Origin of the sequence: Microbacterium pumilum (assembly GCF_039530225.1) — a bacterium.
In the GTDB taxonomy this organism is placed as follows: Bacteria; Actinomycetota; Actinomycetes; order Actinomycetales; family Microbacteriaceae; genus Microbacterium; species Microbacterium pumilum.
Genome location: NZ_BAAAOH010000001.1, coordinates 3033822 through 3089487 on the forward strand (window position 1 = coordinate 3033822; position 55666 = coordinate 3089487).

The following is a 55666-nucleotide window of genomic DNA, read 5'->3' on the forward strand; positions in this document are numbered from 1 at the left end:
GGCGCGTCACTGCAGGATCTGCGTGACCGCCTTCAGGTACTCGGCCGGATCCCGGGGCCCGAAGATCGCCTCGTTCGCAATGAATCCCTGCGCGACCGCCGCCACATCGAGGGTGCGCGCCTGGGCCAGGCGTGCTGCCTGATCCTCATCGGCTGTGTGCTCGCGGGCCCAGGGCAACAGTGCTGAGGCGAGCGCGGCGCGCAGTTTGACGACCGTGCGCAGGAGTTCGTCGCGAATGTCGCCCGGCACGGATCCCTCGGCCCAGAACTGCAGGATGACGGCAGGGCTGATGCCGTTCTCGGCGACTGCGGCGAGCATGAGTTCGATGATCTGCCGCGGTGTCCGCACCTGCGCACCCGCTGCGATCGCGTCGAGGCGCGGAAGCATGAACTCCGAGACGATGTACCTCGCGAGCTCGCCTTTGTTGGTGAAGTGCGAGTAGATCGCGCCGGTCGAGAGCCCCGACTCCGTCACGATGTCGGCGATCGAGGTGTCGCGGACACCCTTGCGCTCGAGCACTCGCAACGCGGCTCGGGCGATCTCTTCACGACGCGCCTGTCGGTACTGCTCACTCACACGGGGCATGGAAAGAGAATACCAATTCTGTTATGGTATCCCTAAAGAGAACCAATATTCTGTTTAAGGAGGCACCATGTCCGAGTCGCTGTCCACCCCCCATCCGCGAACTCGCTGGCGTTTCGCCGTCGCCTTCGGCGTCATCGGCTCCCTGCTGGTCGCAGTGCTCATTACCGCGTTCATCTGGCCGGCTGCGACGTCGAGTCCCAAGAATCTGCCCATAGGCATCAGCGGCCCGGCAGACCGGGTGGCCGCTCTCACGGACGTGCTCGCCCAGCAGGACCCGTCGCCGATGTCCCTCGTCGAGGTTTCGTCGCGCCAGGACGCGATCGACCAGATCGAGAGTCGCGAGATCTACGGCGCGATCCTCCTCGACGAGCCCGAGGTGCTGGTGGCCACTGCTGCGAGCCCCGTCGCGGCGCAGGCGCCCCGCGGCGTCGCCACGCAGCTGCAATCGCAGATCGACGCAACCGTCCAGGCCGCGCTCGTCGCGCAGCTCGCAGCCATCGGCGAAGCTCTCGCTGCGGGCCAGCCTCCGGCGCTCCCGCCCGCGGATGCTCCGGGCACCCAGACGCCGAAGGTCACGGTGACCGACGTCGTGCCTCTTGCAGACTCCGATCCGACCGGTGCCGGCATCGCCGCGGCGACCTTCCCGCTCGTGCTCGGCGGCATGCTCGGCGGCATCCTGCTCTCGCTCCTGGTCGCGGGAGCGGTTCGCCGGCTCGTCGCCCTCGCGGTGTTCGGTATCGCGGCGGGAGCGCTCTCGGCCCTCATCCTGCAGACCTGGTTCGGGCTGCTGCAGCGCGATTGGCTGCTCAACGCCGCTGCACTGGGGCTCGGGATGACGGCGACCGCTGCCTTCATCATCGGCATGAACGCCGTGTTCGGCCGACCCGGGCTCGGCATCGCGGCAGTGATCACCGTGCTGTTCGCGAATCCCCTCGCTGCGGCAGCGGTCCCCGTGCAATTCCTGCCGGAGCCGTGGGGTCAGATCGGCCAGTACTTCGTGCCGGGAGCGGCTTCGAACCTGCTTCGATCGCTCAGCTACTTCCCCGACGCGGCCACCGGGATGCAGTGGATGATCCTCCTCTGCTGGACCGCCCTCGGCGTGCTGCTCGCCCTCGTCGGCCACTACCGCGACAAGCCGGACATGCAGGTCCCGGAGGAGCAGCTCGAACCCGAGACGCAGCTCGAAGCGGTGTGAGGCGAGTCCGACCCCGGATCAGGGTCGGACTCCCCCGGTCGTGCGCACCTCGGTGAGACCGACCCGGGCCGGACCTCGGACGATCACGTGGCCTCGCGTGAGTGACACGCGGGTCCACGGTCCGCTGGTGAGGACCGGGGCGGTCTCTTCGCCGACGATGAAGCCGAGAGCGAAGGCTGCGAATGCGGCGCCGAGCGGGAGGCCGCCCAGCGCGTCGTCGGGCGCCCCCCAGACGGTCGCGCGAATGGACCGCACTGCGTCCTCGCCGGGGTTGAGTGGCATCGCCTCGGCGACGGACGCGATGCCCCACTGTGCACGCGCCGCGAGCGCAGACGCGGCAAGTCCCGGCTGCTTGCTCCAGCCGGAGCGCGGTGGCGAGATGCCCGCCCATGACGGTGCAAGTCCCGTTTCGGGAAGAGCGATGGATGCCGGGTCCCCCGCGTCCGCCGTCAGCGACGAGGCCTCGACCACGATGTCGCAGACGAGCTCCGGATCCACGCGGAGGATCCGCATCCCGAGCACGGTCGGCGTGGTGTCGAACAGGCCCTTCGGCGAGAGCGGCGCCGACGTCATCGCAAGGGTGCCGCCGGTCGCCTGCAGTCGGAGGGCGCCGTCGCCCAGCGCTTTCGCCCGGCCGGCGAAGGTGAGGGCATCGCTGGCGGCACGGGCATCGGGGAACAGGAGTCGCTGCGGCATCCGCCCTAAACTACCAACCGACGACGCGGCACCCGCGCGTCATCGCACCACGCCGAGACGGAGGCCCCGTGACCGACGCCCAGCAGCAGGCACCCGACAACTTCGTGCCCGACGTCGATCCGGTCGCTTCGATGCTCGCAGTCCTCAACCTCGCGGGGTCGGATGCGCGCACCACCGAGGACATCTTCACGGGAGTCTCGCAGTCGATGCCGCTGGGGCGCGTCTACGGCGGCCAGGTGCTGGCACAGTCGATCGTGGCGGCCGAGCGGACCCTCGTCGAGGCACGGACGGTTCATTCGATGCACGGATACTTCCTGCGTCCCGGTGACTCGACGAAGGGCATCACGTTCGCGGTGGACAGGATCCATGACGGACGGTCGTTCTCCACGCGGCGGACGCAGGCATACCAGGAAGGCGTGCCGATCTTCTCGATGATCGCGTCGTTCCAGGATCAGGACCCGGGGCTCGATCACCAGACCCCCATGCCGACCGGCTTGCCTGGCCCGGAGGATCTGCCGGATGTCGAGGCACACCTCAAGGGTCTGCATCCGATGTCGAAGCGCCTCTTCGTCGACCGTCCGGTCGACCTCCGCCACATCGGCTCCCCCATCTATCTGGGCGTCGAGGGCGAACGAACTCCGCAGCAGGCAGTGTGGGTCAGGGTGCGGCGTGCGCTCCCCGACGATCCGGCGATCCACCGCGCCGCCCTCGCGTATCTCAGCGACCTCACCATCCAGGAGTCGATCCTGCGCGCACACGGCGTGTCATGGGCGACACCGGGCCTCAAGGTCGCCAGTCTCGATCACGCGATGTGGTGGCATCGTCCCGGCCGCGCCGACGACTGGATGCTGTACGTGCAGGAATCGCCGAGTGCCCGCGGTGGGCGCGGCCTCGCCACGGGACGCATCTACTCGGCGGACGGCACGCTGCTTGCGAGCGTCGCTCAGGAGATCATGGTCCGCGTGCCGGATGTCGGGTCGGCCGACTGAGTCAGCGGCGCTTCGCGTAGACGATCGGCTCCCCGATGAAGGGCGACCACGCTGCACGCTCTTCCGCACCCCAGCGAGTGGGGCGTCCGGTCGCACTGTCGACGAGCACCACCACCGCCGTCGCGCGGGCGTACAGCACTGGAGGATCCTGCCCGAGCGGGCTGAACACGTCGTAGCAGACCTCGACGCTCGATCCGCCGATCGAGCCGACCCACAGTTGAACGTCCAGCGGACGCTGACCATACGGCACCGGCCGGAGATACTCGATCTCCTGCCGGGCGATCAGAGTCGCCCGGGCACCACCGCCCTCGAGCACGGTCATGTCGAAGACGGCTGTCGGCGCAGCATCCGTGCCGTCTTCCGGGCGCCAGAACGCGCGCAGGCGCGCCTCCTCGAGGAGTTTGAGCATCGAGGTGTTGTTGACGTGCCCGAGCGCGTCGAGGTCGCCCCACCTCAGGTGGATCGGAACCCTCAACCGGCGACCGGATGCGGTCTCCACCACGCTCGGGTCAGTCACGTGTGAGCTTGCGATAGGTCGAGCGGTGCGGTTTGGCTGCGTCAGCGCCGAGCCGAGCGATCTTGTTCTCTTCGTAGGCTTCGAAGTTGCCCTCGAACCAGTGCCACTGGTCTGGGTTCTCTTCGGTGCCTTCCCACGCGAGGATGTGGGTCGCGATGCGGTCGAGGAACCACCGATCGTGGGTGATCACCACCGCGCAACCGGGGAACTCGAGCAGTGCGTTCTCGAGGGACTGCAGTGTTTCGACGTCGAGATCGTTCGTCGGCTCGTCGAGGAGCAGCAGGTTGCCGCCCTCTTTCAAGGTGAGCGCGAGGTTCAGGCGGTTGCGCTCGCCGCCCGAGAGCACGCCGGCCTTCTTCTGCTGGTCGGGTCCCTTGAAACCGAACTTGGACACGTAGGCGCGCGAGGGGATCTCGATCTTGCCCACCGTGATGATGTCGAGCCCGTCCGAGACGACCTCCCACAGGGTCTTCGTCGGGTCGATGTTCGAGCGGGTCTGATCGACGTAGCTGATCTTCACCGTCTCGCCGATCTTCAGCTGACCGCCATCGAGGGGCTCCAGGCCGACGATCGTCTTGAAGAGCGTGGTCTTGCCGACACCGTTGGGGCCGATGACACCGACGATCCCATTGGGCGGCAGAGTGAAGGTGAGTCCATCGATCAGCGAACGCCCGTCGAAGCCCTTCTGCAGCTTCTTCGCGTCGATCACGATGCCGCCGAGGCGCGGCCCTGGCGGGATCTGGATCTCATCGAAGTCCAGTTTGCGGGTGCGATCGGCCTCCGCAGCCATCTCTTCGTAGCGCGCGAGGCGAGACTTCGACTTCGCCTGGCGCCCCTTGGCGTTCGAGCGCACCCACTCGAGTTCGTCGGCGAGGCGCTTGGCGAGCTTCGCGTCCTTCTTTCCCTGGACCGCGAGGCGCTCGCCCTTCTTCTCGAGGTAAGTCGAGTAGTTGCCCTCGTAGCCGATCAGCCGGCCGCGGTCCACTTCGGCGATCCATTCCGCGACGTTGTCGAGGAAGTACCGGTCGTGTGTGATCGCGATGACGGCGCCGGGATACTTCTGCAGGTGCTGCTCGAGCCAGAGCACGCTTTCGGCGTCGAGGTGGTTCGTAGGCTCGTCGAGTAGCAGCAGATCGGGCTTCTGAAGGAGAAGCTTGGCGAGTGCCACTCGGCGCTTCTCACCGCCGGAGAGCTTCGCGACGGAGGAATCGCCCGGCGGAGTGCGCAGCGCGTCCATGGCCTGCTCGAGCTGGGAGTCGAGGTCCCAGGCATCGGCGGCGTCGATGTCCTCCTGCAGCGTGCCCATCTCCGCCAGCAATGCATCGAAGTCGGCGTCTGGGTCGGACATGAGACCGGAGATCTCGTTGAACCGATCGACCTTCGCCTTGATGGCGACGCCTTCCTCGATGTTCTCGAGGACCGTCTTCGACTCGTCGAGCACCGGCTCCTGCATGAGGATTCCGACCGTGAACCCCGGGCTCAGCTTGGCCTCGCCGTTCGAGGGGTGGTCGAGGCCGGCCATGATCTTGAGGATCGTGGACTTTCCGGCGCCGTTGGGTCCGACCATTCCGATCTTGGCCCCCGGGAGGAACGCCATCGTGACGTCGTCGAGGATCAGCTTCTCGCCGACTGCCTTGCGGGCGCGAACCATCGAATAGATGTACTCAGCCATGTGGGTTCTAGCTCTCCTTGGACTCCGGACGTCAGCGTCCCAGCCTACCCGCCAAGCTGCGGCCGGCCTCTGCCGCCGAATGGACGTGGCGGTCAGGACTCACCAATCGATCGGCCGTGTGTCGCCGACCAGGCAGGTGCCCTCCGCCAGCACCGGCACGACGACCGTGACAGGGTCGCCGGTCGCCGGACCGACCTGGCCGACCAAGCACTCGTCATCCCACCTCACCGAGAACTGGATGCTCTCGGCGGGGTTGCCCACCGTCGTGGTGTCCTGGGTCACCTGCATGGCGGCCTTGTCGAACCCGGCTGCCACGAGCCCGTCGACGTACGCGCGGCCCGACGCGCGGTCATCTGACGCCCACACCGCCGCCGTGACCTCAGCGAACAGTGGCAGGTTGTCGTCCGCTGTGCCATCGGGAACGAGCGCCGGGGGCTCGCTCGCAGTGGGCGTGGATGTCGACGCCGGTGAGTCGGAAGGCGTCACGATCGCCGTCGGCGGGAGGCTCGGTTCCCCGCCCGCACCGAGCACTCCGCATCCCGCGAGCAGCAGACCGCAGAAGACCGTCCCTGCTCCCAGGGCCATCGCCTGCCGGGTGGCCGGGCGACGTCGCGGGGCGGATCGCTCGGGGTGTCGGGACACGGGGAGAGTCTAAAGCCCGCACCCCGGGTGCCCGCCGTGACGTCAGAAGGGCGCGTCGACGCCCGCAAGCTGGAGAGGCCGCGACTCCCCGAGCCCCGTCGGCACCGCGACAACGGGCCACTCCTGGCCTGTATCGCCGTCGACACCCGGCGCTGCCCACTCGTCGGGCGCTCGGTTCGCCGCCTCGGATTCCGCGCGTTCGAGCACAGCAGATGACCGGCGCTTCTCGAAACGCGAAGTGCCCCAGAGGAGGTCGTGGCCGATCGCGTCAGCCTCGATCTCGACCGTCGTGCCCTGCTTCGCACCGTTGTCCCACGCGCGCACGTGCAGGCGCCCGGTCAAAAGCACCCGGTCACCCTTTCGCAACGACGCGTAGGCGTGATCCGCCAGGCTCCGGAAGAGCGACACGCTGTACCAGTTGGTCTCGCCGTCCGACCACGTGCCGGACTGCCGGTCGTATCGGCGCTGCGAACTCGCGACGCGGAACTTCGTGAGGGAAACACCCCCTGCCGTGTTCTTGTACTCGGGGTCCGTCGCAACGTTCCCGGTGATCGTGATCGTTTCATTCATGGCGCATCCTCTCGCGACCGAAGACCGTCTCCGGTCGCGTCGGTGGCCGAGTGCCCGTCGGCCACCGACGCTTCGGTCAGAATGGCGCGCCCGCGACGGCCCTGGAGGGCCCGATCGCCTGATTGGGGACGGTGCCGATCATCAGGCCGGTTGGGGAGGAACCGAGGCGGTGCACTCGCGTCGGCAGATCAATCCCGCACGGAGCGGATGTCGGAGGTCGCACATATCTTCGATACATGAAAGGAGCCGACATGAATCTCATCGCAGACACCGCCGGTTACGAGACACCGGAGATCCCCGACCAGATCCCCGTCAGGCTTGCCACGGCCGCCCCCGCACTGTGGCGGGTCATCGATCGGAGCGGTCGAGTGATCGGACACCTCCAGGCCATGGCTGAGGCCGCTGGAGTCCGTTACCGAGCGCGACGTTTCCATGCACCGTCGCGGGCCTTCCGGGACCTCGGCGAATTCTGGTCCGCCGCGGACGCGGTCGACTGCCTGCGATTCGCTCGATGAGGCCTCAGACGAGCGCGTCGATCTGGTCGACGAACGAGACCGGGGCGCCTGCACGCACGTGCTGCCATGACTCTGCGAGTGTCCGCGCGGCCCGCTGCAACTCGTCTACCGGAGCCGTGAACGGGATGCGCAGGTGGCGCTCGTGGCCCCCGTCGACCGAGAAGCGCGGCCCGGCAGACAGCAGCACTCCCCGCGAGCGCACGTCCATCACGAGGGCCGGGCTGAGCGCCGCATCGAGTTCGATCCACAGTGACAGACCGCCGCGAACGCGCGGCACACCCCACTCCGGGAGGTGTTCGGCCAGCGCGGCGACGAGTGCGTCCCGTCCTTCGTGCAGCAGCGTCGATCGCTGCGAGAGGATCGGATCGAAATCCGACAGAAGCGCCGCGGCCACCGCCTGCTCGAAGTCCGGGGTCCCGAGGTCGTGTGCCGGCCGAGCGGCGACCAATCGGCGGACGAGATCGCCCTCTGCGCGAACCCATCCGACCCGCAGTCCGCCCCAGACCGTCTTCCCGAGGGATCCGAGGCGCACCACGCTCATGGGATCCCCGTCGGAGAAGCCGCAGTCGAGAGCGCCCCGATCGATGTCGAGCTCGGCCGTCGTCTCGTCGAGGACGAGCACAGATCCCGCCCGTTCGCCCGCTCGGAGAAACGCGTCGCGCTCGATCGAAGTCATCGATCTGCCCGTCGGATTCTGAAAGTCGGGCATCAGGTAAGCCATGGTCGGCAGGGTCCTGGCGAACGCCTGCTCGGCTCGGTCGAGGTCCCAACCGTGTTCGGTGAGCACGGGTACGCCGACGAGGCGGGCACCGGATCGCCGGAGCGCATCGGCCGCGTGAGGGTAGGTGGGCGTCTCGATCAGCACTCGGTCCCCTCTGCCGAGCAGCACGGAAGCGACGAGATGTATGGCGCTTTGAGCTCCGGTCGTGACGAGCACCTCGTTCGCGGTCGTGGGGATTCCCCGCCGTGAGTATCGATCGGCGATGGCTTCGCGCAGTTCTCGGCGTCCGACAACGTCGTAGCCGGCCCGCCCCACGAGCGCCGCCGCGTTTCCCGCGACGTCGGCGATCACGCCTGCCAATCCCGGCCACGCGCGCGGACTTGCCTGCTGCAGATCGATGGCGCCATCGGGGACCCCGTCACGGCCAGGGTCGCGGCGGCGCAGCGGCAAGGTCACGCTCCCTGATCCGCGCGTGCTGGCGATGTGGTCCGTTTCGCGGAGGCTCCGATATGCGGCAGCGACGGTGCTGCGGCTGAGCCGGAGCGCCGTTGCGAGCTCGCGCTCCGCAGGAAGGGCTGTGCGCGGTGCAAGACGGTTATCGAGGCAGAGCAGCCGGATGCCATCGGCGAGGGCTTCGTAGGCGGGCTCGCGAGTGCGCCATCCGCCGAGTGCGACAGAGAGTGCGCGCGCCGAGATGCGGGAGTCCATGGAGCCACAATACGCGTATTGGACTGTTCGCTGAAGTCCAATATTGCGATTGGATGGTGTCATGGCTCGCCGTGTGATTCAGCTGGTAGTCGGTCTCTTCATCTATGGAGCCGGCTGCGCATTGACCATCGAGGCCGGACTCGGCGTCGATCCGTGGACCGTCTTCGCCCAGGGGCTGTCTGTTCGCACCGGCATCGGCATCGGGTGGATCACAAACATCGTGGGCTTCTTCGTGCTGCTGCTGTGGATCCCGCTGCGGCAGAAGCCCGGTGTCGGCACGATCGCCAACATCCTGGTCGTCGGCACGAGCATTCAGGCCGTCCTGTGGATCGTGCCGCCGGTTTCGGGCATCGCCTCTCAGTTCGCCGTGCTGGTGGCCGGAATTCTGATGGTTGCAGTCGCCTCGGGCCTGTACATCGGTGCCCACTTCGGCCCCGGACCGCGCGATGGTCTCATGACCGGCATGAACGCCCGCCTCGGCTGGCCGATCTGGCTCTGCCGCGCTCTTGTCGAACTGACCGTGCTGGTGGTGGGCTGGATGCTCGGCGGCACCGTCGGCATAGGCACGATCCTCTTCGCGGTCCTCATCGGACCCCTCGTGCATATGGCTTTGCCGTTGCTCGACGCACGCCGACCACTGCGAGGTCGAGCGGATGCCGCGCGTCCGGCTGGAGCCTGATCGACCACGTGCCGCCATCCCCGCCGTGCCCGTCAGGGCGAAGCAGCGCGGTCGAGGCGCACCGGCACGTCAGTGCTCGCGGAACTCCGGCCAGTCGCTGCCCGGCGTCATGTGCGAGTGCAGGGCGCTCTTTGCGACCTCCATCGACGGATAGGTGCCGGCCGCGGCATCGGCGCCGGCCATGGTGACGGTGTATCCGCCGTCGTCCTTGCGGATGCTCCCCACGACCCCGGATTGTCCGTAGGCGACCCAGAGAGGGTGGTGCGTCTCAGTGGTGCTCATGGTGAACTCCTATCGATGCGTCCGAGACCGACGCTACGCCGAGGTCCGGCAAACCGCCAGCGTCCACGCGGGCCGTTTCCACGTCTGTCCTCGGTGACCGGTAATCTGGTGTTCCCACCCTTCCCTCCGTAGCTCAGGGGATAGAGCGAGCGGTTTCTACCCGCCAGGTCGGGGGTTCGAATCCTCCCGGAGGGGCTTTTTCGGTTTACGCACCGCGTCGACCCGGGCTGTCTGAGGCAGTCAATAGGATGGAGCGCATGGTGGGGTCCGACAATGATCGTCTGGTGTGGATCGACTGCGAGATGACGGGCCTCGACCTCGATATCGACGAGCTGGTCGAGATCGCGGTCGTTGTGACCGACTTCGAGCTACGGCCGGTGCATCCCGGTTTCCAAGTGGTCATCAAACCCGATGCTTCTGCGCTCGACAACATGAGCGAATTCGTCACCAAGATGCACCAGACCTCGGGGCTCCTGACCGAGATCCCACACGGCGTGAGCGTCGCGGATGCCGAGTTCCAGGCGCTCGAGTACATCCAGCAGTTCGTGCCGCTTCGCGGAAAGGCGCCGCTCGCGGGCAACACGATCGGCACCGACCGGATGTTCCTCGCGAAGTACATGCCCCGTATCGACCGGTGGCTGCACTATCGCAACGTCGACGTCTCCAGCATCAAAGAGCTCTCCCGCCGCTGGTATCCGCGCGCCTACATCCACGCGCCGGCGAAGGATGGTGGTCATCGGGCACTCGCCGACATCCTTGAATCGATCCGTGAGCTTGCCTACTATCGCCAGGCAGTCTTCGTCCCCGAGCCGGGTCCGACCAGCGATGGGGCGCGTGCCGCAGCGGCGTCGGTCGTGTCGTCGTTCGTCCCCGGGGTGTGAGAGAATCTTCTGGTTGCCCGAGCAGTCGGGCACATGGTGGGTATAGCTCAGTTGGTAGAGCACCTGGTTGTGGTCCAGGGGGCCGCGGGTTCAAGTCCCGTTACTCACCCGCAGAGCGCGGTGGGCGTCCGGTGATGAGCGATCATGGTTGAGATGGATGCCGCGGCCTTCGAGCAGCTCGTGACCGACGAACTGGATCAGCTCCCCGACGACATGGTCGACGGGCTCGACAACATCGTCTTCGTCGTCGAGGATCGGCCAGAGGACGGCAGTCTCGACCTGTTCGGGCTTTACGACGGCTGGGCACTCACTGAGCGGGATCGCTACGGCGGCGGCGAGCTCCCCGATCGGATCATCGTCTACCGGGAGCCTCATCTCGTCGCTTGCGACGATGAGGAGAGCCTGCGCGACGAGGTGCACACCACCCTCGTTCATGAGATCGCCCACTTCTACGGAATCGACGATGAGCGTCTGCACGAACTGGGGTGGGCATGACCGCCGTCCTGACGACACCGCATGTCGACGAGCAGTCAGAGCTGCGTCAACGGACTGAACCCGAGCGCTCGTGGCAGGCAGTCGTGTGGGACGACCCGGTGAATCTGATGAGCTACGTCACGCACGTCTTCCGCGAGTACTTCGGACTGCCACGCGCCGAGGCTGAGCGCCTCATGCTCGCCGTGCACAACGAGGGACACGCGGTGGTGGCCGAGGGAATGCGGGAACAGATGGAACTGCACGTCCAGGCGATGCACGACTACGGTCTGTGGGCGACGGTGCGGCAGGCGCCCCAATGACCGCCGATCGGATCGTGGCGCTCGACCTCACGCGGATCGAGGCCGCCCACCTCGTCGGGCTCGTCACGCAGTTCGCCGAGCTAATCGAGGAGTCGGCGGTCTCGACCGCCGATCCCGCGATCGGCAGGCTCGTGCCGGACGCCTATGCCGATGATCCCGAGGCGGCGCGCGAATTCCGCGACCTCACCGAGGACGACCTGCTGGCGCGACGACGGTCGGATGCCGGGCTCGTGCTGGCCACGTTGCAGGATGCCGCTGTCATCCCCGACGACCCGGACGATCCGCGGCTCATCGAGCAGACCGACATCCGCCTCGACCCCGCAGACGTGCAGGCGTGGCTGCGCACGCTCGCCGCGATCCGGCTCGTGCTGGCCGATCGGCTCGGGATAGAAGGGCCCGATGACCACGACGAGGACGACCCGCGGTTCGGAATCTACGACTGGCTCGGCTACCGGCTCCACGGACTGGTGACCGCGGCCGACGAAGGACAGTGACCGAGCGATCTTCAGGGGATCGCGAAGGCGTGCGTGGCGTGCTGGGCCGGCCTGTCGCTTGCGATGTGACGCTCCTCCTGCTTCGCCCACTGATCCCAATGCGGGCGGAACGCCTCGCCATCTCGGGTCAGCGCGCGCTGCCTTCGCGAAAGCGCCGGCGACTCGAGCCAGACGCGCACGTCGCCGAGCTTTGCGGTCACCCCATTGAGCAGCCCCGAGCCCTCGACGATGAGCGGCAGCGACGGATCGACCGCGTGCGCCTCCGCCGGCTCACCGGCATCCCAGTCCCAGCGCTGCCACACGCCCACGAAACCGCGCGCGTGAGGCACGAGGACCTGCTCGCGAGCCAGCTCGACACCGGCGGCCAGGCCATCCCAGCCCGGGTACAGGGAGTCGAGCGCGACGAGCTGCACGCGCCCGCTCAGCGGCCACCTCGCGACCAGCGCACGTGCGAGCGAGGTCTTGCCGGCCCCGCTGCGGCCATCGATGAGCACGACGGGGTTGGATGCCGCGATCGCCGTGATCGCCGGCGCGAGCGTCGCGGCTGCCGCCTCGAGAGCCGTTGCGACCGGGTCCGAGCTACTTCTTGATGGCGCGGATGACACGACTGAGCGCTCGTCCCGCGAAGAAGACGAACGGGATTGCCACAGTGAGCAGCGACACGATGTTCGGCTCGAACCGGAGGTCGTCGCCCTTGCGGAGATAGGCGCCCAACGGGATCGACCAGCCCCCGCCCCCGCCCCCGCCGTTGCCTGCCTCGTCGGATCCGCCGCCGAAGCCGGACCAGGTGAGCGCTACCGGGATCATGCGGATGCCGTCGACATCCTGCTGTTCGCCATAAGCGCTGTGGACGCCGAAGGACGCGGACTGCTGACCGAGTTCGAGTGCGATGTTGGGCATGCGTCCACGCTAGTGGGCGCGTCGCCACGTGCCCAGGGGTTGACTCAATCGACCACGGGCGGTCGCGGATTCGATGGCAGCGTTCCCCCACTGCGCGGCTTTCCGAGCAGGGTCGCGCGCGTGACCGCACCACCGCCGAACCGCGCGGCGGCACCGTCGAGTGCGTCCTCGATGCGGCGCCAGTCCTCATCGTCGTCCCACAGAGTCATGACCGCCGATTCGGAGGGCCGCAGTTTCTCGGCGCGCACGCCGACCAGTCGCACCGGCAACCGGCGGTCCACCGTGGCGAAGAGGTCGTGCGCGGCATCCCCGATCCGCTGTCCGACGGATGTCGGCTCTGGCAGCGTCTGCGACCGCGAGATCGTCGTGAAGTCGGCATACCGCACCTTGATCGCGATCGTCGACGCCTCCCAACCGTGCCTGCGCAATCTCGCACCCACTTTGTCGGCCAGCCGGCGCAGCTCCGACCGGAGCACTCCGTCGTCTGAGATGTCCTGAAGGAAGGTCTCCTCATGGCCGACGCTCTTGTCGACACGGTGCGTCTCGACCTGGCGCTGATCGATCCCACGCGCCAGGTGCCAGATGCGATCGCCCATCGCGGGACCGAGCGAACGCTCGAGCACTGCTGACGGAGTGTCGAGCACATCGGCGACGGTGTGGATGCCGCGACCTTCGAGCGATTCGGCGGCTTTCGGGCCTATACCCCAGAGAGCCCGCACCGATAGCGGACGAAGAAACGCTTCGGTTCCGGCTTCGGGGACGATGAGGAGCCCGTCCGGCTTGCTGAGCGTCGAGGCGATCTTCGCGACATGCTTCGTCGCCGCGACCCCGATGCTGCAGGTGAGACCCGTGTCGTCGAGCACGCGCTCCTTCAGCGCGCGCGCGATCACCCCGGGACTCCCCCACAACCTGCGGGCGCCGCGCACGTCGAGGAAGGCCTCGTCGATCGAAAGCGGCTCGACGTTCGGCGTCACGTCGTGGAAGAGTGCCATGACCTTCGCCGATTCTTCGAGGAACCGGCTGAAGTCGGGCGAGACGACGATCGCGGTCGGGCACAGCCGTAGTGCCTGGGCGACGGGCATCGCCGAGCGCACCCCGAAGCGGCGCGCCTCATAGGACGCGCTCGAGACGACACCGCGTGCTTCGGGTGCACCTACGATGATCGGCTTTCCCTTGAGCGAGGGGTCATCGAGCACAGCGACGGACGCGTAGAACGCGTCCATGTCGACATGCAGGATGCCGGTCCCGGCGTCGTCGGCCCCCTCGGGCGAGGTGAGTCTGCCCGATCCGTCGCCGCGTCCCATGCGCCTATTCTCCCGTCCGCTGCCGACACCCGTTTGGCGATTGTGGGCCGCACATCGTCAGGCCGACGGGCACCGCCGACATCTCACTCTGGCGTCTGAGCGCTTGCGCGCTCCAGCACGAGCTCGCGCACGCGCGCGGCATCCGCTTGCCCCCTCATCGCCTTCATGACCGCACCGATGATCGCCCCGGCCGCCTGCACCTTGCCGTCGCGGATCTTCTCGAGCACGTCGGGCTGCGACGCGAGGGCCTCGTCGATCGCAGCGATGAGCGCACCATCATCCGAGACGACGGCCAGCCCACGGGCATCGACGACCTCCTGCGGGGTCCCCTCCCCTGCGATCACGGCTTCGAGCACCTGGCGCGCCAGCTTGTCGTTGAGTGCCCCCGAGTCGACGAGCGACTGCAGGGCGGCGACATCCGCCGGAGTGACGAGGTCCGTCGCCTCGCGATCCGTCGCGTTCGCGATACGGGCGATCTCGCCGGTCCACCACTTGCGGGCCGCCGCGGGTGCGGCTCCGGCGGCTACAGTCGCCTCGACATCCGCGAGCAGGCCGCCGTTCACGACATCCTGGTACTCCAGATCCGTGAAGCCCCAGTCGGTCTTGAGTCGGCGGCGACGGGCAGCCGGCGGCTCGGGGAGTGCGGCGCGCAGTTCGTTGATGAGGGCCTCGGACGGCGCGACCGGAAGCAGATCCGGCTCGGGGAAGTAGCGGTAGTCGTCCGCATCGGATTTCGGCCGCCCTGGCGAGGTCGTGCCGGTGTCTTCGTGCCAATGCCTCGTCTCCTGGATGATCGAGCCGCCGGCCGCAAGGATCGCCGCCTGGCGCTGGATCTCGTAGCGCACGGCGCGCTCCACCGATCGCATGGAGTTGACGTTCTTGGTCTCCGTGCGGGTGCCGAGTGGTGGGGTGGCCTCGCCCGCCCCAACTCGGGGCCTGAGCGATACGTTCGCGTCGCAGCGCAGGTTTCCGCGCTCCATGCGGGCCTCTGAGATGCCGAGCCCGATCACGATGTCACGGATCGTCTGCACGTACGCCTTCGCGATCTCGGGCGCCCGGTGCTCGGCACCGTAGATCGGCTTCGTGACGATCTCGACGAGCGGCACGCCGGCGCGGTTGTAGTCGACGAGCGAGTACTCCGCACCCTGGATGCGGCCGGTCGATCCACCGACATGCGTGAGCTTGCCGGCATCCTCTTCCATGTGCGCGCGCTCGATCGGCACCGTCACGACGGTGCCGTCAGCGAGCTCGATGTCGACTGAACCCTCGAAGGCGATCGGCTCGTCGTACTGGGATATCTGGTAGTTCTTGCCGAGGTCGGGATAGAAGTAGTTCTTCCGCGCGAATCGGCTGGAGGGTGCGATCGAGCAGCCGAGAGCGAGGCCGAGACTGATCGAGTACCTGACGGCCTCGGCGTTCACCACGGGCAGCGAGCCGGGAAGTCCCATGTCCACGGGTGCCACGAGCGAGTTCGCGCCGGCTCCGTGGTTGTCGGAGTGCGCAGGATTCGCCGCGCCGGAGAACATCTTGGTCTTGGTGTTCAGCTCGACGTGCACCTCGAAGCCGAGCACGGGCTCGAAGAGCTCGAGAGCCTTGTCGAAATCCATCAGAGCGGCAGTCGCCATCAGAGTCGCCCTCCCATCGGACCCTGTGCTTCGATCGGTTGCTGAGCCTGTCGAAGCACAGCAACCGCGCGAAGAGCGGGGGCGCGGTCCAGCAGCGGGCCGCCCCACGAGTCGACGAGTACGGCTTCGAGTGCGGCGCCGACCCGGTACAGGCGGGCGTCCTCGCGAGCGGGCGCGAGGAACTGGATGCCGACCGGCAGCCCATCCTCGCTGGCGATCCCAGAGGGAATCGAGATTCCCGGCACACCGGCGAGGTTCGCCGGGATCGTCGTGACGTCGTTGAGGTACATCTGCATCGGGTCATCGACCTTCTCGCCGATCCGGAAAGCGGTCGTCGGCGCCGACGGCGTGGCGATCACGTCGACGGCGGCGAACGCCTCGTCGAAGTCACGCTGAATGAGCGTGCGCACCTTCTGGGCCGACCCGTAGTAGGCGTCGTAATAGCCCGCCGAAAGGGCGTACGTGCCGAGGATGATGCGGCGCTTCACCTCGTCGCCGAAGCCCGCGTCCCGGGTTGCGGCCATCACGTCCTCGACCGTGCCTCCGGGCACGTCGACGCGGAGCCCGAAACGCACCGAGTCGAACTTCGCCAGATTGCTGGAGGCCTCGGCGGGCAGGATCAGGTAGTACGCCGCGACGCCGTACTCGAAGTGCGGCGCGCTGACCTCGACGATCTCCGCCCCGTGCGCCTCCATGGCGCTGAGCGCGCCCCGGAACGACTCCGACACACCGGTCTGGAATCCGGCATCCGGCAGCTCTTTGATGACGCCGACCTTGAGTCCCTTGAGCACATCGCCTCGGGCTCCGTCGCGGGCCGCGGCGGCGAAGGAGGGCCACGAGTCCTGCAGCGAGGTGGAGTCGTTCGGGTCATGGCCGCCGATCACGTCGTGCAGCAGTCCGGCATCGAGCACCGTGCGGGTGACGGGGCCGACCTGGTCGAGGCTCGAGGCGAGCGCGATCGCGCCGTACCGGCTGACCCCGCCGTACGTGGGCTTGAGTCCGACGGTGCCGGTCACGTGGGCCGGCTGCCGGATCGATCCGCCCGTGTCGGACCCGAGCGCCAACGGCGCCTCGAACGCGGCGACAGCGGCCGCCGACCCCCCACCGGACCCACCCGGAATTCGCTCGAGGTCCCAGGGGTTGCGGGTCGGCCCATAGGCGGAGTGCTCGGTGGACGAACCCATCGCGAACTCGTCCATGTTGGTCTTGCCGAGGGGCACCAGACCCGCTGCGCGAGACCTGGCCACAACCGTCGCGTCGAACGGCGACATGTACCCCTCGAGGATCTTCGATCCGCTCGTCGAGGGCATGTCGGTGGTCACGAGCACGTCCTTGATCGCCAGCGGAACCCCCGCGATCGGTCCGAGCTGCTCGCCCACGGCACGGCGCCGGTCGATGTCGGCGGCGACCTCGAGCGCGTGGTCGCTGACGTGGAGGAACGCATGGATGTCCGAGTCCACGGCCGCGATGCGGTCGAGATGCGCCTGCGTGGCCTCGACGCTCGAGATCTCGCGTGAGGCGAGCTTCTCGGCCAGAGCGGCGGCTGTCAGTCTCGTGAGGTCGCTCATTGCTCTTCTCCGAGGATCGCCGTCACGCGGAATCGGCCGTCCGCGGCATCCGGAGCGTTCTGCAGCACCTGCGCCACGGTGAGCATGTCGCCGACGCCGTCGGGGCGGAAGACATTCTCCAGAGGGATCGGGTGGCTGGTCGCCGGCACATCCGGAGTGGCCACCTGCGACACCTTCGCGATGTTGTCGACGATCACGTCGAGCTGCCCGGTGAGGCGCTCGACCTCCTCGTCGCTGAGCTGGATCCGGGCGAGCACACCGAGGTGGCGCACGAGATCAGGGGTGATTTCAGACACCGGTCAAGTCTACGGGGGCGCGCTCTCGAGGCCGTGCCCGCCTGCAGCGGCGGGAACCCGCGGCGTAGGCTGTGCGCGTGACGACGTACGATCCTCCGCGCCCCTGGACAAGCAGTTACGCCGAGGGGGTGCCGGAGGACCTCGATCCCGTCACTGGCTCGCTCGTCGACATCGTCGCGGCATCGGCACGCGACTTCCCCGACGCACCCGCGCTGGAGTTCTTCGGCCGCACGACGTCGTATCGCGAGCTCGATGAGCAGATCCAGCGGGCCGCGGCGGGACTCCGCGACCTCGGTGTCGGGCCAGGCGACCCCGTCGGGATAGTCCTGCCGAACTGCCCGCAGCACATCGTCGCGTTCTACGCGATCCTGCGTCTCGGTGCCGTCGTCGTCGAGCACAACCCCCTGTACACGCCGCGCGAGCTCCGCAAGCAGTTCGAAGACCACGGCGCGAAGCACGCCATCGTGTGGACCAAGGTCGTGAAGTCGGTCCAGGAGTTCCCTGCCGACCTGGCCCTGGCGGCCGTGGTCTCGGTGGATGTCATCAAGGCGATGCCCTTCGGCACGCGCCTCGCGCTGCGGCTGCCGATCGCCAAGGCCCGCGAATCCCGAGCCGCACTGTACGAGCGGGTCACCGACACGGTGCCCTGGGAGGATGTCGTCGGCTCGGCACCGCTGCCTGCATCCCATCCGACGCCCGGCACCGATGACCTCGCGCTCATCCAGTACACGAGCGGCACAACGGGCACACCGAAGGGTGCGTCGCTGACGCACCGCAACCTGCTGTCGAACGCAGCGCAAGCGCGCGCGTGGGTCCCTTCTATCGTGCGCGGCGACGGCTGCGTCGTCTATGCCGTGCTGCCGATGTTCCATGCTTACGGCCTGACGCTCTGCCTGACGTTCGCCATGTCGATGGGCGCACGGCTCGTGCTGTTCCCGCGATTCGATCCCGACATGGTGCTGACCGTGACGAAGAAGCACCCGGCCACGTTCCTTCCGCTCGTCCCGCCGATCGCCGATCGACTGCTCAAGGCATCTCGGGAGAGGGGCGTGTCGCTGGAGGGCACGAAGGTCGCGATCTCGGGCGCCATGGCACTGCCTCACGAACTCGTCGTGCCTTTCGAGGCGGCGTCTGGCGGTTACCTCGTCGAGGGCTACGGGCTGAGCGAATGCTCTCCGGTCCTCATGGCGAACCCCGTGGCCCACAATCGCGTGCCCGGTACCGTCGGCCTGCCGCTGCCCGGCACCGAATGCCGCGTCGTCGATCCGGACGATCCGACGAGTGACGTGCCCGCCGGCGAGCGGGGCGAGCTCATCGTGCGCGGCCCGCAGGTGTTCCAGGGCTACTACGGCAAGCCCGAGGAGACGGAGGCCGTCATGGTCGACGGCTGGTTCCGCACCGGTGACATCGTGACGGTCGACGACGCCGGATTCATCCGGATCGTCGACCGCATCAAAGAGCTGATCATCACGGGCGGATTCAACGTCGCCCCGACGGAGGTCGAGAACGTGCTTCGCCAGCACCCACTGGTCGAGGATGCCGCGGTCGTCGGCCTGCCGAGCGAACACTCGGGCGAGGAGGTCGTCGCCGCGATCGTGGTCGCGGGCGGCCAGGAGGTCGATGTCGAAGCGATCCGCGAGTTCGCCCGCGGGGTTCTCACGCCCTACAAGGTTCCGCGCCGCATCTTCGTCGTCGACGAGCTGCCCAAGTCGATCATCGGCAAGGTGCTGCGTCGCCAGGTGCGCGAGCGGATCCTCACCCTGACTTCTGGGGGCTGACGCCGCTCGCAAGACGCGCGAGATCGACACGATTCGCCGCGCCTGCCTTGCGGAGGATGTTGGAGATGTGGGAGCTCACCGTCTTCTCGCTGACGAATAGCTCATCAGCGATCTCACGATACGAGCGCCCCGCAGTCACGAGCGTCACGATCTCCGACTCGCGGGGAGTCAGGCCGACGATCGACGAAGAGGCGGAGGCGGGTGCCTCGTCGAACTCGGCGCCGCCGAGCACCGGGATGCGGGCGAAGCGGGCCGCTCCACGACAGGCATACGCCTCCTCCCAAGGCCACCCGATCGCGTTGCATGCTCGATGGCCGCACTGCTCATCGCATCCGTCGTCGGTGGAGTGATCGCGGCTTCAGCGACAACCGTCTTCACCGTCGCAGGTGCTGGGTCGACGGATTACGACGATCAGTGCACCCAGCTCGAGTTCTGCGATGCACCGACCGACGTGGTCGCGACGGGTGGCCGCCTCATCGTGCGCTGAGGTCCCCGTGAAGGGACCAGACGTCAGAGACCCTGGTGGCGGGACGGGGCTGTCGTCAAGCGGGACCAGGCAGCGCAGCGATCACGCCCTGGATTTTCCGGCATGGTGCCTCCTTCGTGACGGTAGGCAGCACATGAGAACACAGATACGACACTCGCCGATCGGACGCGGCATGCGAGCGGGTTCAACCGACCAGACCCTCCCGCGCCACGGCGATGGCGTACGGGTGCAGTGATGCCTCGAAGACACCGGCGGCGACGGCAGGATCGCTCATCATGACCGCACGCGCCGCATCCTCGTCCTCGGCTTCGAAGATGGTGATGCCGAACGTCCCGACTTGCTCCTGAGTGCGACCCGCCAGGATCAGGATGCCGCGATCCCGCAACTCCACGAGGTATGAGAAGTGCGCACCGACGATCTCGTCTTCGCGTTCGGTCGGATCAGCGACCATGGCCGGCCGGACGGGCACGATCCGGTAGAGCCACTGGGCCATGTCGCGCTCACTCGACGGGAGCAGCGGGCGCCACACCGAGGGCCGCCGGGCCCTCGGTGACCAGCACGTGGAACTGCGCGGCATCCAGGATACGAATTCCGAGCTCTTCGGCTTTGGCGAGCTTCGAGCCGGCGCCGGGACCGGCGGCGACGAAGTCGGTCTTCTTCGACACGCTCGACGCGGCCTTTCCGCCCGCGTTGATGATCGCCTCCTGCGCTCCTTCGCGGGAGTAGCCCTCGAGCGAACCGGTGGCCACCACGGTCAGACCTTCGAGCACGCCTCCCTCGATGATCGACGCGCCGGGACCTTCATGCCCCGGCGTCGCTAGCTGCGCACCGGCGGCGGTCCACCGGTCGACGATCTCGCGGTGCCAGTCGACGTCGAACCAGTCCACGAGCGAGTCGGCGATGATCCCGCCGACACCCTCGACCGCCGCGAGTTCATCGCGCGTCGCAGCGCGGATGGCGGCTACCGAGCCGAACCACTGCGCAAGCGCCCGCGCGGCGACCGGTCCGACATGGCGGATGTTCAGCGCCACGAGGAAACGCCAGAGATCTTTCGTCTTGGCGCGTTCGATGTTCCCGAGCAGTGCCGTTGCCGCCACCGAGAGGACGTGGCCCGCGTCTCCGTCGAACGGACCGTCGGCGTCGAACTCCGGATCGCCCTTCTTGCGCTGCCGCCGGAAGGGCGACCGCGTGTCGGGAGTGCCGTCGTCGAGCAGGCGAGGAAGGCCGGTCTCGGCATCCCGCACCACGACGTCGATCGGGAACAGATCCTGTGGACGGAGGTCGAACACGCCGGCTTCGGATGCCAAGGGCGGGGTCTCGGGTCGCACCGGCTGGGTCAGGGCAGCTGCCGAGACCTCGCCGAGCCCTTCGATGTCGAGGGCGCCACGTGAGCCGACATGCTCCACGCGGCCGCGCACCTGCGCCGGGCAGGAGCGGGCGTTCGGACAGCGCAGGTCGATGTCGCCGGGCTTCGCCGGGGCGAGCGTCGAGCCGCACTCGGGACACTCGGAGGGCATCACGAAAGCGCGCTCGGTGCCGTCGCGAAGCTCGACCACGGGACCGAGCACTTCGGGGATGACATCTCCGGCTTTGCGGATCACGATCGTGTCGCCGATCAGCACGCCCTTGGCCTTCACGACGTCCTGATTATGGAGGGTCGCCTGCCGGACGACGCTGCCTGCGACGCGCGCGGGCTCCATCACCGCGAACGGGGTCGCGCGTCCGGTGCGGCCGACCGACACCACGATGTCGAGCAGTTTGGTGTTGACCTGCTCGGGCGGGTATTTGTACGCGATCGCCCAGCGCGGAGCGCGGCTGGTCGCACCGAGCTCATCGTGCAGGGCGAGCTCGTCGACCTTGACGACGACGCCGTCGATCTCGTGCTCGACGTCGTGCCGATGCTCGCCGTAGTGACGGATGAACTCATCAGCGCTCTCGGCCGAGTCCGCGACGCGGAAGTACTCGCTCGTCGGCAGTCCCCACGATTCGAGCAGGGCGTAGATCTCGCTCTGGGTGGTCACCGGTGGGTCGGGCCACGCGCCGATGCCGTGCACCGTCATCCTCAGCCGGGACAGGCGCTGGTGCACGGCGTCGAGCTGCTTCTCGTTCTTGCCCTCGGTCTTCTGGCGCAGGGATCCGGAGGCCGCATTGCGCGGGTTCGCGAAGAGGCGATCGCCCATCGACTCCTGGTACTCGTTCAGCGACTCGAAGTCCGCGACGTTGAAGAACACCTCGCCGCGCACCTCGACGAGGGCGGGGTGCCCTTCGCCCGCGAGGGCGAGGGGGATTCCACGCACCTGGCGCACATTGTCGGTGACGTCCTCTCCGACTCGACCATCGCCTCGCGTGGCCGCGCTGGTCAGCCGGCCGTGCTCATAGCGCAGCGAGAGCGCGAGCCCGTCGATCTTCAACTCGCAGAGGTAGTGCACCGACCGGCCGGCGTCGCGCTCGACCCGTGCGGCCCACGCGAGAAGCTCTTCGTCGCTGAAGACGTTGTCGAGGCTCAGCATCCGCTCGGCATGCTCCACCGGCGCGAACAGGGTGCCGGATGCCGCACCGACAGTCAGCGTCGGGGAGTCCTGGCCCTGCACCTCCGGGTGAAGCCGCTCGATGGCCTCGAGTCGGTGCATCCAGGCGTCGTACGTGGCGTCGTCCACGATCTCGGCATCCTGCCCGTAGTAGGCATCTCGCGCACCGAGAATCTGTTCGGTGAGCGTCTGCGCCTCGGTGCGAGCCTGCTCGAGCGTGAGGTCAGCGAGCGCCGGATCGAGTGGCCGTCCAGCGGTTGTCTCGAGGTTGTCATCGATGGCTGCGGAGTCCGTCACCCGGCCAGTTTAGGAGCCGGTGCCGACACGCGCGCAGGTCAGACCGTCGCGGGAACCGCCGACACCGTGCGGTCGATCGTGAACTGTCCGAGCACTCGGGTGCCGACGTACAGCACCGCGGTCTGTCCCGGTGCAACACCGTCGAGCGGCGTCTCGGGGACGACCGTGATGGTGCCCTCGGCGATGCAGGCGCCGGCCGGCACGGGGTCGGCGTGTGCGCGGATCTGCACATGGCATGCGAAGTCGGATGCCGCGGGAGGCCGTCCCGCCCAGGTGAAGCGCTCCCCCGCGATCTCTGCGGTTGCGAGGGCTTCCTTCGGGCCGACGACCACCGTGTTCGAGATGGGCCGCACCTCCAGCACGAACCGGGGCTTGCCGTCTGGCGCCGGCACGCCCAGCGAGAGGCCGCGGCGCTGTCCGACGGTGAAGGCGTGCGCACCCTCGTGGGTGCCTACGACGGCACCGGAGCGGTCGACGATCTCCCCCGTCGCGGTGCCGACCCGTTCCGCGAGCCAGCCCCGCGTGTCGCCGTCGGGAATGAAGCAGATGTCATGGCTGTCGGGCTTGTGCGCAACTGTGAGCCCTCGTGCCTCGGCCTCCGCGCGAACGAGCGCCTTCGAGGGCGTCTCGCCCAGGGGAAACATGGTGTGCGCCAGCTGCTCCGCCGTGAGCACCCCCAGCACATATGACTGGTCCTTCGCGTTGTCACTCGCCCGATGCAGTTCGAGGGATCCTGACTCATCCGCGCGCATGATCGCGTAGTGACCCGTGCACACGGCGTCGAACCCGAGATCGAGCGCCTTCTCGAGCACCGCGGCGAACTTGATCCGCTCGTTGCAGCGCATGCACGGATTCGGGGTGCGGCCAGCCGAGTACTCGGCGACGAAATCCTCGATGACGTCATCCCGGAATCGCTCCGAGAAATCCCACACGTAGAACGGGATGCCGAGGCGGTCCGCCGCACGGCGCGCATCCATCGCGTCCTCGATCGTGCAGCAGCCGCGGCTGCCGGCGCGCAGGGTGCCGCCGGCGCGAGACAGGGCCAGATGCACGCCGGTGACGTCGTGGCCCGCGTCGACCGCGCGCGCAGCAGCGACCGCGGAGTCCACTCCCCCGCTCATGGCCGCCAGTACGCGCATCCGTCGATTCTACGAGGCTCCGCCTCCAGGGGTCCTGAGAGGGCTGTGGCGGCGCCCACGTCACCGCACGACGCGCGAGGACATCCCGGCGCGGCGTGCGCGCTCGTATGCGTCGGGAAGTGCACGGATGACGGCGTCCACATCTTCGGTCGTGGTGGAGCGTCCGAGGGTGAGCCGCAACGCGCTGCGCGCCGCCTGCTGCCCGAGCCCCATCGCGAGGACGACATGCGACGGCTCGGGGGTGCCGGCCTGGCACGCGGAACCCGTCGACACGGCGATGCCCGCCGTATCGAGCAGCAGCAGCATCGAGTCGCCCTGCGCATCCGGCAGCACGAGGTGGACGTGGCCCGGCAGACGCTCGACGCTCGACGCCGAAATGCGTGCCTCGGGTATCGCGGCGCCGACACTCTCCTCCAGCCGATCTCGGAGGGCGCCGAGGCGCGCGGCTTCGGCATCGAGCTCGGCGACCGCGAGCTCAGCGGCGACCGCGAAAGCAACGGCGCCGGCGGCATCCTGCGTGCCGGCTCGCAGACCGCGCTGCTGGCCGCCACCGTGCACGAGCGGTTCGATCCTGGCCTCGCGTGCGACCACGAGCGCGCCGACGCCCGCCGGTCCGCCGAGTTTGTGCGCCGCGACGCTGAGCGCGACGAGTCCGCCGGCGCGGGAGCCGGACTCGGCTCGGATCCCGCGGAACGACAGCGGCAGATGCCCGAACGCCCCGACGGCATCCAGGTGCAGCGGAACCCCCGCATCCGCGCAGGCCGTGGATGCTTCGACCACCGGCTGGAGGGTGCCGATCTCATTGTTGGCCGCGAGAAGAGTCGCGACCGCGGCATCCCCGCTGTCCACCGCGCTGCGCCATGCCTCGAGATCCACGCGCGCATCGCGGTCCACCGGCACCCATTCGACGTCCGCGACCTCGTGTGCGTGCAGCCAGGCCAGCGTGTCCATCGTCGCGTGATGCTCCGCCGTGGGTGCGACGATCCCCGTGCGACCCGTGGACTCACGACGCGAACGATAGAGGCCGGTGATGCCGAGATTGACGGATTCCGTGCCGCCCGATGTGAACACGACCTCGATCGGGTCGCAGTCGAGGGTTGCGGCCAGTCGCTCCCGCGCATCCTCGAGCACGCGGCGTGCCGCCTGACCTGCGCCGTGGATGGACGACGGGTTGCCGAGGGTCTCGGTCGCGTGCAGCCATGCCTCTCGCGCTTCGGCGCGCAACGGCGTGGTGGCGGCGTGGTCGAGATAGACCATTTCCACACCCCCGTCCGACCGTAACCCGCCCGACTCACGGCCTTACTACTGTAGAACCCATGCTCAGCCCGGAGTCCGCCGCCGCGGTCGCAGCGCCACCGACGATGCTCAGCGCCGATCTCGACGATCTCGGTGTGACGTTCGGCCCAGACGGGGGAACGCTGCGCGTCTGGTCGGGCAGTGCCGACGAGATCGAACTCGTCGTCTTCGACGACACCGACCTCGACTGGATCACCGAGAGTCTCCCCCTCGAACTCGGCGCCGGCGGGGTCTGGTCCGTGACGACATCCCTCCTCCGGGCGGGTACGCGCTACGCGATCCGCGTCGACGGCCCGCTCCGTGACGGGAACACCTTCAACCGCAGGACTCTGCTGCTCGAGCCCTACTCGCGAGGTCTCGCCAGCGCCGGGTTCGAGGACTGGCGCTCTGTCGCGGTCGACGGCTCGTTCGACTGGGGCAGCGTCGGCAAACCCCGCGTCCCCCTCGACCGCACGATCATCTACGAAGGACACCTGAAAGGCCTCTCGAAGCGGCATCCCGGCGTGCCGCCCGCGCTGCACGGCACGTATGCGGGCCTCGCGCACCCCGCCATGATCGAGCACTTCCTCTCGCTGGGGGTCACCAGCATCGAGCTGCTCCCGGTGCATGCGTTCGCGACCGAACCGCGCCTGCTGCAGCACGGACTGACGAACTACTGGGGCTACAACACCCTGAGCTTCTTCAGTCCGCACGGGGCCTACGCCACCGCCGAGAGCCGGCGCCAAGGACCCGAGGCGATCCTCCGCGAGTTCAAGGGCATGGTGAAGCTGCTGCATGCGGCAGGCCTCGAGGTGATCCTCGACGTCGTCTACAACCACACCTCCGAAGAGGGCCTCGGCGGGCCTCGCTCGAGCCTCCGCGGCATCGACAACCGAAACTACTATCGCCAGCACGACGACGGCGCGTACATCGACGTGACGGGATGCGGCAATTCGGTCGACACGGCGACGGATGCCGCTTCCCGCCTGATTCTCGATTCCCTCCGGTACTGGGCGAACGACCTGCAGGTCGACGGCTTCCGCTTCGACCTCGCGGCGACGCTCGGACGAGACGCGAGGCACGAGTTCACACCGGAGCATCCGCTGCTGCGAGCCATCGTGGACGATCCCGTCCTCGCCGGCGGCAAGATGATCGCCGAGCCGTGGGATGTCGGAATGGGCGGCTGGCAGACCGGCAACTTCGGCGACGGCTGGAGCGAATGGAACGACCGCTACCGGGATCGGGTCCGCAACTTCTGGCTGAGCGATGTGGACTACGCCCGCCGCGCCTCCACGGCTCCCGTGGGCATCGGTGGATTCGCGACACGGCTTGCGGGATCGTCCAACACGTTCAGCCTCGAGCGCGGCCCGCTCGCGAGCGTCAACTTCGTCACCGCGCACGACGGCTTCACACTGCGCGACCTGGTCTCGTACGACGTCAAGCACAACCTCGGCAACGGCGAGCACAACCGCGACGGAGCCGATACGAACCGGTCGTTCAACCACGGCGCCGAAGGCCCCACCGACGACGAGTGGATCCTGGCCACGCGTCGCAAGGCGATGCGCAATCTGCTCGGCACGCTGCTGCTCTCGGCCGGCATCCCGATGCTGACGGCCGGTGACGAATTCGGGCGATCGCAGCGGGGCAACAACAACGCGTACTGCCACGACTCCGCTCTCACCTGGCTGGCCTGGGACCACGCGCCCTGGCAGCGGGACCTGGCGGCTCATGTGCGGCAGCTCATCCGGCTCCGGGAGGAGAATCCGGCGCTCCGCCCCATCCGGTTCGCACGGCTCGGCGAGCACACGCCGTCGGCGTCCGTCATGGAGTGGTACGACGAGAACGGCGAGACGATGTCGATCGATCGCTGGACGAATCCCTCACACCGCACGCTGCAGTACGTCGCCGCATCCACCCCCGAACTCGAGGATTTCAACAGGATCCTGTTGATGGTGCACGGCAACGAACGCCCGATCGACGTGACCCTGCCCGAGATCGATGGCGTCTCGCGTTACGTGTCGCTCTGGTCGAGCGCCGACGAGTCGCCGAGCGACGTCCAGTCGGAGCATGCTCCGGGCACCGTGATTCCGCTCATGGGCACGTCGATGCACCTCTTTCGCGTCGAGTGACGACGGATCGACCGTCGCGGCGCCTGTCGTCCCGCCGAAGCGCGCGGTAGGTTCAAGAGGTGGCAACGTCGACGCGCACCGTTCGCTCTCTCCCCTGGCGCAGCGCATCCTCCATTCCTGTTCGTGACGCACGCGAGTGGCAGTCCGGGCGCGACACGGTCTCAGGCCGCATCCCGCTCGCGCTGACAAAGCCCGGGGTGCCATGGGGCGACTACCCCCCGAAGGCTTTCGCCGGCGAGACCGTCCCCTTTCGCGCCACCGCTTTTCGCGAAGGGCACGATCGGATCGGGGTGCATGTTCGCCTGACGTCGCCGTCGGGGGACGTCTCGCTTCACCGGCTCAGCCCCCTCAATGACGGCTTCGATCGGTGGGAGACGATCGTCGCCGTGCTCGAGCAGGGACTGTGGCGGTTTCGCTTCGAGGCGTTCGGCGACGAGTTCGCGACGTGGGAGCATGACGCCGACCTCAAGATCGCCGCGGGAGTGGATGCCGCGCTCATGCGCGAGATCGGCGCCGGCCTGTTCGATCGCGCTGTGGCCGAGAAGTCCCGGCCGATCGCCGAGCGTCGCGCACTCGAGAGCGCGGCTGCCGCGCTCCGTGATCCGTCGGTAGACGACCCTTCCGCGCTCGAGATCGTCCGCGATCCCGCCATCGCGGCGTATTTCGCGGCCCGGCCGTTGACATCGCTCATGACGCTCGGAGCCGAGCGGGAACTGCTCGTGGAACGTGAGCGCGCCGGCGCGGGGGCCTGGTACGAGTTCTTCCCGCGCTCCGAGGGTGCTCGCCTGCTGAAAGACGGGACCATCAAGAGCGGGACGTTCCGCACCGCCGCGAAGCGGCTCCCGGCCGTCGCGGCGATGGGATTCGACGTCCTGTATCTGCCTCCGATCCACCCGATCGGGCGGATCAATCGCAAGGGACGCAACAACACGCTCGACCCCCAGCCCGGCGACCCGGGATCTCCGTGGGCCATCGGGGCGGCGGAGGGCGGTCACGACACCATCCACCCCGATCTCGGAACGCTGGCCGACTTCCGTGCCTTCGTGCGGGCCGCCCGCGCCGAGGGGCTCGAAGTCGCGATCGACCTCGCCCTGCAGGCCGCTCCCGACCACCCGTGGGTGACGGAGCATCCGGAGTGGTTCACGACGCTGCCTGACGGATCCATCGCTTTCGCGGAGAACCCGCCGAAGAAGTACCAGGACATCTATCCGGTCAATTTCGACAACGACCCCGAGGGCATCCGCGCCGAGGTCCTCCGCGTGGTGAGGCACTGGATCGCGCAGGGCATCAGCATCTTCCGCGTCGACAATCCGCACACCAAGCCGCTGCAGTTCTGGGAGTGGCTCATCGCCACGGTGACCGCCGAGCATCCGGATGCCGTGTTCCTCGCCGAGGCCTTCACCCGGCCGGCTCCGTTGCAGAGCCTGGCATCCGCGGGATTCCAGCAGAGCTACACGTATTTCACGTGGCGCAACACCAAAGTGGAGCTCGAGGAGTTCTTCCTGGGGCTGGCCCGCGAGACAGCCGACTTCGTGCGACCGAACCTGTTCGTCAACACCCCCGACATCCTGACCGAGTATCTGCAGTTCGGAGGGCGACCGGCGTACCGGGTGCGTGCGGCGATCGCCGCGACCGCCGCACCGACGTACGGCGTCTACGCGGGGTACGAGCTGTACGAGAATGTGGCGCGCCCGGGGTCGGAAGAGAACATCGACAACGAGAAGTACGAATACAAGGTGCGCGACTGGGCAGGCGCGGAGGCGCGCGGTGACTCGCTCGCGCCGTATCTCACCCGACTGAATGCGATCCGCCGCGCGCATCCCGCACTCCTCCAGCTGCGCAATCTCAGCATCCATTGGAGCGACGACGACGCCATCCTCGTGTACGTCAAGCATCTCGACGCCGGGCTGTCTCCCACAGGTCGCAGCGACACGGTCATCGTGGTCGTCAACACCGACCCTCATTCGGTGAGGCAGACGATGGTCCACCTGGACACCCGTGTCTGGGGCGTCGAGCCCGGTGCGCCCTTCGACGTCGAAGATCTCGTGTCCGGTGCCCAATGGACCTGGTCGGATCATAACTTCGTGATGCTCGACGCCTTCGCCGACCCCGTCCACATTCTCCACGTGAAGGACCCGCGATGACCCCCTCCGACCAGCTGTTCGAGACCGTCGCCTCCGGCGCCTATCACGATCCTCACTCCGTGCTCGGCATCCATCCGAGCACCGATTCCCAGGGCGGGGCCGAGTGGACCGTTCGCACGCGTCGGCCGCTGGCGGGCAGTGTGACGGCCGTCTTCGCCGATGGCACGCGCGTGCCGCTCGAGCACGTCCATGCCGGGATCTGGGAGGGAACGCGGTCAGGCGAACCGGGAGCCTACGAGATCCTGACGACGTATCCGGACGGACCGGAGTACGTCGCGGATGACCCGTACCGTCATCCGCCTACGCTCGGTGAGGTCGACCTGCATCTGATCGCCGAAGGCCGGCACGAACAGCTCTGGAATGTCCTGGGCGCGCATGTGCGCACCATGGACGGCTCGACCGGCACGTCGTTCTCGGTCTGGGCGCCCAACGCCCGCGCGGTGCGCGTGGTGGGCGACTTCAACCGCTGGGATGGCCAGGGACACGCGATGCGCTCGATGGGCGGGTCCGGGGTGTGGGAGCTCTTCATCCCCGAGATCGGCGTCGGCACCGCGTACAAGTTCGAACTGCTGAGCCGCGGAGGCGAGTGGGTGCTCAAGGCCGATCCCATGGCGCGGTTCGCCGAGGTGCCTCCCGCCACGGCATCCGTCGTCGTGCAGTCCGCGTACACATGGGGCGACTCGGCCTGGATGACACGGCGAAGCCGTTCCACTCCGGTGTCGGAGCCGATGTCCGTGTACGAGCTGCACCTCGGCTCCTGGCGTCCGGGACTCTCGTATCGGGATGCCGCGGACCAGATCATCGAGCACGTCACCGCCCAGCAATTCACGCACGTCGAGTTCCTTCCTCTCGCAGAGCACCCGTTCGGCGGCTCATGGGGCTACCAGGTCACCGGCTATTACGCCCCGACCAGCCGCTTCGGCCACCCGGACGACCTGCGCTATTTGATCGATCGGCTGCACCAGGCAGACATCGGCGTGATCATGGACTGGGTACCTGGACACTTCCCGAAGGATGCGTTCGCGCTTGCGCGGTTCGACGGCGAGGCACTCTACGAGCACCCTGATCCCCGTCGCGGCGAGCATCGGGACTGGGGCACGTACATCTTCGACTACGGGCGCAATGAGGTGCGCAACTTCCTCGTCGCCAACGCCCTCTACTGGTTCGAGGAGTTCCACGTCGACGGACTGCGCGTCGACGCCGTCGCATCCATGCTGTACCTCGACTACTCCCGCGAGGAGGGCGAGTGGGTGCCCAACGTCCACGGCGGCCGCGAGAATCTGGAGGCCATCCGCTTCCTGCAGGAGGTCAATGCCACCTCCTACAAGCGATACCCGGGCATCGCGATGATGGCCGAGGAGTCGACCAGCTTCCCCGGTGTCACCGCGCCCACGAGCCACGCCGGCCTCGGATTCGGCTTCAAGTGGAACATGGGCTGGATGAACGACTCGTTGCAGTACATCAAGCGCGACCCGATGTATCGCTCGCACCACGAGGGAGAGCTGTCCTTCTCGTTCGTGTACGCCTTCAGCGAGAACTACGTGCTGCCGATCAGCCACGACGAGGTCGTGCACGGCAAGGGCAGCCTGTTCTCGCGGATGCCGGGCGACCACTGGCAGAAGCTCGCCAACATGCGGGCGTTCCTGGCGTACATGTGGGGCCATCCCGGCAAGCAGCTGCTCTTCATGGGCCAGGAGTTCGGTCAGATCTCGGAGTGGTCCGAGGGACGCTCGCTCGACTGGTGGCTGCTCGACCAGCCGTCGCACGCGCAGCTGCAGGGATTCGTCTCCGTCCTGAACCGCACCTACCGCACCCACTCCGCGCTGTGGGCCAGGGACAGCGACGGAGGTGCATTCTCGCGACTGGGCGGTCCGTCGTGGAACCCGAATGTCATCGCATTCGAGCGGCGCGACTGGCACGGCAACACGGTCGCGGTCATCTGCAACTTCTCAGGCGTGCCGATCGACAACTACGAGCTGGACCTGCGCGAGTCGGGCATGTGGCACGAGATCCTGAACACGGATGCACTGGAATACGGCGGCTCGGGCGTGGGCAATGCCGGCATCGTGCCGGCGGACGAATCCGGCCGGGCAACACTCGTGCTGCCCCCGCTGGGCGTGCTGTGGCTTCGCCACGACCCGGCGGGAACGCCTCGCGAGTAGCCGGGCTGCAGCCCCGCGTGTCAGAACAGCAGTGACGCGAGGCGCCCGCGCGCACGGATGACGCGGGAATCGGCGTCGCCCACCAGGGCGAACAGCTCCAGCAGACGCTCGCGGACCGGTCCGCGCTCATCCGAGGGAAGCAGCGCGAACAGGTCGAGCAGTCGGTCGAACGCGTCGTCGACGTGTCCGCCGGCGAGGTCGAGATCGGCCACCGTCAGCTGTGCGGGGATGTCGGTCGGCGCGGCGCCCGCGGCGGCACGGGCGGCCTGAAGGTCCACGCCCTGTACCCGGTCGAGCAGTCGAACCTGTCCGAGACCGGCACGGGCATCTGCGTCCCGCGGGTTCTCGGCGAGGGCCTTCTCATACGCGGTGATCGCGCGCGGGTAGTCCCCGGCCTCGATGGCGTCGAAGGCCTCGGCGTGAAGTGGTGGAAGCGGCGGCTCCACCGCTTCCTCGACCTCGTCGGACTCCCCGGCCCCCGCCACCTCAACGGTCCCGGTCACGCCGTTCTGCGCCGCGAGCTGCAGCAGTTGAGCGAACACCTCGCGCACCTGCTGCTCGGGGACGGCACCCGTGAACAGGGGAACCGGCTGACCGCCGATGAGTGCGACGACCATCGGGATCGACTGCGCGCGGAACGCCTGGGACAGCTGCGGGTTCGCGTCGACGTCCACCTTGGCCAGCACGAGGCGGCCGCCTGCTTCCAGGACGAGCTTCTCCAGCACCGGTGAGAGCTGCTTGCACGGCCCGCACCACTCCGCCCAGAGATCGATCACGACGGGCACGGTGCGCGACAGCTCGAGCACCTGGGGGAACGTCTCGTCCGTGACATCCATCACGAGCGCCGGCACGGCGGCTGCCGGGGTGGCGGACGCTTCGCCGGGGACGGGAGCGGTGGTCCGATTCCGGAGTGCCGAGAGGTCGACAGCGCCGCGTAGAGCGGCACCCGGGGAGACGTCGGTCACTGGATCACCTTCGCGTTGAGGATGTCGGAGGAATAGCCGAGAAGGCGGATCTTCTCGTTCGACCCCTGGGCCGGGACGTAGAAGAACACCTGGTCGGTGAACGTCGTCGAGAAGCCGGTGGACGACTGATCCGCGCCGGCGAGGGTCTTCACCGTCGGATTGCTCTCGAGCTTGATCACGGCATCCTCGTTGGTCGGCTTGACCGTGTCGGTCTCGTCGATGTTCACAGCGACGATAGCGCCACTTTCGAGAGTGGCGAGCGCGAACGCGTCCTGCGAGCCCACGGCGGAAGAAAAGGTGAGGCTGCCGGTCTGCGACGCCGTCTTGTTGAACTCGTCCAAGCGACGTTGGCGGTCGGTGGCGATGCCCTCGCGCAGGTGATCGCCCTCGGCCTCGAACATGTCGAAGTACTCGCTCTTGTCGCCCTCGTTGATGACGTCGGCATACGCGGTCGCGAGCTGGTCGGGCGCCATGATCAGGAACGGCGAGTCAGGCTGTACCTGAGGTGCACCGATGTACCACGGCGCGAGGTCGGGCATCTCGGTCGATGCCTCGAGGCTCGCCTGATAGGTGAGCTTGTACGGCGACCACGCGTCTTCCTGCGTGAGCACCATGATGCTCGACGTCTTGGTCGCCTTGTCGTCCACCACTGCCATCATGGAGCGCGGCCAGCCGTCGTACGCCTGCGGCAGGACGATCTCGAGCGGCTTGGTCAGGATCGCTGCCGGCGCCTTGTAGTCGGCGATCGATTCGCGCAGCGCGTAGTTGGTCGCTCGGGTGGCGAGCACGGTGCCATCCATGCGTGTCGCCGCGAGGGACTTGTCGCGCTCCTTGTCGGCATCCGCGGCGGTCGCCGCGACGCGGGCGATGATGCGCTCCGCCTGCGCCTTCGTGACGGCGGGCGCCTGCTGGCCCTCGGGTGCGACAACGGTGGCGGTGGGACTCGGTGTCGGCGTCTGACCCAGCTGGGGCCAGGAGTCCGCCGAGCAGCCGCTGAACAGGAGTGCTGAGACCGCGACGACGGGCACAATCGCGAAGGCCCGGCGGCCGGTCGACACCGCGCGGCGGGTCGAGGGACTGGCGCTGATGACGCCCTTGTCCTCACCCTCCACCGCGAGATCGATCGGCTCGGTGACGGGCAAGGGGAGGCCCTTGCGGCGCGGGCCGCGCGAGCGACGGGCATGCCGGATCCCCAGGATGTAGAGCAGGACGCCGATGGCCATGAGGATCCCACCGCCCACGATGAGCGGACCCGCCCAGGGCGTGGCGTTCGCGATGGGCCATGAGACCGTGACGTCGGTCGGCGCCGCTTCGACGCCGTCGGTCGCCACCAGGATGCTCATCTCTTCAGGAAGCTGGAGCGGGGCGATCAGGATGTCGGTCTGCTGGAACTCATCGAGCCAGAGGTCGGAGCCGACCGGACTGTGAGCCGCCAGCTGCTTGTCGGTAGGCCCGGCGGCCGGCTCGTCCGCGGCGTCGCCCGACTCGGCGTCGCCCTCGTCAGCCGGCACGGGTACGACATTCGTCGTGACGATAGCCCCGGCTTCGTCTAGCGTGACCTCGTTGTAGGGGACGTCGGACAGCCACGCCTGGAGGTCGGCGGCGCGGCCGTAGGCGGCGAAGATGTCGCCGTCGGCCTGCGCGCGGAGCGTCTGGGAGCCCGGAAGCTGGTTGAGGACCGCCCCGTCGATGAGCAGGTAGGGGGCGTCCTGCTCAGCCGAGATGGAAACCGTTTCGGTCTTGGGTCCCTGGAAGATCGTTCGCTGCGCGATTCCCGCCACGATCATCACTGCGGCGAGCACGAATGCCGCCACGGCCCACACGAAACGCACGAATCACACCTCTCCCGAACCCGCTGGAGTACAGGGCGGATCCTCTACTTGACATTTCAGCCTAGCGAAAGTGACCTGAGAGGGGCCCGGGAGGGGTCATTCCGGCCGCTGGGCGTCACCAGTGCGTATCCTGACGGAACAGCAAAGCGGCCGACGCGCCGAGAGAGGCGGCATCCTCCATGAAGGTGCACAACCCCTTCCGGGTCGCGTTCGTTGCGACCCTCGGCGTGGGTCTCGGCCTGCTCTTCATCGGCAGCATCCAGACGCTGTCGACGATTCTGCTCTACGTCGGAACTGCGCTGTTCCTCTCGCTCGGCCTGGACCCGATCGTGGCGTGGCTCGAGCGACGCAAGATGAAGCGCTGGCTCGCCGTCCTCATCACGATCCTCGGGGTGCTGGCGGTGTTCGCGGGAATCATCTTGATCATCGTCCCGGTGCTCGCCGACCAGGTGTCGCAGCTGGTCGACGAGGTCACGAAGCTGCTGAACCGCCCGACTTTCTGGGACGACGTCGAGACCTGGGTGCACGACGCATTCCCGAACCTCGATCTCGCAGCCGTCATCGCCCAGGTGCAGGATTGGGCCCTCGAAAATGCCGGCTCCATCACGGGAGGTGTGATCGGAGCAGGCGTCGCCCTGTTCGCCGGCCTCGGCGGAGCGTTCATCGTGCTGATCCTCACGATCTACTTCACGGCATCCACTCCGAGTCTCAAGCGGGCGGTCTACCAGCTGGCACCGGCATCCAAGCGGGAGAGGTTCATCGATCTCGGCGAGCAGATCACGGACTCCGTCGGCTATTACGTCATGGGCCAGGTGTCGCTCGGCGTCATCAATGGGGTGCTGAGCTTCATCTTCCTGACGATCATCCAGGCACCCTTCCCTGCTGTGCTCGCGGTCATCGCCTTCTTCTTCTCGCTGATCCCGCTCGTCGGCACCCTCACAGGCTCGACGATCATCGTGCTGATCTGCTTCATCCCAGGTCTCGGTTCCGTGCCCAACGGTCTCTGGGCGGCGGGGTACTACCTGGTCTATATGCAGATCGAGGCCTACATCCTGTCGCCGCGCATCATGAATCGGGCGGTATCCGTTCCCGGCGCCGTCGTCGTCATCGCCGCGCTGGCCGGCGGGGCGCTCCTGGGACTGCTCGGTGCGCTGATCGCGATCCCCGTGGCGGCGAGCATCCTGATCATCTACCGTCAGGTGGTCATCCCCCGTCAGAACGAGCGCTGACGCTCTACTCCCCCAGCGGCCCGTCCCACTCCTCGGGCAGCGGGAGCGCATCCGGATTCACCGCGGCCACGATCTCGGTCAGCACGCGTCTGGTCTGGGTCTCGCCCACCCAGAGATGCTTGCCGCCCGCCACCGGGATGAGCACGGCGTCCGGCAGACTCGCGAAGCGCTCCGCCGCGGCATCCGGTCTGAGGTAGTCGTCGAACTCGGGAACCAGGACGATCACTCGACGGTGGTCGTCGGCCCACGCCGCCACATCCGCATCGGTCGCGCGGTGGAGCGGTGGTGAGAGCAGGATGGCGCCCTCGACGTCGTGGTCGCGGCCGTACTTGAGCGCGAGTTCGGTGCCGAACGACCAGCCGACGAGCCATGGATGCGGGAGCCCTCGTTCGCGCACGAGGTCCATCGCGGCTGCGACGTCGAATGCTTCAGCCCGCCCGCCGTCGAAAGCTCCGTCGCTCGTCCCGCGCGAAGACGACGTGCCGCGGGTGTTGAAGCGCAGCACCGCGAGGTCTGCGAGTGCGGGGAGCCGTGCCGCGGCCTTGCGGATGATGTGCGAGTCCATGAATCCGCCCGCCGTGGGAAGCGGATGCAGCGTCACGAGCGTTGCGACCGGGTCTCGCTCGGCGGGCAGTGCGAGCTCTCCGACCAGGGTGAGCCCGTCGATCGTCTCCAGTTCGATGTCTTCCCGGCGCGCGGGAAGAAGCAGAGGTCCGCGGATCTCCATGTCAGCCGATCCTCCAGCAGTGGGAATGCCAATGGCGCCGCGAGGCGAGGTCAGCCTCGTCGCCGAGGACTCCGTCAGCGCGCCAGGCGACCAGGTGGGCCGTGCCCGCGTCGACTGTGCGGCCGCAGCCCGGACACGTATAGGTCTTGGTCGCCTGTACCGCCGACACGGGCTGCACGGTCCACTGGACACCGCGCCGTACCTCGGTGCGCTTCCAGCCTGCAAGCAGACGCTCGAACGGTTCATCGCCTGTCGGGTCCGAGCGACGGCGGTTCGACCGCGGCATGGTCGTCAGTACCAGCCCGCGCTCTGCGAGTGGCCCCACGCGCCGCACGGCGACCCATAGCGGCCGCCGATGTAGTTCAGGCCCCAGGTGATCTGCGTGGCAGGATTGGTCTCCCAGTCGGCGCCGACGCTGCCCATCTTGTTGCCCGGGAGAGCCTGCGGGATGCCGTAGGCACCGCTTCCGGCGTTGTAGGCGTTGACGCGCCAGCCGGACTCTTTGTTCCACAGCGCCACGAGACATCCGAACTCGGCATCGTTCCATCCGCGCGCCAGGACCATCGGATACGCGATCGCCTGCGCGGACCCGGGATCGGGCGCCACGAACGGCGGCGACCAGCCCGAAGAAGAGCTGGAGGACGAACTGGCCGTGGTGGTCACGACGACCGGCTTGGGCTTGGGCTTGGGCTTCACGTAGACGGTGTATCCGCCGCGGTCGAGGGGTGCGACCTCGGAAGAGGCGGCCGCAGGAACCGTGTGGGACTGGATGTCGGCGAGCGAGCTGGCATACAGCGACACCGGGGCGACGACCTCGGCGTTCGCCTGCGAGATCGCGACGCCGGTCGGGCCGACATACGCGACTACGAAGCCGACGGCCGCGAAGGCCGCGAACACGCCGAGCACACCGCGTCGCCGGGACCATCTGGGCATGGTCGTGCTCGCGCCACGAGGCGCCGAAACCGGTGCCGCCTCGCGGGTGACGACATCCCGGCGGATTGAGCGGCGTGTGGGGGTCAGCTCGTTTCCGGAAGTCACAGTTCCCCGAGTCTAGCGAGAGCTCACGGGGCACGCCATCCGAGCCCGCGCGGGCGTCACGAGACGGCGAGCATCACGTCCACGACGGCGTCGAGGACGGCATCCACCTGCGCTTCGCGATATCCGCCGCGCTGCATCCGGAACGCCACCGAGCGCACCTGCTCGACTGTGACCGAGTCGCCGGTCTCGAGATAGCGCGCGATCTTGTCTGACACGAGATCCACCTCGTCGACCCGGTAGCCGTAGCGGAGGATGCTCACGCGATCGAACCTTTCGCGCTTGGGCCGGGCGAGGCGATCGAGCACGGTCTGCGCGGTGTCGCGCGTGCGTCCCACCCATGCGCCGGCGCCGACCGTCGTGAGCACCTCGGCGCGTTCCCGTGCGGCGAACGCGTCTTCGATGCGGCCGAGCGCGGCATCCACAGGGGCGATCTCATAGCCGTGCCGAGCGAGCGCGAACGAGACCTGGCGCACGTCGGCTGCGGTGAGGTGCTCACCGCCGTCTTCGAATGCCGCTCGTGCGCGGGCCAGGAACGCATCGACAGCGTGCTTCTCATAGCCCTTCTCGCGGCCCCGGGCTTCGGGAAACGCCGCCGTCGGCGCAGTGTCGGTCGTCATGATGCCACCAGGGGGGTGAAGAGGTAGAACAGGGCAAGCGCAGCGGTGCCCGATGGGAGGAGCGAGTCCAGTCGATCGAGGACGCCGCCGTGGCCGGGCAGCCACGAACTCATGTCCTTGATGCCGATGTCGCGTTTGATCATGGACTCGGCCAGGTCTCCGACGGTCGCCGTCGCGACGATCACGACGCCGAACACGACGCCCATCCACCAGTCGAGACCCAGCATGAACAGCGCGAGCAGCACACCGGCGATCAGAGCTGCCAGGACAGCGCCGGCGAACCCCTCCCACGTCTTCTTCGGGCTGATCCGGGGTGCCATCGGGTGCCGGCCGAACGAGAGTCCGGCGGCGTACGCGCCCGTGTCCGAGACGACGCAGAGGATGATGAACGCCAGCACCCACCACTCGCCGCCCTCCTGGCGAAGCAGTACGACCGACATGCTGGCGAAGAAGGCGAGGTAGAGCGGCAGGAATCCGGCGATGAGGACATCGCTGAGGACATCGCCGTACGTGCGGCCATCCTTTGCCGCCATCTGCGCGACCATGCGCCACACGGCGACCACCGCGATGGCGACGAACAGCGCCACCCAGTGCAGCCACAGGTCGAGGAATGACGCCGTGAGCACGAGCACGACCGCGACGAAGAGCTGCGGGATGAGGTCGACGCGGCGGCCGGCGGCGATCAGCACGCGCGAGAGCTCGAACGTTCCGAGCACCGCGGCCGCCAGCGCGTAGACGACGAAGATCCACTTCACGAAGATGAGCGACGCGACCAGCAGGATGCCGATGGCGAGGCCGATGAGGGTGGCGAGGATGAGATCGCGGCCGGTGCGTTCTTTGATGCGCTCGTTCGCCTCTTCGAACTCGGCGCGGGCGTGCGCGACTTGGCTCTCCAACTCACTGCGAGCAGCGCGCACGTGGGCTTGGAAGGCCGGACCCGAGTCGGTGGGCACGGGTTCGGGCCGACGTGTGTCGGCCGCCTCACGCCTCGTCAGCGGAACGGCGGGCGGCACCTCGCCGCTTGCAGCATCGCCGGATGAATCGGTCACACCTGGACCTCAGACCTCGAGCAGTTCGGCCTCTTTGCGCTTGAGCGCCTCGTCGATCGCGTCGACGTGTGCGCGCGTGAGCGCATCGAGCTCTTTCTCGGCACGGCCGAGCTCGTCTTCGCCGACATCGCTCTTGAGCGCGTCGAGATCGTCCTTGGACTTGCGACGGATGCCGCGGACGTGCACCTTGGCATCCTCGCCCTTGCCGCGAACGAGCTTCACGTACTCGCGACGTCGCTCCTCGGTCAGCTCCGGAAGCGATATCCGGATGATGTTGCCGTCGTTCGTCGGATTCGCGCCGAGGTTCGGACTGTCGCGGATCGCCTGCTCGATCGCCTTGAGGGCGGACTTGTCGTACGGGGTCACAAGCACGGTTCGCGCCTCGGGGCTGTTCACCGAAGCGAGCTGCGCGAGCGGGGTAGGGCTGCCGTAGTAGTCGACGAGGATCTTCTGGAAGAGCTGCGGGTTGGCCCGGCCGGTGCGGACGGTCGCGAAGTCCTCCTTCGCAGCCTCGACGGCGCGGTCCATGCGCGCTCCGGCATCGGCCAAGACATCCGCGATCACTGTGACTCCTTGCATTGATGGGGCGCGGCCAGTCTAGTTGAGCCGTGCCCCTCGACCGGGCTGATCTAGGTGGTGACGAGGGTGCCGATCTCGTCGCCGAGCAGGGCTCGCGTGACGTTGCCGGCCGGCTCCATGCCGAACACCCGCATGTCCATCCGGTTGTCCATGCACAGGCTGAAGGCGGTCGAGTCGACGACCTTCAGTCCGCGCTGGAGGGCGTCGATGTAGGTGATCCGGTCGATGCGAGTGGCGGAGGCATCCTTCTTGGGGTCTGCCGTGTACACGCCGTCGACGCCGTTTTTCGCCACGAGCACCTCTTGGGCTCCGATCTCGAGCGCACGCTGTGCGGCCACAGTGTCGGTCGAGAAGTACGGCAAGCCGGCTCCGGCGCCGAAGATCACGACGCGGCCCTTCTCCATGTGGCGCTCCGCTCGGCGCGGGATGTACGGTTCCGCGACCTGGGTCATCGAGATGGCCGACTGGACGCGCGTCGCGGCCCCGGCCTGCTCGAGGAAGTCCTGCAGCGCGAGGGCGTTCATCACGGTTCCGAGCATGCCCATGTAGTCGGCGCGACCACGGTCCATGCCTCGCTGGCTCAGCTCCGCCCCGCGGAAGAAGTTGCCCCCTCCGACGACCACGGCGATCTCGACGGTTCCGACGGCTTCGGCGATCTCTCGGGCCATCTGGCTCACGACGTCGGGGTTGACGCCGAGCTGGCCACCGCCGAACGCCTCGCCCGACAATTTCAAGAGGACGCGGCGGCGCCCGGTGGTCTCATTGATCACGGTGATCCTCTCTCACTTCCGACAACCTATCGAAGGGCATGAGAAAAGCCCGCACCGGGGATCCGATGCGGGCTTCTCACGATGAGTTACGCGCCGACCTTGAAGCGGGCGAAGCCCGTGAGGGTCAGCCCGGCATCCTGGGCGACCTTCGCGACGGACAGCTTGTTGTCCTTCGCGTAGTCCTGGTCGAGCAGGGCGACCTGCTTGAAGAACGCGTTGACGCGTCCTTCGACGATCTTCGGCAGGGCGGCCTCGGGCTTGCCCTCCTGACGCGAGATCTCGGTGACGATCTCCCGCTCCTTCTCGACGTCGGCCGCGGGGACCTCATCGCGGCTCAGGTACGAGGGGTTGGCGAACGAGATGTGCTGCGCGAGGCTGCGTGCGGTCTCTGCGTCATCACCCGTGTAGGCGAGGACGACCCCGACCTGCGGGGGCAGGTCTTTGCTGGTCTTGTGCAGGTAGACCTCGAACTTGTCGCCGGTCAGCGTGCGCACGCGGCGCAGCTCGACCTTCTCGCCGATGATGGCGGCCTCGTCGTCGATGAGCTGCGCGACGGTCTGCGTGCCTTCGGGGGCGGCGAGGGCGTCCTCGACGGAGTCCGCGGCGACGGCGGCTGCGGCATCCGCGACCTTGTCGGCCAGCGCGATGAAGCGGTCGTTCTTTGCGACGAAGTCGGTCTCGCATGCCAGTTCGATGAGCGTGACCTTGCCGGCCTGCTCGCGTGCCGCGACGAGGCCCTCGCTGGTGGAACGGTCAGCGCGCTTGGCGTTGCCCTTCGCACCCTTGAGGCGCAGGATCTCGACGGCTTTCTCGACGTCGCCGTCGGCCTCTTCGAGTGCCTTCTTGGTGTCGACCATGCCGGTGCCGAGCTGGTCGCGCAGCGCTTTGATGTCGGCGATCGTGAAGTTTGCCATGGGTGGTGGCTCCTTGATTGGTGGTGAGTGCTTGGGATGCCTCGGCGGGACCGCCCGGAGCGCGCGGCTCAGAGCGGTCCCGCCGAGGCGGAGTTCATTCGGCGGTGCCGAAGGATGCTACTTGGCGGCGGCTTCGGCGTCCGCGACCTCGGCCACGGTCTCGTCCGCCTCGGCTGCGACGACCTCGTCGTGCGCATCGGCGCCCGCGATGTCGGCCTCTGACTCGGTGGCTGCCTCGGCGACGTCGACGACCTCGGCGACCTCCTCGGCCTCGTCTGCGACGGCGACGGCCTCGTCGGAGATCACACCGGTCTCGACGACCTCGTCGGCGGCGGGCTGCTCGAGCAGCTCGCGCTCCCAGTCAGCGAGGGGTTCGGCGTCCGCCGACTCTTCGCTCGGCTGGTGGCGCTGGATGAGACCCTCAGCTGCGGCGTCGGCGATGATGCGCGTGAGCAGGCCCACGGAGCGGATCGCGTCGTCGTTGCCGGGGATCGGGTACTGGAACTCGTCCGGATCGGCGTTCGTGTCGAGGATGCCGATGACGGGGATGCCGAGCTTCGTGGCCTCGTTGACGGCGAGGTGCTCACGCTTGGCGTCGACGACCCAGATCGCCGAGGGAGTCTTGGTCATGTTGCGGATTCCGCCGAGCGACTTGTGCAGCTTGTCGAGCTCGCGCTTCTTGAGCAGCAGCTCCTTCTTGGTGAAGCCGCTGTTCGCGGGCACCTCGTAGTCGAGCTCCTCGAGCTCCTTCATGCGCGCGAGACGCTTGGAGATCGTCTGGAAGTTCGTGAGCAGTCCACCGAGCCAGCGCTGGTTCACGTAGGGCTGACCGACGCGCGTGGCCTGCTCGGCGAGGACCTCCTGCGCCTGCTTCTTGGTGCCGACGAAGAGGATGGTGCCACCGTGGGCGACCGTCTCCTTGACGAACTCGTACGCCTTGTCGATGTACGTCAGCGACTGCTGCAGGTCGATGATGTGGATGCCGCTGCGCTCGGTGAGGATGAAGCGCTTGACTTTCGGGTTCCACCGGCGGGTCTGGTGCCCGAAGTGAACGCCGCTGTCGAGCAGCTGGCGAATGGTGACGACGGCCATGGCCGTTCTCCTGTTCTGGCGCATTGCTGCGCCTCTTGCGGTTGTGTTCGCGCCTGACCGTTGCGGCCGGCGAGCCTGGTGCCCGGCACACGCCCGCCCTTCGACAAGCTCAGGGACCGATGGGGGTGGATGCCGCACGACGCCCTTCGACAAGCTCAGGGACCGGCGAACCGGGTTCGTCGTGCTGGGGGCACGCGGAGTCACCCCGACGTGCGGGGTGCCATCCCAGTGTACCAGCCGGCGTCTCCTCCCCAGGCGCGGGGGCGGTCGAGGTTCTGCACCGTCCGGTGCACGCGCCCTCGAGGTCGGACGATGCTCGCGAGAATTGAGCAATGGCGCGAAACGATGGGTACCGGCGTTCGCTCACCGCGCGTCTGGCAGCGACCGGTGGGATCCTTCTGGTGCTCGTGGGCGGCGTGGTGGCCGCTCAACCGGCGGACGCCCACCTTCGCGCCGACGACGCTGTGACGCCTGCCGCCGACCTGTCGGATCGAGGGTGGCGGTGGCCGGTTGGGAGCTTCCGCCTCGAGAATCCGTATCGTGCGCCGGCGCATCGCTTCGGGCCGGGTCACCGCGGCGTCGATCTGCGACCCCTGTCGGGTCTTCAGCTGCTCTCGCCGGCTTCGGGCGTCGTGGCCTTCTCGGGAATGGTCGCGGGTCGCGGCATCCTCACCATCGATCATGGCGATGGGCTTGTCACCACGCTCGAGCCGATTCAGTCGTCGCTTGCGCCGGGCACGCCGGTCGGTGCCGGTGACGTCGTCGGCGAGCTGTCGCTCGGCGGCCACACGATGTCGGGCGCTGTGCACTTCGGGGTGCGGCTGGACGGCGAATACATCAATCCGCTGCTGCTGCTCGGCGGCGTGCCTCGCGCGGTGCTGCTTCCGTGCTGCTGAGCCGGCTGGTGAGTCGCGACCGCCGAGCGGTCGCTTCGATGACGTCTCACGCGCGCGGGTGCGCGAGCCGGTACGTTGCAGCGAGTCGCTCACTCGAGACATGGGTGTAGATCTGGGTCGTGCCGAGGCTGGCGTGGCCCAGGATCTCCTGGACCGTGCGGAGGTCGGCGCCCCCGTCCAGCAGGTGCGTCGCGGCGGAGTGTCGCAGCGAGTGCGGGCCGACCGCGCCTCCGGCCGCAGCACCGAGCGTGCGTGCCACGATGTCGTACGCGGCGCGTGAGCCGAGTCTTCCGCCGCGTGAGCCGAGGAAGACGGCCGCAGCCGTGCGGGCGGAGGGTTCACGGCGCGCGGCGAGGACGGGTCGCCCACGGACGAGGTACGCGTCGACAGCGCGCCGCGCGGGCGCTCCGAACGGCACGACCCGCTCCTTGGATCCCTTGCCCATCACACGCGCCGTCATCCGATCCTGGTCGAGGTCTTCCAGATCGAGGCCGCACAGCTCCGAGACCCGCAAGGCCGCGCCGTACAGCAGCTCCACCACCGCGTGATCGCGCAGTGAGATCGGGTCGCCGGTTGCAGCGGCGGCGGCAAGCTCCTCGAGGATGCCGGCGAGCACGTCTGCCGTGGCGATCCTCGGCAGGGTGCGTCCGCGTTTGGGTGCCACGAGCCGCAGTGCCGGGTCGAGCTCAAGGAGACCGCTCTCCGTCGCCCAGGAGAAGAAGCCCCGCGCGGCGGCGGTGCGACGCGCGATCGTGGCGCGCGCATCGCCGCGCTGCGTCGACCGCCACAGCCATTCGCGCAGGTGCTCGAGGTCGATCTCGTCGAGGGGAACGTCGCCCGTCGTCGCCGCGAGGTCGGCGAGGTCGGCGCGATACGCCCGAACCGTCGCGGGAGCAAGGCGGCGCACCTCCGCGAGATGCCCCGCGAACGCGTCCGCCGCCTCGAGGATCCTCATGATCCCAGCATGCCGCGCCTCGCCGGCCCCGAGCTCCCGACGCTCCGCGACGACTGGATCAGCTTCGCGCGGCTGCACTGAGCCGTCGCCACCCTCCGCCGCCGCGCACCACCTCACCGCCCAGGTGCATGAGTCCAAGGATCGCTTCGACATCTTCACGGGCGATGCCGGCGCGGCGCCCGACGTCTTCGGCGTCGCGCCAGACTCGCGTGCTCAGCGCGTCGCGGACTCGCGTCGTGTCGTCGGTCGGCGGTCGCTCTTCGCTGCTGCCGCCGGAAGCGACGAAGCGCGGGGTGACGTCGAGGCCCAACAGCTCGCGGACATCCGCCGCGCTGGTGATGCACTGCGCACCGAACTCGCGAAGCAGGCGGTGCGAGCCCGCAGAGGCCGCGCTGGTGATCGGACCAGGCACGGCACCGAGGCCCCGCGACAGAGCCGCGGCATGTGCTGCCGTGTTGAGCGAACCGCTTCTCCACCCGGCTTCGACGACCACGGTCGCTGCACTCAGCGCCGCGATCAGGCGGTTGCGCTGGAGGAATCTCCACTTGGTAGGCGCCGAGCCGCACGGCACCTCACTGGCGACGACGCCGTGCTCGGCGATGCGGCCGATGAGCTCGCTGTGACCGGCGGGGTAGGCGCGGTCGGCTCCCCCCGCGAGGAGCGCGACCGTCAGCCCACCCACCGCCAGGGCGGCTCGGTGGGCTGCACCGTCGATGCCGTAGGCACCGCCCGATATCACCGGGATGCCGCCGCCGGCCAGATCCGCGGAGAGCTCCAGTGCGACGTGGTCGCCGTACGACGTGGCGGCGCGTGCCCCCACGAGGGCGACGGACGGCGTGAGGCGACCGAGCTTCGCCGGGTCGCCTCGCACCCACAGGCACAGTGGCGCATGCTCGCCCAGGTCGTCGAGCTGCGCCGGCCATTCCGGATCGGCGCGGGTCACGATCCGGACACCGGTCGTCGAGGCGATGCGCATCGCCGTCGCGATCCCACCCGGCTGCAGTCGCGGCATCCATCGTTTGCGGCCGGCTGCGAGTTCGCCGTCGCTCATGCCCGACACCGGCGATCCGCCACCGTCTCGCACCACGCGGAGCGCCTCGACCGCTCCGATGCGCTCGATCAAGCGTCCTGCGACGCCGTCGCCAGGCTCGGTCAGGTGGCTCCACACCACGACCGCGTACCGCTCGACCATGGCCCGGTCGTCGAGGTGTCGCGCTCGCGCATCGGCGGCGAGTTCGTGCCGGGCGGCCGAAGCCGTGAGCTCGAGAGCGCTCATAGCGCGATTCCCTTCTTGAGGAACAGGGCGCGGCCGATGTGATCCGCGCTGAGTTGCGGGCTGCCGTCGAGATCTGCGAGCGTCCAGGCGACGCGCAGCACGCGGTCGTAGCCTCGCAAGGTCAGGGCGCCGCGATTCAGTGCGGCATCCAGCGGACGGCGCACCATCGCCGGCGGGGCTCCTGGCCCGTCTCGCAGCCAGCCACCCGGCAGGTGGGCGTTGAGACGCCACGGCGTGATGGCAAGTCGCCGCGCCGCGCGTTCCCTGGCTTCGGCGACTCGCGACCGCGCGATCGCCGTCGTCGTGGAGTCATGCCGAGCTCCGGCCTGGGCCACCGAGACGCGGGCGAGCGTCAATTCGATGTCCATGCGGTCGAGCAGCGGGCCGGAGAGGCGGCCCAGGTAGCGTCGAATCGCGGCGGGCGCGCACGTGCACGTGCCCCCGCGGATGCCGTAATCGCCGCACGGACAGGGATTCGTGGCGAGCACGAGCTGGAAGCGCGCCGGGAACTGCGCCGTCGCGCTCGCCCGATGGATCGTGATCGTGCCGGACTCGAGTGGCTGCCGCAGGGCGTCCAGCGCACTCCCCTGGAACTCCCCCGCCTCGTCGAGGAACAGGATGCCCTCCGTTGCACGTGCGATCGCGCCCGGTCGCACAACGCGGGATCCGCCCCCGACCAGGGCTGCCACGCTCATCGTGTGGTGGGGCGCCTCGAAGGGAGGCGTCCGCGACAGGACCGTCACCGGCACACCGGAAAGGCTGCGTATCGACGCGGCCGTCAGCGCTGCCCGGTCATCGAGCTCGGGAAGGATGCCGGGCAGCCGTCGGGCGAGCATGGTCTTGCCCGCCCCGGGCGGTCCGCACATGAGCAGATGGTGCCCGCCGGCCGCCGCCGTGACCAGAGCCTCGACCGCCTCGCGCTGGCCGATGACGTCGGCGAGGTCGAGGTCTTCGGGCGCGGCCGGCTCGTCCGCTCCCGCGCCGACCGGCTCGACGTCCGGCACCTCCACCGTGGCACCGTGCCATGCCGCGACCTGAGCGAGGTTCACGGCGCCGAGCACCTCCACGCCTGCGACCAGTTCAGCCTCTGCCCGGTTGGCGTGGGGAACGACGACCCGTCGGTGTCCAGCTCGCTCCGCAGCGACGACGGCGGGCAGGATGCCCGGGATAGGCCTCAGCCGCCCGTCGAGCCCCAGCTCGCCCAGGTGGACCGTCGAGGCTACGGATGCGGCATCCATCGGCACTTCTGTCGCGAGCGACGCGATCGCGATGGCGACGTCGAAGCCCGACCCGTGCTTGGGAAGGCTTGCCGGCGAGAGGTTGACCGTCAGACGGCGACGCGGCAGAGGCAGACCGCTGTTCGCACAGGCGTTGTGCACGCGCTGCACGGCTTCGCCGAGTGCCTTGTCGGGCAATCCGATGATCTTGAACTCGGGGGTCTGCTTCGAGAGGTCGGCTTCGACCTCGACACGCTCGCCGTCGACACCGACGAGCGCGACTGACCACGTCCGTGCGACCGTCACGGCACCTCCACATCGACCAGGTGCTCTAGCGTCGCCGTCGCGGGATCGACACCCGTCAGACCCACCGCATCGATCCGCACCCGCCGCCCTTGCAGCTCATCGGGGTGAGCCGCCATCCAGGCCGCCGCGAGTCGCCACAGGCGCAGGCGTTTGCGCGCGTCGATCGCTTCGAAGGGATGCCCGAATGCGTCGCCGCGCCGAGTCTTCACCTCGACGACGACGACGTCCCGTCCTTTGGTCACCACCAGGTCGAGCTCGCCGGATCGGCACCGCCAGTTGCGGGAGAGGATGCGGTAGCCGCTCTCCTCGAAGTATCGAGCGGCCCGGTCTTCGCCGGCACGCCCCAGTTCGTCCTTCGCTGCCATACGGCGAGCGTGACGTGGCGTGGACTCCCCCGAGCGCGAGATGCCGGCATCCGGGGACAGCCTCGATGATCTCGTGGTTGTGGAGGAGCCGCGGCGTCGCCATCCGGCGTCAGACGAGGGACGTCGGCGTCGCGTGGTCGATCTAGGATGGACTCACCATGGATGACGAAGTCTTCGAGGACTATGACCGCGAGCTCGAACTCGCGCTCTACCGCGAGTACCGGGACGTCGTCTCGCAGTTCCAGTACGTGATCGAGACCGAACGGCGCTTCTACCTCGCGAATGAGGTGAACGTGACCCGTCGAGACACCGAACACGACTTCTACTTCGAGATCTCGATGACCGATGTGTGGGTGTGGGACATCTATCGCGCGGACCGCTTCGTGAAGTCGGTACGGGTCCTGACGTTCAAGGACGTCAACGTCGAGGAGCTCTCACGGCGCGACTTCCACCTGCCCGAGGAACTCTCGCTCGACAGCTGAACCGCCGATGATACGGCTCGCGCCGTGTCGGGACAGCGCCGCGATCAGAACAGCGTCGGCCAGTCCGCGATCGCCCACGACGACCGGTGGTGCCGGCTCAGTCCGTGCTCCTGGATCGCCTCCCGGTGGTCAGGACTCGCATAGCCCTTGTTTCGCGCCCAGTTGTATGCGGGCAGCTCGTCGTGGAGCCCCGTCATGAGGGCATCGCGCGCCACTTTGGCGATGACGGATGCCGCAGCCGCACTCGCGCAGTCGCGGTCGGCCTTGATCACCGGACGCACGACGAGCCCGCGTGCTCCGGCAGGGGTGATGTAGTCGTAATTGCCGTCGAGGATGACGATCGCCTCTTCTGGGAGCACCCCGTGAGCACGCAGGTCCGCCAGTGCGCGGATCGTCGCGAGTCCGAGCGCCCGCATGATGCCGACCTCGTCGATCTCGACCGAGCTCGCCCAGCCCACCGCGTTCGCCGATACCCACGACGCCGCGCGCGCAGCGACCTCGGCGCGCTTCGGCTCGGGCACGAGCTTCGAGTCTCTGAGTCCCTGCGGCACGCGCTTGCGTGCACGTGGCGCGTCGACGACGACAGCCCCGACCGCGACCGGGCCGGCCAGCGCACCGCGGCCCACCTCGTCGCACGCGATGACGATCGGATACTCCCGCAGGAGCCTTCGCTCGAGCGTCAGGCGCGGCTCCGTGACAGTCACCCGCCGGAATCCTGCCCGACGGGCTCGGGCACGCCGGCGAACACGTCGTGGTGGAAGTCGAGGGCACCGATGCGGTTCAGGGGCCAGGTGATCACGAACGCGCGTCCTACGACATTGTCGATCGGCACGAATCCCTGCCCGGGCTGGTCGCGGTTGTACCGCGAGTCCTTGGATCGGTAGCGGTTGTCGCCGAGCACCCAGAGGCTCCCTTCGGGGACCACCACGTCGAACGGGTCGGCCGAGACTGCAGCATCCTCCGCGGGCAGCTTCACGTAGGCCGTCTCGTCGATCGGCACGCCGTTGATGGTGATCTGACCCAGCGCGTTGCAGCAGACGACGTGATCGCCCGGAAGTCCGATGATGCGCTTGACGAGGTGATCGTCGCTGTCGGGAGCCGACAGGCCGACCACGGAGAGCACCCAGTCGATCCCCTCGACGATCGGCGGGCGGACCGGCTCGGTGGTCGGTGGCAGCCAGCCTCCGGGATCTTGGAAGACGACGATGTCGCCGTGGTCGTACTCGCCGAAGCGCGGCGTGATCTCGTCTACGAGGATCCGGTCGTTGATGAGGAGCGTGTCCTCCATCGAACCGGATGGGATGTAGAACGATCGGACGACGAACGTCTTGACGAGGAACGACACAAGCACTGCGACCAGCACGATGAGCAGGACGTCCCGCAGGAAGGCGAGCGAGCTGCGACGCCGCCTCGATTTGGTCGCCTCACGAGTCGGCCGATCCGACGGAACCTCCCCCGCCGGGGCCGTCTGTTCGGTCGTCATTCGATTCCTCTTCGGGCGCGCCGCCTGTCGGAGAGCCGTTCTTCAAGGTTCCCACACTCCGCGCGCGGGATCGGTCCCGAGAGCGCGATTCGCGGGCGCTTCCCGGTTCCCGTCGTACCGCACACGACGAAGCCCCGGACCGCAGTGGTCCGGGGCTTCGTCACGCGTTTCTCAGAAGCTACGTCTCTCAGAGGACGAGCGTCAGTTGTCGCGCTTCTCCTTGATCTTGGCCTTCTTGCCACGGAGGTTGCGCAGGTAGTACAGCTTCGCGCGACGCACATCACCGCGGGTGACGACCTCGATGTGGTCGATCACCGGGCTGTGCACCGGGAAGGTGCGCTCCACGCCGACCTGGAAGCTGATCTTGCGAACGGTGAAGGTCTCGCGCACGCCGTCGCCCGAGCGGCCGATGACGACGCCCTGGAAGACCTGGATACGGGAGCGGTTGCCCTCCGTGATATTGACGTGCACCTTCACGTTGTCGCCAGGGGCGAAAACGGGGATGTCCGAGCGGAGGGAGGCCGCGTCGACAGCGTCGAGGATCTGCATGATCATTACTCTCTGCGGCCGCCACAGGTCGACCGCTGGATTGAATGGGAAGGATGTCGTGCGCCCCAGGCCATCGGCAATCCGGACGGCGGGCTCCCCTGAGGCAGAGCCTGGTCAGGGCACAAAGGTCCATTCTGCCATGGATGCGGCAACCGGCCAAAACGCCGCGATCGGCCGGGAATGCGCAATCGGCCGGACGGGCTCAGACGCGAGGAGGGCTCTGCTTCTCGCTCACGACGATGACCTCCTGGACCTCGACGGGCGCTCCCGGCTCCGCCGGCTGCAGGTAGGCCATGCCGTCCGCGGTGCGGAGCACCATCCGCGACGGCTTGGCCTCGCGCCAGAGCTGCCACAGCGCGAGCCAGAAGAGGCCCACGCCCACCAGGATCGTCACGACCATCATGGGCGCCCACCATGCGGGGTTGAAGAACCCGAGCGCGATCACGAGGACATGCCAGACGGCGAAGCCGAGCACATCCCACCACGACACCGCGCGATGCGCTCGCACCGTTCCTCGCGCTCGGACGAGGAGTGTCAGCAGGAGCTGCCAGAGGAAGACACCCGGGATGGCGAGGAACAGCACCCAGAGGAAGGCCCAGCCTCCCGCGTTGAAGACCGCCCAGCCGACCAGCAGCCACAGAGGGAGAAGGAATGCGGCAGGGATGAGCCAGCCATAAAATGCGCGACGCAGCCACATGTGTCAGATATTACGCCGATCGCGGCATCCGTGGCCGGTCTCTCGCGCGTCACGGAGCAACCTCACAGCCGCACATCATCGACCGCGCACTGGGCGGCGTCCGACAGAATGGACACGACGAGAGGAACCGGCATGATCGAACTGCGCACGCCCGCTGAGATCGAGGCGATGAAGCCCGCAGGGCGCTTCGTCGCGGAGACCCTCGCGACGCTTCGCGATGAGACGAAGGTCGGCACCAACCTGCTGGCGATCGACCGTCATGCCCACGATCTGATCCGTCGTGCCGGCGCCGAATCCTGCTACATCGACTATCACCCCTCATTCGGAGCGCGTCCGTTCGGCAAGGTCATCTGCACCTCGGTCAACGATGCCGTCCTGCACGGCCTGCCTTTCGACTACGCGTTGCGTGACGGCGATCTCGTCTCACTGGACTTCGCGGTGTCGGTCGACGGCTGGGTCGCCGATTCCGCCGTCTCGTTCGTCGTCGGCACACCCCGCGACGAGGACCTCGCGCTCATCGACACGACCGAGCGGGCGCTGGACGCCGCGATCGGGGCGGCCGTCGTCGGAAACCGCATCGGCGACATCTCGCACGCGATCGCCGAGGTCGCGCACGGCGATGGGTACTCCATCAACACGGACTTCGGCGGCCACGGCGTCGGCCGCATCATGCACGGCGATCCGCATGTGCCCAACGACGGCAAGGCCGGACGCGGCTACCCGCTGCGGGCAGGGCTCGTCGTCGCACTCGAGCCGTGGTTCCTCGAGACGACCGACGAACTCGTCACAGACCCGGACGGCTGGACGCTGCGCAGCGTCGACGGTTCCCGCGGCGCCCACGCCGAGCACACCGTCGCGATGACCGAGGCAGGTCCGATCGTGCTCACCGACCGTTCCTGGCTCGGCGTGCGCTGACCGCTCGGGTATCAGAGCGTCTCGCTCGCCCCCGTCCCGACCACGTGGACGCGCACGTTGTTCGTCGAGCCGGCGATCCCTGGAGGCGCCCCGGCCGTCACGATCACGCGGTCGCCCACCTGCGCCAGGCCCTGGCCGAGAAGGCTGTCATCGAGGATCGCCATGAGCTCGTCCGTGCTGTTTCCGCGCGGCACGAGGAGCGTGTGGACACCCCAGAGCAGGGCGTTGCGGTTGCGCGTGCCGGGCAGATCGGTGAACGAGACGATGGGGATCGCATGCCGAAGCCGCGACATCCGGCGAGCAGTGTCGCCCCCCTGACTGAAGACGCACAGGTACTTCGCATTGACGAACTCGGCGACCTCCACCGCGGCGAGCGTGATCGCCCCGGCCTGCGTGCGGGGCTTCGTCCCGAGGGGCGGGATGCGGTCGAGCCCGTGATCCTCGGTCGAAGAGATGATTCGCGCCATGGTCTCGACCACGGTCACCGGATGCGCGCCCACGCTCGTCTCGCCCGAGAGCATGACGGCGTCCGCACCGTCCACGACCGCGTTCGCGACATCGCTGGTCTCCGCCCGCGTCGGAACCGGATTCACGATCATCGAGTCGAGCAGCTGGGTGGCCACGATGACCGGCTTGGCCCACCGCCGTGCAAGCTCGATCGCCCGCTTCTGCACGATGGGCACGGCCTCGAGTGGCAGCTCAACGCCGAGATCCCCGCGCGTGACCATGACGCCGTCGAAGATGTCGATGATCTCCTGCAGGCTCTCGACGGCCTGCGGCAGCTGGATCTTCGCGATGAGGGGGACGTCGCGTCCCTCCTCGGCCATGATGACGCGAGCGCGGTGCGCGTCTTTCGCGCTTCGCACGAATGAGAGCGCGACGATGTCGGCGCCGAGTCGAAGTGCCCAGCGCAGGTCGGACTCGTCCTTTTCGGTGAGCGGCGGCATGCTGACGGACACGCCGGGCAGGTTGATGCCCTTGTTGTTCGAGATCTCTCCCCCGACGACCACCTCGGTGCGGACCCGCACACCGTCGGTGTCGAGCACCCGGAGGCGCACCCTTCCGTCGTTGACGAGGATCGCATCGCCCGGTTCGACGTCTGCCGCCAGGTGCGCATACGACGTGGTAGCGACATCCTTCGTACCCACGACGTCCTCGGTCGTGATCGTGAACTCGTCACCCGGCGCGAGGAGGTGCGGGCCATCGGCGAACCTTCCCAAGCGGATCTTCGGACCCTGCAGATCCACCAGCACTCCGACCGCGCGACCGGTCTCCTCGCTTGCGCGACGCACATGCGCGTAGGCCAGCTCGTGTTCGGACCGATGTCCATGGCTCAGATTCAGGCGCGCGACATCCACTCCCGCGTCCACGAGCCGCACGATGGTCTCGTACGACTCGGTGGAGGGGCCGAGGGTGGCGATGATCTTGGCGCGGCGCATGACGGATCCTTCATCTCGATGGGTACTGACATGCTCTCGCGCATCCTGACCGCGCGTGTTAACCACCGGTAACGGTTTGAGTGGACTGCGGTCGGATCCGGCCGGACCGGTTCGGAGCGACTATGTCGCCGACGGATGTCGCAGGACCGCTGCGGATCGCGGCGGCAGCCGAAGCGAATCCGGCTCGCGCACGGCGGCGGGATCTGTCGCGAGCAGCACCGTGGCGCCACCCGGCACGTCGAAATGCCGCACGCCCGTCGAGAAGTTCACCAGGATCTCCACACCTCCCCGCGTCAGACGGAACCAGCGCTCGTTCTCGTCCGCGGATGCCGCGAGACCGGCGAAGGCGGGGTCTGAGAGGTCGGGCACGGCGTGGCGCAGCGCGATCAGCTCGCGATACAGATCCAGCATCCTGGCATGTATGCCCTCCCGGGTCTCGTCCCAGCGGAGCTTGGACCGACGGAATGTCTCGGGGTCCTGCGGGTCCGGCACGAGCGACTCGTCCCAGCCCATCCGTGCGAACTCCGCGATCCGCCCCTCCGCCGTCGCTCGGCCGAGCTCGGGTTCGGGGTGAGACGTGAAGAACTGCCAGGGCGTGCCGGCCGCCCACTCCTCCCCCATGAAGAGCATCGGCGTGAACGGCGTGAGCACGGTCAGCACGGCGGCTATCGCCAGGCTTCCCTCATCCAGCGACTGCGAAAGCCTGTCGCCGGTCGCGCGGTTGCCGATCTGATCGTGATCCTGGCTGAACGTGATGAGACGGGATGACGGGATTCGCGGGTCGATCGGCCTGCCGTGGGCGGCACCCCGGAACGAAGACCAAGTGCCGTCATGGAAGAAGCCGCGTGTGGCGACCTTCACCAGCGCCGACAACGGTGCGAAGTCGGCGTAGTAGCCGGAGGTCTCGCCCGTCAGCGCCACGTGGACGGCATGGTGGTAGTCGTCGCTCCACTGGGCGCTCAGGCCGTAGCCGTCGGCCTCGCGCGCAGAGATCAGCGTGGCGTCGTTCAGATCGGATTCGGCGATCAGGCTCAGCGGCCGACGGACGTGGGCGCTGAGCGCCTCCGCCGCCTCGGCGAGCTCCTGCAGGACGTGGACCACGCTCTCGTCCTTCAGCGCGTGGACGGCGTCGAGCCGCAGGCCGTCGACGTGGAAGTCGCGCAGCCACATCAAGGCGTTCTCGATGATGTACGAGCGCACGGCCGGCTGGTCGAGATCGACCGAGTCGCCCCAGGTGTTGCGGGTGCCCGTGCGCAGGTATGGACCGAACTCGGGCAGATAGTTGCCGCTCGGCCCCAGATGGTTGTAGACGACGTCCTGGATCACGGCGAGCCCGGCGCGATGGCAGGCATCGACGAAACGCTGATACGCGGCCGGGCCGCCGTACGCCTCGTGCACGGCGTACCAGAGCACTCCGTCGTATCCCCAGTTCCACTCGCCGTTGAAGGAGTTGACGGGCAGCAGTTCGACGTGGGTGATGCCGAGCGTCACGAGATGGCCGAGTCGCTCGACCGCGGCATCCAGCGTCCCTTCCGGTGTGAACGTGCCGACGTGCAGCTCGTAGATGACCCCGCCGGCGAGTCGCCGTCCGGTCCATACGTCATCCGACCAGACGAATGCGGACAGATCGACGTGCGCCGAGAGATCATGCACCCCGCGAGGCTGCCGCCGCGATCGAGGATCCGGGCGGGCGACGTCGGCGTCGTCGAGCACGAACCCGTATTCCTCGCCGTCGGCGAGTGTGAGGTCACTCCTCCACCAGCCATCGGCGACGGCAACGAGCGCGGCATCGGGACGGCCGTGCCGCCGCAGCCGGACACGCTCAGCGCGCGGGGCCCATACGCGGATCATCTCGAGCTCCTTCGTCACGCGTCCGCTGCGAGAAGCGCGACCGGGTACGTGGCGAGCAGGTCGCGGAGCGGAATGGTCGATCCCTCGAAGCGGCGCCCCGTGAACACGTCGGTGGTGGAGCCGCTGTGGCGCAACAGCACCGTGTCGCCCCACCCACCGCGCCGAGCAAGTCCGACGGGAAGACGGGTCGCCACCGCCAGTGCGCCGCCGCGGTCGAACGCGACGGCGTGCGCACCGGCCTCGCCCACGACGCTCATCGGCGTGTACCGCGCGAACAAGTCGGGGCGGTCGCGCTTCAGGCGGAGTGACCGCGCTGTGACGAGCAGCTTGGCCGCGCCAGTGGCATCCACCGGGGGCTGCGCGCCCGCGTCGATCTCGGCGAGCAGCCGCGCGCGAAGCGCGAAGTCGACGGGCCGCCGGTTGTCGGGGTCGACGAGCGAGTGGTCCCAGAGCTCCGAGCCCTGATAGACGTCGGGCACTCCCGGTCCCACGAGCTGCAGGACTTTCGCCGACAGTGAGTTCGACCATCCGGCCGTTTCGATCTCGGCGACGAACGCGTCGACGATGGATGCCGCCGGGCCGAAGGCCCCGTCGACCACGGCGTGCACGCGCCCCTCGAAGACGGCGTCGGGGTCCAACCATCCCGTCTGTTCGGAGGCCTCACGAGACGCCTTCTCGGCGTACGTGTGCAGCCGCTCGGGCGTCGCGGGCCACGATCCGATGACCGCCTGCCACAGCAGCGCGTCTAGCGGTCCGTTGCCGGTCGTCGCGTGGGACCGCAGCTCGTGAAGCACCTCGGACCAGCGTTCGGGGATCTCGGCCAGCACCGCCAGCCGGGCGCGGACGTCTTC

At 68.1% G+C, this 55666-nt stretch carries 58 protein-coding genes and 2 tRNA genes (1 of these 60 running past the window's edge); 19 read left to right on the forward strand and 41 right to left on the reverse strand.

What is annotated here, in order from left to right; all coding sequences use genetic code 11:
• Window positions 1–6: 6 nt before the first annotated feature.
• Window positions 7–585: a TetR/AcrR family transcriptional regulator gene (locus ABD188_RS13605; protein ID WP_344063240.1), complete on the reverse strand. Its 579-nt coding sequence runs from the start codon at window positions 583–585 to the stop codon at window positions 7–9.
• A gap of 67 nt (window positions 586–652) precedes the next feature.
• Here ABD188_RS13605 and ABD188_RS13610 point away from each other — a divergent pair, with 67 nt between their 5' ends.
• Window positions 653–1780: a hypothetical protein gene (locus ABD188_RS13610; protein WP_344063244.1), complete on the forward strand. Its 1128-nt coding sequence runs from the start codon at window positions 653–655 to the stop codon at window positions 1778–1780.
• Between the two features lie 18 nt (window positions 1781–1798).
• Here ABD188_RS13610 and ABD188_RS13615 read toward each other — a convergent pair whose 3' ends face one another.
• The gene (locus ABD188_RS13615) at window positions 1799–2476 is read right to left on the reverse strand and encodes a DUF8185 domain-containing protein (protein ID WP_344063246.1); all 678 of its coding nucleotides are present in this window, start codon (window positions 2474–2476) and stop codon (window positions 1799–1801) included.
• A 131-nt stretch (window positions 2477–2607) separates the two neighbouring features.
• Here ABD188_RS13615 and ABD188_RS13620 point away from each other — a divergent pair, with 131 nt between their 5' ends.
• Window positions 2608–3465, forward strand: a complete 858-nt coding sequence (locus ABD188_RS13620) for an acyl-CoA thioesterase (RefSeq protein WP_344067107.1) — start codon at window positions 2608–2610, stop codon at window positions 3463–3465.
• A 1-nt stretch (window position 3466) separates the two neighbouring features.
• On the opposite strand, the gene ABD188_RS13625 is transcribed toward ABD188_RS13620, so the two are convergent.
• From ABD188_RS13625 to ABD188_RS13640, 4 genes are all read right to left on the reverse strand, one after another.
• Complete coding sequence (locus ABD188_RS13625) at window positions 3467–3982, reverse strand: acyl-CoA thioesterase (protein ID WP_344063249.1); 516 nt, start codon at window positions 3980–3982, stop codon at window positions 3467–3469.
• On the reverse strand, window positions 3975–5654 hold the full coding sequence (ettA, locus tag ABD188_RS13630; RefSeq protein ID WP_344063251.1) for an energy-dependent translational throttle protein EttA: 1680 nt from the start codon (window positions 5652–5654) through the stop codon (window positions 3975–3977). Before ettA ends, ABD188_RS13625 begins: the two co-directional genes overlap by 8 nt.
• Window positions 5655–5753: 99 nt before the next feature.
• Complete coding sequence (locus ABD188_RS13635; protein ID WP_344063254.1) at window positions 5754–6296, reverse strand: DUF6993 domain-containing protein; 543 nt, start codon at window positions 6294–6296, stop codon at window positions 5754–5756.
• Between the two features lie 42 nt (window positions 6297–6338).
• Window positions 6339–6866, reverse strand: a complete 528-nt coding sequence (locus ABD188_RS13640) for a single-stranded DNA-binding protein (RefSeq protein WP_344063257.1) — start codon at window positions 6864–6866, stop codon at window positions 6339–6341.
• Between the two features lie 251 nt (window positions 6867–7117).
• On the opposite strand from ABD188_RS13640, the gene ABD188_RS13645 reads away from it, so the two are divergent.
• Entirely contained in the window at window positions 7118–7381 is a 264-nt protein-coding gene (locus ABD188_RS13645) for a hypothetical protein (RefSeq protein ID WP_344063260.1), read from the forward strand.
• Window positions 7382–7385: 4 nt separating this feature from the next.
• Here ABD188_RS13645 and yczR read toward each other — a convergent pair whose 3' ends face one another.
• Window positions 7386–8810 (reverse strand): MocR-like transcription factor YczR, encoded by a 1425-nt coding sequence (yczR, locus tag ABD188_RS13650; RefSeq protein ID WP_344063263.1) that lies wholly within the window; start codon window positions 8808–8810, stop codon window positions 7386–7388.
• A gap of 61 nt (window positions 8811–8871) precedes the next feature.
• On the opposite strand from yczR, the gene yczE reads away from it, so the two are divergent.
• On the forward strand, window positions 8872–9489 hold the full coding sequence (gene yczE / locus ABD188_RS13655; protein ID WP_344063266.1) for a membrane protein YczE: 618 nt from the start codon (window positions 8872–8874) through the stop codon (window positions 9487–9489).
• Between the two features lie 69 nt (window positions 9490–9558).
• Here the strand turns inward: yczE and ABD188_RS13660 are convergent, their stop codons facing one another.
• Complete coding sequence (locus ABD188_RS13660; protein WP_344063268.1) at window positions 9559–9771, reverse strand: methyltransferase; 213 nt, start codon at window positions 9769–9771, stop codon at window positions 9559–9561.
• Window positions 9772–9893: 122 nt separating this feature from the next.
• On the opposite strand from ABD188_RS13660, the gene ABD188_RS13665 reads away from it, so the two are divergent.
• From ABD188_RS13665 to ABD188_RS13690, 6 genes are all read left to right on the forward strand, one after another.
• Window positions 9894–9966, forward strand: a tRNA-Arg gene (locus ABD188_RS13665).
• Window positions 9967–10028: 62 nt separating this feature from the next.
• Window positions 10029–10652 (forward strand): oligoribonuclease, encoded by a 624-nt coding sequence (gene orn, locus ABD188_RS13670; RefSeq protein ID WP_344063271.1) that lies wholly within the window; start codon window positions 10029–10031, stop codon window positions 10650–10652.
• Between the two features lie 36 nt (window positions 10653–10688).
• Window positions 10689–10761 (forward strand) — tRNA-His (locus tag ABD188_RS13675).
• Window positions 10762–10796: 35 nt separating this feature from the next.
• Window positions 10797–11147 (forward strand): metallopeptidase family protein, encoded by a 351-nt coding sequence (locus ABD188_RS13680; RefSeq protein WP_344063274.1) that lies wholly within the window; start codon window positions 10797–10799, stop codon window positions 11145–11147.
• Window positions 11144–11446 (forward strand): ATP-dependent Clp protease adapter ClpS, encoded by a 303-nt coding sequence (gene clpS / locus ABD188_RS13685; RefSeq protein ID WP_344063277.1) that lies wholly within the window; start codon window positions 11144–11146, stop codon window positions 11444–11446. The genes ABD188_RS13680 and clpS overlap by 4 nt, the downstream gene beginning before the upstream one ends.
• Window positions 11443–11940, forward strand: a complete 498-nt coding sequence (locus ABD188_RS13690) for a DUF2017 family protein (RefSeq protein WP_344063280.1) — start codon at window positions 11443–11445, stop codon at window positions 11938–11940. Before clpS ends, ABD188_RS13690 begins: the two co-directional genes overlap by 4 nt.
• A gap of 11 nt (window positions 11941–11951) precedes the next feature.
• On the opposite strand, the gene ABD188_RS13695 is transcribed toward ABD188_RS13690, so the two are convergent.
• From ABD188_RS13695 to gatC, 6 genes are all read right to left on the reverse strand, one after another.
• Window positions 11952–12545, reverse strand: coding sequence for a nucleoside/nucleotide kinase family protein (locus ABD188_RS13695; RefSeq protein ID WP_344063283.1), 594 nt, complete (start codon window positions 12543–12545; stop codon window positions 11952–11954).
• Window positions 12520–12840, reverse strand: coding sequence for a hypothetical protein (locus tag ABD188_RS13700; protein ID WP_344063286.1), 321 nt, complete (start codon window positions 12838–12840; stop codon window positions 12520–12522). The genes ABD188_RS13695 and ABD188_RS13700 overlap by 26 nt, the downstream gene beginning before the upstream one ends.
• A 44-nt stretch (window positions 12841–12884) precedes the next feature.
• Window positions 12885–14144 carry a DNA polymerase IV gene (dinB, locus tag ABD188_RS13705; RefSeq protein WP_344063289.1) on the reverse strand — a complete coding sequence of 420 codons (1260 nt, stop codon included), beginning with the start codon at window positions 14142–14144 and terminating at the stop codon, window positions 12885–12887.
• An 83-nt stretch (window positions 14145–14227) separates the two neighbouring features.
• Window positions 14228–15769, reverse strand: a complete 1542-nt coding sequence (gatB, locus tag ABD188_RS13710) for an Asp-tRNA(Asn)/Glu-tRNA(Gln) amidotransferase subunit GatB (RefSeq protein WP_344063292.1) — start codon at window positions 15767–15769, stop codon at window positions 14228–14230.
• On the reverse strand, window positions 15769–17337 hold the full coding sequence (gatA, locus tag ABD188_RS13715) for an Asp-tRNA(Asn)/Glu-tRNA(Gln) amidotransferase subunit GatA (RefSeq protein WP_344063295.1): 1569 nt from the start codon (window positions 17335–17337) through the stop codon (window positions 15769–15771). Before gatA ends, gatB begins: the two co-directional genes overlap by 1 nt.
• A complete protein-coding gene (gene gatC / locus ABD188_RS13720) occupies window positions 17334–17633 on the reverse strand; it encodes an Asp-tRNA(Asn)/Glu-tRNA(Gln) amidotransferase subunit GatC (protein ID WP_344063298.1) in 300 nt (99 codons plus the stop codon). The genes gatA and gatC overlap by 4 nt, the downstream gene beginning before the upstream one ends.
• A 77-nt stretch (window positions 17634–17710) precedes the next feature.
• Here gatC and ABD188_RS13725 point away from each other — a divergent pair, with 77 nt between their 5' ends.
• Window positions 17711–19411 (forward strand): long-chain-fatty-acid--CoA ligase, encoded by a 1701-nt coding sequence (locus ABD188_RS13725; protein ID WP_344063302.1) that lies wholly within the window; start codon window positions 17711–17713, stop codon window positions 19409–19411.
• On the opposite strand, the gene ABD188_RS13730 is transcribed toward ABD188_RS13725, so the two are convergent.
• A complete protein-coding gene (locus tag ABD188_RS13730) occupies window positions 19389–19643 on the reverse strand; it encodes a response regulator transcription factor (protein WP_344063305.1) in 255 nt (84 codons plus the stop codon). The two genes, ABD188_RS13725 and ABD188_RS13730, sit on opposite strands and share 23 nt — an antisense overlap.
• Window positions 19644–19721: 78 nt before the next feature.
• On the opposite strand from ABD188_RS13730, the gene ABD188_RS13735 reads away from it, so the two are divergent.
• Window positions 19722–19898, forward strand: coding sequence for a hypothetical protein (locus ABD188_RS13735; protein ID WP_344063308.1), 177 nt, complete (start codon window positions 19722–19724; stop codon window positions 19896–19898).
• Window positions 19899–20082: 184 nt separating this feature from the next.
• On the opposite strand, the gene ABD188_RS13740 is transcribed toward ABD188_RS13735, so the two are convergent.
• The 4 genes from ABD188_RS13740 to ABD188_RS13755 are packed head-to-tail and all read right to left on the reverse strand — an operon-like array spanning window position 20083 to window position 25119.
• Window positions 20083–20391 (reverse strand): YciI family protein, encoded by a 309-nt coding sequence (locus ABD188_RS13740; protein WP_344063311.1) that lies wholly within the window; start codon window positions 20389–20391, stop codon window positions 20083–20085.
• Window positions 20392–20398: 7 nt separating this feature from the next.
• On the reverse strand, window positions 20399–22705 hold the full coding sequence (gene ligA, locus ABD188_RS13745; protein WP_344067110.1) for an NAD-dependent DNA ligase LigA: 2307 nt from the start codon (window positions 22703–22705) through the stop codon (window positions 20399–20401).
• 56 nt (window positions 22706–22761) lie between these two features.
• Window positions 22762–23862, reverse strand: coding sequence for a tRNA 2-thiouridine(34) synthase MnmA (gene mnmA, locus ABD188_RS13750; RefSeq protein WP_344063313.1), 1101 nt, complete (start codon window positions 23860–23862; stop codon window positions 22762–22764).
• Between the two features lie 60 nt (window positions 23863–23922).
• Window positions 23923–25119 carry a cysteine desulfurase family protein gene (locus tag ABD188_RS13755; RefSeq protein ID WP_344063317.1) on the reverse strand — a complete coding sequence of 399 codons (1197 nt, stop codon included), beginning with the start codon at window positions 25117–25119 and terminating at the stop codon, window positions 23923–23925.
• Window positions 25120–25178: 59 nt separating this feature from the next.
• On the opposite strand from ABD188_RS13755, the gene glgX reads away from it, so the two are divergent.
• The 3 genes from glgX to glgB are packed head-to-tail and all read left to right on the forward strand — an operon-like array spanning window position 25179 to window position 31572.
• Entirely contained in the window at window positions 25179–27266 is a 2088-nt protein-coding gene (gene glgX / locus ABD188_RS13760) for a glycogen debranching protein GlgX (protein WP_425561350.1), read from the forward strand.
• A gap of 59 nt (window positions 27267–27325) precedes the next feature.
• Window positions 27326–29410, forward strand: a complete 2085-nt coding sequence (locus tag ABD188_RS13765; RefSeq protein ID WP_344063320.1) for an alpha-1,4-glucan--maltose-1-phosphate maltosyltransferase — start codon at window positions 27326–27328, stop codon at window positions 29408–29410.
• Window positions 29407–31572: a 1,4-alpha-glucan branching protein GlgB gene (gene glgB / locus ABD188_RS13770; RefSeq protein ID WP_344063323.1), complete on the forward strand. Its 2166-nt coding sequence runs from the start codon at window positions 29407–29409 to the stop codon at window positions 31570–31572. The genes ABD188_RS13765 and glgB overlap by 4 nt, the downstream gene beginning before the upstream one ends.
• A gap of 20 nt (window positions 31573–31592) precedes the next feature.
• On the opposite strand, the gene ABD188_RS13775 is transcribed toward glgB, so the two are convergent.
• Together ABD188_RS13775 and ABD188_RS13780 are read right to left on the reverse strand one after the other, a co-directional pair.
• Window positions 31593–32537 (reverse strand): tetratricopeptide repeat protein, encoded by a 945-nt coding sequence (locus tag ABD188_RS13775; RefSeq protein WP_344063326.1) that lies wholly within the window; start codon window positions 32535–32537, stop codon window positions 31593–31595.
• Window positions 32534–34369, reverse strand: coding sequence for a DUF8094 domain-containing protein (locus ABD188_RS13780; RefSeq protein WP_344063329.1), 1836 nt, complete (start codon window positions 34367–34369; stop codon window positions 32534–32536). The genes ABD188_RS13775 and ABD188_RS13780 overlap by 4 nt, the downstream gene beginning before the upstream one ends.
• A 179-nt stretch (window positions 34370–34548) precedes the next feature.
• Between ABD188_RS13780 and ABD188_RS13785 the strand changes: the two genes are divergently transcribed.
• Window positions 34549–35598 carry an AI-2E family transporter gene (locus ABD188_RS13785; RefSeq protein WP_344063332.1) on the forward strand — a complete coding sequence of 350 codons (1050 nt, stop codon included), beginning with the start codon at window positions 34549–34551 and terminating at the stop codon, window positions 35596–35598.
• A 4-nt stretch (window positions 35599–35602) separates the two neighbouring features.
• On the opposite strand, the gene ABD188_RS13790 is transcribed toward ABD188_RS13785, so the two are convergent.
• The 9 genes from ABD188_RS13790 to rpsB all read right to left on the reverse strand — a co-directional run bounded on the left by ABD188_RS13790 (window position 35603) and on the right by rpsB (window position 42384).
• Window positions 35603–36325, reverse strand: coding sequence for an alpha/beta hydrolase (locus tag ABD188_RS13790; protein ID WP_344063335.1), 723 nt, complete (start codon window positions 36323–36325; stop codon window positions 35603–35605).
• Window position 36326: 1 nt separating this feature from the next.
• Window positions 36327–36611 carry a hypothetical protein gene (locus ABD188_RS13795; protein WP_344063338.1) on the reverse strand — a complete coding sequence of 95 codons (285 nt, stop codon included), beginning with the start codon at window positions 36609–36611 and terminating at the stop codon, window positions 36327–36329.
• A 5-nt stretch (window positions 36612–36616) separates the two neighbouring features.
• A complete protein-coding gene (locus ABD188_RS13800; RefSeq protein ID WP_344063341.1) occupies window positions 36617–37258 on the reverse strand; it encodes an aggregation-promoting factor C-terminal-like domain-containing protein in 642 nt (213 codons plus the stop codon).
• Window positions 37259–37419: 161 nt separating this feature from the next.
• Entirely contained in the window at window positions 37420–37980 is a 561-nt protein-coding gene (locus ABD188_RS13805) for a DivIVA domain-containing protein (RefSeq protein WP_344063344.1), read from the reverse strand.
• A complete protein-coding gene (locus ABD188_RS13810; protein ID WP_344063347.1) occupies window positions 37977–39029 on the reverse strand; it encodes a phosphatidate cytidylyltransferase in 1053 nt (350 codons plus the stop codon). The genes ABD188_RS13805 and ABD188_RS13810 overlap by 4 nt, the downstream gene beginning before the upstream one ends.
• 9 nt (window positions 39030–39038) lie before the next feature.
• Window positions 39039–39593 carry a ribosome recycling factor gene (frr, locus tag ABD188_RS13815; protein ID WP_344063349.1) on the reverse strand — a complete coding sequence of 185 codons (555 nt, stop codon included), beginning with the start codon at window positions 39591–39593 and terminating at the stop codon, window positions 39039–39041.
• A 65-nt stretch (window positions 39594–39658) separates the two neighbouring features.
• A complete protein-coding gene (pyrH, locus tag ABD188_RS13820) occupies window positions 39659–40378 on the reverse strand; it encodes a UMP kinase (RefSeq protein WP_344063352.1) in 720 nt (239 codons plus the stop codon).
• 86 nt (window positions 40379–40464) lie between these two features.
• Complete coding sequence (tsf, locus tag ABD188_RS13825) at window positions 40465–41292, reverse strand: translation elongation factor Ts (protein WP_344063355.1); 828 nt, start codon at window positions 41290–41292, stop codon at window positions 40465–40467.
• Window positions 41293–41409: 117 nt separating this feature from the next.
• Entirely contained in the window at window positions 41410–42384 is a 975-nt protein-coding gene (gene rpsB, locus ABD188_RS13830; RefSeq protein WP_344063357.1) for a 30S ribosomal protein S2, read from the reverse strand.
• Between the two features lie 332 nt (window positions 42385–42716).
• Here rpsB and ABD188_RS13835 point away from each other — a divergent pair, with 332 nt between their 5' ends.
• Complete coding sequence (locus tag ABD188_RS13835) at window positions 42717–43280, forward strand: M23 family metallopeptidase (protein WP_344063360.1); 564 nt, start codon at window positions 42717–42719, stop codon at window positions 43278–43280.
• A gap of 46 nt (window positions 43281–43326) precedes the next feature.
• On the opposite strand, the gene ABD188_RS13840 is transcribed toward ABD188_RS13835, so the two are convergent.
• Genes ABD188_RS13840 through ABD188_RS13855 form a run of 4 tightly spaced genes read right to left on the reverse strand, consistent with a single transcriptional unit; the run spans window position 43327 to window position 47399 of the window.
• Window positions 43327–44235 (reverse strand): tyrosine-type recombinase/integrase, encoded by a 909-nt coding sequence (locus tag ABD188_RS13840; protein ID WP_344063363.1) that lies wholly within the window; start codon window positions 44233–44235, stop codon window positions 43327–43329.
• A 58-nt stretch (window positions 44236–44293) separates the two neighbouring features.
• The gene (dprA, locus tag ABD188_RS13845) at window positions 44294–45511 is read right to left on the reverse strand and encodes a DNA-processing protein DprA (protein WP_344063366.1); all 1218 of its coding nucleotides are present in this window, start codon (window positions 45509–45511) and stop codon (window positions 44294–44296) included.
• Window positions 45508–47034, reverse strand: coding sequence for a YifB family Mg chelatase-like AAA ATPase (locus tag ABD188_RS13850; RefSeq protein WP_344063369.1), 1527 nt, complete (start codon window positions 47032–47034; stop codon window positions 45508–45510). The genes dprA and ABD188_RS13850 overlap by 4 nt, the downstream gene beginning before the upstream one ends.
• Window positions 47031–47399, reverse strand: coding sequence for a YraN family protein (locus ABD188_RS13855; protein ID WP_344063371.1), 369 nt, complete (start codon window positions 47397–47399; stop codon window positions 47031–47033). Before ABD188_RS13855 ends, ABD188_RS13850 begins: the two co-directional genes overlap by 4 nt.
• Window positions 47400–47557: 158 nt before the next feature.
• Here ABD188_RS13855 and ABD188_RS13860 point away from each other — a divergent pair, with 158 nt between their 5' ends.
• Window positions 47558–47881 carry a DUF2469 domain-containing protein gene (locus ABD188_RS13860; RefSeq protein WP_344063374.1) on the forward strand — a complete coding sequence of 108 codons (324 nt, stop codon included), beginning with the start codon at window positions 47558–47560 and terminating at the stop codon, window positions 47879–47881.
• Window positions 47882–47925: 44 nt separating this feature from the next.
• Here ABD188_RS13860 and ABD188_RS13865 read toward each other — a convergent pair whose 3' ends face one another.
• The 4 genes from ABD188_RS13865 to ABD188_RS13880 all read right to left on the reverse strand — a co-directional run bounded on the left by ABD188_RS13865 (window position 47926) and on the right by ABD188_RS13880 (window position 50610).
• A complete protein-coding gene (locus tag ABD188_RS13865) occupies window positions 47926–48585 on the reverse strand; it encodes a ribonuclease HII (protein ID WP_344063377.1) in 660 nt (219 codons plus the stop codon).
• Window positions 48582–49364 carry a signal peptidase I gene (gene lepB, locus ABD188_RS13870; protein ID WP_344063380.1) on the reverse strand — a complete coding sequence of 261 codons (783 nt, stop codon included), beginning with the start codon at window positions 49362–49364 and terminating at the stop codon, window positions 48582–48584. The genes ABD188_RS13865 and lepB overlap by 4 nt, the downstream gene beginning before the upstream one ends.
• Before the next feature lie 201 nt (window positions 49365–49565).
• Window positions 49566–49913: a 50S ribosomal protein L19 gene (rplS, locus tag ABD188_RS13875; RefSeq protein ID WP_344063382.1), complete on the reverse strand. Its 348-nt coding sequence runs from the start codon at window positions 49911–49913 to the stop codon at window positions 49566–49568.
• A gap of 202 nt (window positions 49914–50115) precedes the next feature.
• Entirely contained in the window at window positions 50116–50610 is a 495-nt protein-coding gene (locus ABD188_RS13880) for an MFS transporter permease (protein WP_344063384.1), read from the reverse strand.
• Window positions 50611–50742: 132 nt separating this feature from the next.
• On the opposite strand from ABD188_RS13880, the gene map reads away from it, so the two are divergent.
• Entirely contained in the window at window positions 50743–51525 is a 783-nt protein-coding gene (gene map, locus ABD188_RS13885; RefSeq protein WP_344063387.1) for a type I methionyl aminopeptidase, read from the forward strand.
• A gap of 11 nt (window positions 51526–51536) precedes the next feature.
• Here map and pyk read toward each other — a convergent pair whose 3' ends face one another.
• The 3 genes from pyk to treY all read right to left on the reverse strand — a co-directional run.
• The gene (gene pyk, locus ABD188_RS13890) at window positions 51537–52964 is read right to left on the reverse strand and encodes a pyruvate kinase (RefSeq protein ID WP_344063390.1); all 1428 of its coding nucleotides are present in this window, start codon (window positions 52962–52964) and stop codon (window positions 51537–51539) included.
• Between the two features lie 120 nt (window positions 52965–53084).
• Window positions 53085–54815, reverse strand: coding sequence for a malto-oligosyltrehalose trehalohydrolase (treZ, locus tag ABD188_RS13895; protein WP_344063393.1), 1731 nt, complete (start codon window positions 54813–54815; stop codon window positions 53085–53087).
• 14 nt (window positions 54816–54829) lie between these two features.
• On the reverse strand, window positions 54830–55666 hold the 3' end of the coding sequence (gene treY / locus ABD188_RS13900; RefSeq protein WP_344063396.1) for a malto-oligosyltrehalose synthase. Its footprint extends 1479 nt past the window's final position; the window shows 837 of its 2316 coding nt (coding positions 1480–2316); its start codon lies beyond the right edge, outside the window — the gene reads right to left on this strand; the stop codon is at window positions 54830–54832.

Bases quoted from the DNA above. Each gene is read 5' to 3' on its own strand.
- ABD188_RS13605 (WP_344063240.1), bottom strand. From the start codon at position 585: ATGCCCCGTGTGAGTGAGCAGTACCGACAGGCGCGTCGTGAAGAGATC.
- ABD188_RS13610 (WP_344063244.1), top strand. From the start codon at position 653: ATGTCCGAGTCGCTGTCCACCCCCCATCCGCGAACTCGCTGGCGTTTC.
- ABD188_RS13615 (WP_344063246.1), bottom strand. From the start codon at position 2,476: ATGCCGCAGCGACTCCTGTTCCCCGATGCCCGTGCCGCCAGCGATGCC.
- ABD188_RS13620 (WP_344067107.1), top strand. From the start codon at position 2,608: ATGCTCGCAGTCCTCAACCTCGCGGGGTCGGATGCGCGCACCACCGAG.
- ettA (WP_344063251.1), bottom strand. From the start codon at position 5,654: ATGGCTGAGTACATCTATTCGATGGTTCGCGCCCGCAAGGCAGTCGGC.
- ABD188_RS13640 (WP_344063257.1), bottom strand. From the start codon at position 6,866: ATGAATGAAACGATCACGATCACCGGGAACGTTGCGACGGACCCCGAG.
- ABD188_RS13645 (WP_344063260.1), top strand. From the start codon at position 7,118: ATGAATCTCATCGCAGACACCGCCGGTTACGAGACACCGGAGATCCCC.
- yczR (WP_344063263.1), bottom strand. From the start codon at position 8,810: ATGGACTCCCGCATCTCGGCGCGCGCACTCTCTGTCGCACTCGGCGGA.
- yczE (WP_344063266.1), top strand. From the start codon at position 8,872: ATGGCTCGCCGTGTGATTCAGCTGGTAGTCGGTCTCTTCATCTATGGA.
- ABD188_RS13660 (WP_344063268.1), bottom strand. From the start codon at position 9,771: ATGAGCACCACTGAGACGCACCACCCTCTCTGGGTCGCCTACGGACAA.
- orn (WP_344063271.1), top strand. From the start codon at position 10,029: ATGGTGGGGTCCGACAATGATCGTCTGGTGTGGATCGACTGCGAGATG.
- ABD188_RS13680 (WP_344063274.1), top strand. From the start codon at position 10,797: ATGGTTGAGATGGATGCCGCGGCCTTCGAGCAGCTCGTGACCGACGAA.
- clpS (WP_344063277.1), top strand. From the start codon at position 11,144: ATGACCGCCGTCCTGACGACACCGCATGTCGACGAGCAGTCAGAGCTG.
- ABD188_RS13690 (WP_344063280.1), top strand. From the start codon at position 11,443: ATGACCGCCGATCGGATCGTGGCGCTCGACCTCACGCGGATCGAGGCC.
- ABD188_RS13700 (WP_344063286.1), bottom strand. From the start codon at position 12,840: ATGCCCAACATCGCACTCGAACTCGGTCAGCAGTCCGCGTCCTTCGGC.
- dinB (WP_344063289.1), bottom strand. From the start codon at position 14,144: ATGGGACGCGGCGACGGATCGGGCAGACTCACCTCGCCCGAGGGGGCC.
- gatB (WP_344063292.1), bottom strand. From the start codon at position 15,769: ATGGCGACTGCCGCTCTGATGGATTTCGACAAGGCTCTCGAGCTCTTC.
- gatA (WP_344063295.1), bottom strand. From the start codon at position 17,337: ATGAGCGACCTCACGAGACTGACAGCCGCCGCTCTGGCCGAGAAGCTC.
- ABD188_RS13735 (WP_344063308.1), top strand. From the start codon at position 19,722: ATGGCCGCACTGCTCATCGCATCCGTCGTCGGTGGAGTGATCGCGGCT.
- ABD188_RS13740 (WP_344063311.1), bottom strand. From the start codon at position 20,391: ATGGCCCAGTGGCTCTACCGGATCGTGCCCGTCCGGCCGGCCATGGTC.
- mnmA (WP_344063313.1), bottom strand. From the start codon at position 23,862: ATGCGCGTACTGGCGGCCATGAGCGGGGGAGTGGACTCCGCGGTCGCT.
- ABD188_RS13755 (WP_344063317.1), bottom strand. From the start codon at position 25,119: ATGGTCTATCTCGACCACGCCGCCACCACGCCGTTGCGCGCCGAAGCG.
- glgX (WP_425561350.1), top strand. From the start codon at position 25,179: ATGCTCAGCCCGGAGTCCGCCGCCGCGGTCGCAGCGCCACCGACGATG.
- glgB (WP_344063323.1), top strand. From the start codon at position 29,407: ATGACCCCCTCCGACCAGCTGTTCGAGACCGTCGCCTCCGGCGCCTAT.
- ABD188_RS13785 (WP_344063332.1), top strand. From the start codon at position 34,549: ATGAAGGTGCACAACCCCTTCCGGGTCGCGTTCGTTGCGACCCTCGGC.
- ABD188_RS13790 (WP_344063335.1), bottom strand. From the start codon at position 36,325: ATGGAGATCCGCGGACCTCTGCTTCTTCCCGCGCGCCGGGAAGACATC.
- ABD188_RS13795 (WP_344063338.1), bottom strand. From the start codon at position 36,611: ATGCCGCGGTCGAACCGCCGTCGCTCGGACCCGACAGGCGATGAACCG.
- ABD188_RS13800 (WP_344063341.1), bottom strand. From the start codon at position 37,258: ATGCCCAGATGGTCCCGGCGACGCGGTGTGCTCGGCGTGTTCGCGGCC.
- ABD188_RS13805 (WP_344063344.1), bottom strand. From the start codon at position 37,980: ATGACGACCGACACTGCGCCGACGGCGGCGTTTCCCGAAGCCCGGGGC.
- tsf (WP_344063355.1), bottom strand. From the start codon at position 41,292: ATGGCAAACTTCACGATCGCCGACATCAAAGCGCTGCGCGACCAGCTC.
- rpsB (WP_344063357.1), bottom strand. From the start codon at position 42,384: ATGGCCGTCGTCACCATTCGCCAGCTGCTCGACAGCGGCGTTCACTTC.
- ABD188_RS13835 (WP_344063360.1), top strand. From the start codon at position 42,717: ATGGCGCGAAACGATGGGTACCGGCGTTCGCTCACCGCGCGTCTGGCA.
- ABD188_RS13840 (WP_344063363.1), bottom strand. From the start codon at position 44,235: ATGAGGATCCTCGAGGCGGCGGACGCGTTCGCGGGGCATCTCGCGGAG.
- dprA (WP_344063366.1), bottom strand. From the start codon at position 45,511: ATGAGCGCTCTCGAGCTCACGGCTTCGGCCGCCCGGCACGAACTCGCC.
- ABD188_RS13855 (WP_344063371.1), bottom strand. From the start codon at position 47,399: ATGGCAGCGAAGGACGAACTGGGGCGTGCCGGCGAAGACCGGGCCGCT.
- ABD188_RS13860 (WP_344063374.1), top strand. From the start codon at position 47,558: ATGGATGACGAAGTCTTCGAGGACTATGACCGCGAGCTCGAACTCGCG.
- lepB (WP_344063380.1), bottom strand. From the start codon at position 49,364: ATGACGACCGAACAGACGGCCCCGGCGGGGGAGGTTCCGTCGGATCGG.
- rplS (WP_344063382.1), bottom strand. From the start codon at position 49,913: ATGCAGATCCTCGACGCTGTCGACGCGGCCTCCCTCCGCTCGGACATC.
- ABD188_RS13880 (WP_344063384.1), bottom strand. From the start codon at position 50,610: ATGTGGCTGCGTCGCGCATTTTATGGCTGGCTCATCCCTGCCGCATTC.
- map (WP_344063387.1), top strand. From the start codon at position 50,743: ATGATCGAACTGCGCACGCCCGCTGAGATCGAGGCGATGAAGCCCGCA.
- pyk (WP_344063390.1), bottom strand. From the start codon at position 52,964: ATGCGCCGCGCCAAGATCATCGCCACCCTCGGCCCCTCCACCGAGTCG.
- treZ (WP_344063393.1), bottom strand. From the start codon at position 54,815: ATGATCCGCGTATGGGCCCCGCGCGCTGAGCGTGTCCGGCTGCGGCGG.